The 57,671-nt window shown below is 42.5% G+C and carries 56 protein-coding genes and 1 other annotated feature (2 of these 57 only partly in view); of the genes, 53 read left to right on the top strand and 3 right to left on the bottom strand.

Annotated elements, in window-relative coordinates; translation table 11 throughout:
- The 3 genes from BMW61_RS02220 to BMW61_RS02210 all read left to right on the top strand — a co-directional run.
- Positions 1–103: the end of a hypothetical protein gene (locus BMW61_RS02220; RefSeq protein ID WP_022760193.1), read on the top strand. Its footprint begins 596 nt before the window's first position; 103 of the gene's 699 nt are visible here — the last part of the coding sequence; the start codon falls outside the window, past its left edge; it ends in the stop codon at positions 101–103.
- Positions 104–154: 51 nt separating this feature from the next.
- Positions 155–407: a binding site (T-box leader), on the top strand.
- Between the two features lie 88 nt (positions 408–495).
- Positions 496–1,719: a tyrosine--tRNA ligase gene (gene tyrS / locus BMW61_RS02215; RefSeq protein WP_091819566.1), complete on the top strand. Its 1,224-nt coding sequence runs from the start codon at positions 496–498 to the stop codon at positions 1,717–1,719.
- Complete coding sequence (locus BMW61_RS02210; protein ID WP_091819565.1) at positions 1,719–2,501, top strand: HAD-IIB family hydrolase; 783 nt, start codon at positions 1,719–1,721, stop codon at positions 2,499–2,501. The genes tyrS and BMW61_RS02210 overlap by 1 nt, the downstream gene beginning before the upstream one ends.
- Before the next feature lie 66 nt (positions 2,502–2,567).
- On the opposite strand, the gene BMW61_RS02205 is transcribed toward BMW61_RS02210, so the two are convergent.
- Positions 2,568–3,836, bottom strand: coding sequence for an ArsB/NhaD family transporter (locus BMW61_RS02205; RefSeq protein ID WP_022760190.1), 1,269 nt, complete (start codon positions 3,834–3,836; stop codon positions 2,568–2,570).
- A gap of 328 nt (positions 3,837–4,164) precedes the next feature.
- Between BMW61_RS02205 and BMW61_RS02200 the strand changes: the two genes are divergently transcribed.
- The 6 genes from BMW61_RS02200 to hslO all read left to right on the top strand — a co-directional run bounded on the left by BMW61_RS02200 (position 4,165) and on the right by hslO (position 10,398).
- The gene (locus tag BMW61_RS02200; RefSeq protein WP_091819563.1) at positions 4,165–5,301 is read left to right on the top strand and encodes an ABC transporter substrate-binding protein; all 1,137 of its coding nucleotides are present in this window, start codon (positions 4,165–4,167) and stop codon (positions 5,299–5,301) included.
- 16 nt (positions 5,302–5,317) lie between these two features.
- The gene (locus tag BMW61_RS02195; RefSeq protein ID WP_091819561.1) at positions 5,318–6,115 is read left to right on the top strand and encodes an ABC transporter permease; all 798 of its coding nucleotides are present in this window, start codon (positions 5,318–5,320) and stop codon (positions 6,113–6,115) included.
- A complete protein-coding gene (locus tag BMW61_RS02190) occupies positions 6,105–6,683 on the top strand; it encodes an ABC transporter ATP-binding protein (RefSeq protein WP_091819559.1) in 579 nt (192 codons plus the stop codon). The genes BMW61_RS02195 and BMW61_RS02190 overlap by 11 nt, the downstream gene beginning before the upstream one ends.
- Before the next feature lie 77 nt (positions 6,684–6,760).
- The gene (locus BMW61_RS02185; RefSeq protein ID WP_022760185.1) at positions 6,761–8,248 is read left to right on the top strand and encodes a 4Fe-4S dicluster domain-containing protein; all 1,488 of its coding nucleotides are present in this window, start codon (positions 6,761–6,763) and stop codon (positions 8,246–8,248) included.
- Between the two features lie 234 nt (positions 8,249–8,482).
- Positions 8,483–9,466 (top strand): phosphate acetyltransferase, encoded by a 984-nt coding sequence (gene pta, locus BMW61_RS02180; RefSeq protein ID WP_022760184.1) that lies wholly within the window; start codon positions 8,483–8,485, stop codon positions 9,464–9,466.
- 47 nt (positions 9,467–9,513) lie between these two features.
- Positions 9,514–10,398, top strand: a complete 885-nt coding sequence (gene hslO / locus BMW61_RS02175) for an Hsp33 family molecular chaperone HslO (protein WP_091819558.1) — start codon at positions 9,514–9,516, stop codon at positions 10,396–10,398.
- A gap of 27 nt (positions 10,399–10,425) precedes the next feature.
- Here the strand turns inward: hslO and BMW61_RS02170 are convergent, their stop codons facing one another.
- Positions 10,426–11,403, bottom strand: a complete 978-nt coding sequence (locus BMW61_RS02170; RefSeq protein ID WP_091819556.1) for a biotin--[acetyl-CoA-carboxylase] ligase — start codon at positions 11,401–11,403, stop codon at positions 10,426–10,428.
- Between the two features lie 8 nt (positions 11,404–11,411).
- Entirely contained in the window at positions 11,412–12,029 is a 618-nt protein-coding gene (locus BMW61_RS02165) for a biotin transporter BioY (protein WP_091819554.1), read from the bottom strand.
- An 844-nt stretch (positions 12,030–12,873) separates the two neighbouring features.
- On the opposite strand from BMW61_RS02165, the gene topA reads away from it, so the two are divergent.
- The 44 genes from topA to rpsB all read left to right on the top strand — a co-directional run.
- A complete protein-coding gene (gene topA, locus BMW61_RS02160) occupies positions 12,874–14,964 on the top strand; it encodes a type I DNA topoisomerase (RefSeq protein WP_091819552.1) in 2,091 nt (696 codons plus the stop codon).
- Positions 14,965–15,172: 208 nt separating this feature from the next.
- Positions 15,173–15,952: a GTP-sensing pleiotropic transcriptional regulator CodY gene (gene codY / locus BMW61_RS02155; protein WP_022760178.1), complete on the top strand. Its 780-nt coding sequence runs from the start codon at positions 15,173–15,175 to the stop codon at positions 15,950–15,952.
- 225 nt (positions 15,953–16,177) lie between these two features.
- The gene (gene flgB / locus BMW61_RS02150; RefSeq protein ID WP_022760177.1) at positions 16,178–16,573 is read left to right on the top strand and encodes a flagellar basal body rod protein FlgB; all 396 of its coding nucleotides are present in this window, start codon (positions 16,178–16,180) and stop codon (positions 16,571–16,573) included.
- Between the two features lie 10 nt (positions 16,574–16,583).
- On the top strand, positions 16,584–17,042 hold the full coding sequence (flgC, locus tag BMW61_RS02145; RefSeq protein ID WP_022760176.1) for a flagellar basal body rod protein FlgC: 459 nt from the start codon (positions 16,584–16,586) through the stop codon (positions 17,040–17,042).
- 80 nt (positions 17,043–17,122) lie between these two features.
- Entirely contained in the window at positions 17,123–17,464 is a 342-nt protein-coding gene (gene fliE, locus BMW61_RS02140) for a flagellar hook-basal body complex protein FliE (RefSeq protein ID WP_022760175.1), read from the top strand.
- A 126-nt stretch (positions 17,465–17,590) separates the two neighbouring features.
- A complete protein-coding gene (gene fliF, locus BMW61_RS02135; RefSeq protein ID WP_091819550.1) occupies positions 17,591–19,243 on the top strand; it encodes a flagellar basal-body MS-ring/collar protein FliF in 1,653 nt (550 codons plus the stop codon).
- A gap of 31 nt (positions 19,244–19,274) precedes the next feature.
- Complete coding sequence (gene fliG / locus BMW61_RS02130; protein ID WP_022760173.1) at positions 19,275–20,381, top strand: flagellar motor switch protein FliG; 1,107 nt, start codon at positions 19,275–19,277, stop codon at positions 20,379–20,381.
- On the top strand, positions 20,374–21,606 hold the full coding sequence (locus BMW61_RS02125) for a FliH/SctL family protein (protein ID WP_175475068.1): 1,233 nt from the start codon (positions 20,374–20,376) through the stop codon (positions 21,604–21,606). The genes fliG and BMW61_RS02125 overlap by 8 nt, the downstream gene beginning before the upstream one ends.
- Positions 21,606–22,964, top strand: coding sequence for a flagellar protein export ATPase FliI (gene fliI / locus BMW61_RS02120; RefSeq protein ID WP_022760171.1), 1,359 nt, complete (start codon positions 21,606–21,608; stop codon positions 22,962–22,964). Before BMW61_RS02125 ends, fliI begins: the two co-directional genes overlap by 1 nt.
- 53 nt (positions 22,965–23,017) lie before the next feature.
- Positions 23,018–23,476 carry a flagellar export protein FliJ gene (gene fliJ, locus BMW61_RS02115; protein ID WP_091819547.1) on the top strand — a complete coding sequence of 153 codons (459 nt, stop codon included), beginning with the start codon at positions 23,018–23,020 and terminating at the stop codon, positions 23,474–23,476.
- A complete protein-coding gene (locus BMW61_RS02110) occupies positions 23,476–24,459 on the top strand; it encodes a MotE family protein (RefSeq protein WP_022760169.1) in 984 nt (327 codons plus the stop codon). Before fliJ ends, BMW61_RS02110 begins: the two co-directional genes overlap by 1 nt.
- A gap of 171 nt (positions 24,460–24,630) precedes the next feature.
- Positions 24,631–26,298 (top strand): flagellar hook-length control protein FliK, encoded by a 1,668-nt coding sequence (locus tag BMW61_RS02105; protein WP_091819546.1) that lies wholly within the window; start codon positions 24,631–24,633, stop codon positions 26,296–26,298.
- A gap of 20 nt (positions 26,299–26,318) precedes the next feature.
- Positions 26,319–27,044: a flagellar hook capping FlgD N-terminal domain-containing protein gene (locus BMW61_RS02100; protein ID WP_022760167.1), complete on the top strand. Its 726-nt coding sequence runs from the start codon at positions 26,319–26,321 to the stop codon at positions 27,042–27,044.
- Positions 27,045–27,170: 126 nt separating this feature from the next.
- Positions 27,171–27,569 carry a TIGR02530 family flagellar biosynthesis protein gene (locus BMW61_RS02095; protein ID WP_022760166.1) on the top strand — a complete coding sequence of 133 codons (399 nt, stop codon included), beginning with the start codon at positions 27,171–27,173 and terminating at the stop codon, positions 27,567–27,569.
- Between the two features lie 211 nt (positions 27,570–27,780).
- Positions 27,781–31,065, top strand: a complete 3,285-nt coding sequence (locus tag BMW61_RS22780; RefSeq protein WP_026497395.1) for a flagellar hook-basal body complex protein — start codon at positions 27,781–27,783, stop codon at positions 31,063–31,065.
- Between the two features lie 481 nt (positions 31,066–31,546).
- On the top strand, positions 31,547–31,972 hold the full coding sequence (locus BMW61_RS02085; RefSeq protein ID WP_091819544.1) for a hypothetical protein: 426 nt from the start codon (positions 31,547–31,549) through the stop codon (positions 31,970–31,972).
- A 93-nt stretch (positions 31,973–32,065) separates the two neighbouring features.
- Entirely contained in the window at positions 32,066–32,224 is a 159-nt protein-coding gene (locus BMW61_RS21750) for a hypothetical protein (RefSeq protein WP_175475067.1), read from the top strand.
- Positions 32,225–32,637: 413 nt separating this feature from the next.
- Entirely contained in the window at positions 32,638–32,802 is a 165-nt protein-coding gene (locus tag BMW61_RS02080) for a flagellar FlbD family protein (RefSeq protein WP_022760163.1), read from the top strand.
- 37 nt (positions 32,803–32,839) lie between these two features.
- The gene (locus BMW61_RS02075) at positions 32,840–33,646 is read left to right on the top strand and encodes a motility protein A (protein ID WP_091819543.1); all 807 of its coding nucleotides are present in this window, start codon (positions 32,840–32,842) and stop codon (positions 33,644–33,646) included.
- A complete protein-coding gene (locus BMW61_RS02070) occupies positions 33,646–34,650 on the top strand; it encodes an OmpA/MotB family protein (RefSeq protein WP_091819542.1) in 1,005 nt (334 codons plus the stop codon). The genes BMW61_RS02075 and BMW61_RS02070 overlap by 1 nt, the downstream gene beginning before the upstream one ends.
- Positions 34,651–34,664: 14 nt before the next feature.
- Positions 34,665–35,198 carry a flagellar basal body-associated FliL family protein gene (locus tag BMW61_RS02065; RefSeq protein ID WP_022760160.1) on the top strand — a complete coding sequence of 178 codons (534 nt, stop codon included), beginning with the start codon at positions 34,665–34,667 and terminating at the stop codon, positions 35,196–35,198.
- A gap of 83 nt (positions 35,199–35,281) precedes the next feature.
- Complete coding sequence (gene fliM / locus BMW61_RS02060) at positions 35,282–36,265, top strand: flagellar motor switch protein FliM (RefSeq protein WP_026497399.1); 984 nt, start codon at positions 35,282–35,284, stop codon at positions 36,263–36,265.
- A gap of 4 nt (positions 36,266–36,269) precedes the next feature.
- The gene (gene fliY / locus BMW61_RS02055; protein WP_022760158.1) at positions 36,270–37,544 is read left to right on the top strand and encodes a flagellar motor switch phosphatase FliY; all 1,275 of its coding nucleotides are present in this window, start codon (positions 36,270–36,272) and stop codon (positions 37,542–37,544) included.
- A gap of 20 nt (positions 37,545–37,564) precedes the next feature.
- Positions 37,565–37,909 carry a flagellar biosynthetic protein FliO gene (locus BMW61_RS02050; protein WP_022760157.1) on the top strand — a complete coding sequence of 115 codons (345 nt, stop codon included), beginning with the start codon at positions 37,565–37,567 and terminating at the stop codon, positions 37,907–37,909.
- 113 nt (positions 37,910–38,022) lie between these two features.
- On the top strand, positions 38,023–38,847 hold the full coding sequence (gene fliP / locus BMW61_RS02045; protein WP_242876579.1) for a flagellar type III secretion system pore protein FliP: 825 nt from the start codon (positions 38,023–38,025) through the stop codon (positions 38,845–38,847).
- Between the two features lie 10 nt (positions 38,848–38,857).
- Complete coding sequence (fliQ, locus tag BMW61_RS02040) at positions 38,858–39,127, top strand: flagellar biosynthesis protein FliQ (protein WP_022760155.1); 270 nt, start codon at positions 38,858–38,860, stop codon at positions 39,125–39,127.
- Positions 39,128–39,141: 14 nt separating this feature from the next.
- Positions 39,142–39,921 carry a flagellar biosynthetic protein FliR gene (locus BMW61_RS02035; RefSeq protein WP_022760154.1) on the top strand — a complete coding sequence of 260 codons (780 nt, stop codon included), beginning with the start codon at positions 39,142–39,144 and terminating at the stop codon, positions 39,919–39,921.
- Positions 39,908–41,056 (top strand): flagellar biosynthesis protein FlhB, encoded by a 1,149-nt coding sequence (flhB, locus tag BMW61_RS02030; protein ID WP_022760153.1) that lies wholly within the window; start codon positions 39,908–39,910, stop codon positions 41,054–41,056. The genes BMW61_RS02035 and flhB overlap by 14 nt, the downstream gene beginning before the upstream one ends.
- Before the next feature lie 157 nt (positions 41,057–41,213).
- The gene (flhA, locus tag BMW61_RS02025) at positions 41,214–43,280 is read left to right on the top strand and encodes a flagellar biosynthesis protein FlhA (RefSeq protein WP_091819540.1); all 2,067 of its coding nucleotides are present in this window, start codon (positions 41,214–41,216) and stop codon (positions 43,278–43,280) included.
- 1 nt (position 43,281) lies between these two features.
- Positions 43,282–44,586: a flagellar biosynthesis protein FlhF gene (flhF, locus tag BMW61_RS02020; protein WP_091819539.1), complete on the top strand. Its 1,305-nt coding sequence runs from the start codon at positions 43,282–43,284 to the stop codon at positions 44,584–44,586.
- Positions 44,587–44,633: 47 nt separating this feature from the next.
- Positions 44,634–45,554: a MinD/ParA family protein gene (locus BMW61_RS02015; protein ID WP_022760150.1), complete on the top strand. Its 921-nt coding sequence runs from the start codon at positions 44,634–44,636 to the stop codon at positions 45,552–45,554.
- A gap of 24 nt (positions 45,555–45,578) precedes the next feature.
- Positions 45,579–46,301, top strand: coding sequence for a flagellar brake protein (locus BMW61_RS02010; protein ID WP_022760149.1), 723 nt, complete (start codon positions 45,579–45,581; stop codon positions 46,299–46,301).
- Entirely contained in the window at positions 46,302–47,375 is a 1,074-nt protein-coding gene (locus BMW61_RS02005) for a protein-glutamate methylesterase/protein-glutamine glutaminase (RefSeq protein ID WP_022760148.1), read from the top strand.
- A gap of 59 nt (positions 47,376–47,434) precedes the next feature.
- Positions 47,435–49,597 (top strand): chemotaxis protein CheA, encoded by a 2,163-nt coding sequence (locus BMW61_RS02000; RefSeq protein ID WP_091819538.1) that lies wholly within the window; start codon positions 47,435–47,437, stop codon positions 49,595–49,597.
- Positions 49,598–49,695: 98 nt separating this feature from the next.
- On the top strand, positions 49,696–50,175 hold the full coding sequence (locus tag BMW61_RS01995; protein ID WP_022760146.1) for a chemotaxis protein CheW: 480 nt from the start codon (positions 49,696–49,698) through the stop codon (positions 50,173–50,175).
- A gap of 23 nt (positions 50,176–50,198) precedes the next feature.
- Positions 50,199–50,837 carry a chemotaxis protein CheC gene (locus BMW61_RS01990; RefSeq protein WP_022760145.1) on the top strand — a complete coding sequence of 213 codons (639 nt, stop codon included), beginning with the start codon at positions 50,199–50,201 and terminating at the stop codon, positions 50,835–50,837.
- Positions 50,838–50,849: 12 nt separating this feature from the next.
- Entirely contained in the window at positions 50,850–51,335 is a 486-nt protein-coding gene (locus BMW61_RS01985) for a chemotaxis protein CheD (protein WP_022760144.1), read from the top strand.
- Positions 51,332–51,859, top strand: coding sequence for a hypothetical protein (locus BMW61_RS01980; RefSeq protein ID WP_026497405.1), 528 nt, complete (start codon positions 51,332–51,334; stop codon positions 51,857–51,859). The genes BMW61_RS01985 and BMW61_RS01980 overlap by 4 nt, the downstream gene beginning before the upstream one ends.
- A 16-nt stretch (positions 51,860–51,875) precedes the next feature.
- Complete coding sequence (locus tag BMW61_RS01975; protein WP_022760142.1) at positions 51,876–52,649, top strand: FliA/WhiG family RNA polymerase sigma factor; 774 nt, start codon at positions 51,876–51,878, stop codon at positions 52,647–52,649.
- 26 nt (positions 52,650–52,675) lie between these two features.
- Positions 52,676–54,259, top strand: coding sequence for a FapA family protein (locus BMW61_RS01970; RefSeq protein ID WP_091819537.1), 1,584 nt, complete (start codon positions 52,676–52,678; stop codon positions 54,257–54,259).
- Positions 54,260–54,331: 72 nt separating this feature from the next.
- On the top strand, positions 54,332–54,691 hold the full coding sequence (locus BMW61_RS01965) for a hypothetical protein (RefSeq protein ID WP_022760140.1): 360 nt from the start codon (positions 54,332–54,334) through the stop codon (positions 54,689–54,691).
- Between the two features lie 70 nt (positions 54,692–54,761).
- On the top strand, positions 54,762–56,036 hold the full coding sequence (locus tag BMW61_RS01960) for a DUF6115 domain-containing protein (protein ID WP_091819535.1): 1,275 nt from the start codon (positions 54,762–54,764) through the stop codon (positions 56,034–56,036).
- 30 nt (positions 56,037–56,066) lie between these two features.
- Positions 56,067–56,870 (top strand): hypothetical protein, encoded by an 804-nt coding sequence (locus tag BMW61_RS01955; RefSeq protein WP_091819534.1) that lies wholly within the window; start codon positions 56,067–56,069, stop codon positions 56,868–56,870.
- 224 nt (positions 56,871–57,094) lie between these two features.
- Positions 57,095–57,671, top strand: partial view of a 30S ribosomal protein S2 gene (rpsB, locus tag BMW61_RS01950; protein WP_022760137.1) — the 5' portion only. Its footprint extends 170 nt past the window's final position; only the first 577 of its 747 coding nucleotides appear in the window; the start codon lies at positions 57,095–57,097; its stop codon lies beyond the right edge, outside the window.

Here is a 57,671-nt window from a genome sequence, read left to right as displayed (position 1 = left end):
TAGTGGTGGTTTTTCAGAGTTTTCAAGTGGCCGGGCATCTATTACGAGTACCCCATATTTCAAGAAAAATATGAAGTCGCTTTCAATCTGGACAAAAATCTGAATTATATAATTATATTCTTGACAATAAATCAAAAATATTGATAATTATTACGTAAAGGCTATGAATGGAATAAGTAGTCTAATGATTCAGCCACAGAGAGTTGCCGGTTGGTGAGAGGCGCGGATATGCTCATTAGATGAATACATCCGGGAGCTGCGCGGAGGAATGATATATCTAGTAAGCCGCGACGAGAACCGAGCGTTAGTCGGAAGAGTATGCGGAATATTCCAAGTACTTGCTGAGGCATGTGATGTGAATTACATGTGAATGAAGGTGGTAACACGGATTTAAACCCGTCCTTCGTAATCTATAATTGATTGCGAAGGGCGTTTTATTTTGGTTTTTATAGGAGAACCAAAAGGACGTCCTCGCATAAAAAACGGAGGTGTATTATGCAAATTTATGAAGAACTTAAAAGAAGAGGGCTTATTGCGCAGGTAACTGATGAAGAGCAGATAAGAGATCTCGTAAATGAAGGGAAGGCTACTTTCTATATCGGTTTTGACTGTACTGCAGACAGCCTTACAGCAGGCCATTTTATGGCACTTACTCTTATGAAGAGACTTCAGCAGGCAGGAAATAAGCCTATCGCTCTTATCGGTGGCGGTACTACCATGATCGGAGATCCTTCCGGAAGATCCGATATGAGAAAGATGCTTACAAGAGAGGATATCGATCACAATGCAGAATGTTTTAAGCGCCAAATGGAGAAATTCATTGACTTTGGCGAAGGCAAGGCTATGATGGTAAACAATGCAGACTGGCTGATGAACCTCAATTATATAGAACTTCTCAGAGAGGTTGGTGCATGCTTTTCAGTTAACAATATGCTTCGTGCCGAATGCTATAAGCAGCGTATGGAAAAGGGACTGTCTTTCCTTGAGTTTAACTACATGATCATGCAGTCCTATGACTTCTATTACATGTTCCAGAAATATAACTGTAACCTTGAGTTTGGCGGTGACGATCAGTGGAGTAACATGCTTGGTGGTACAGAGCTTATCAGAAGAAAGCTCGGTAAGGATGCACATGCTATGACTATAACTCTTCTGACAGATTCACAGGGCAATAAGATGGGTAAGACAGCTGGTAATGCTGTATGGCTTGATCCCAAGAAGACATCACCCTATGATTTCTATCAGTATTGGAGAAATGTCGGCGATGCTGACGTTGATAAGTGCCTTAAGATGCTTACGTTCCTTCCTATCGAGCAGATAGAGGAGATGGAGAAGTGGGAGGATTCCAGAATCAATGAGAAGAAGGAAATTCTTGCTTATGAGCTTACAGAGCTTGTTCATGGAGAAGAAGAGGCAAAGAAGGCACAGGATGGTGCAAGAGCTTTATTTGCAGGCGGCGGAGATCTTGCAAATGTTCCTGCTGTTTCTCTTAAGGAAGAGGATTTCAGAGACGGAGTTATTGATATCCTTCAGGTACTTGTTTCTTCAGGACTTTGCCCTACAAGAAGTGAGGCTAGAAGAGCAGTTCAGCAGGGTGGTGTAACATTTGGCGATGACAAGGTTACCGATTTTAAGACTACATACACTAGGGAGACTTTTGCCGGTGATGGTGTGATGGTTAAGAGAGGTAAGAAGTCCTTCAAGAAGGTTGTATTTTAATGGTTTTATTTTTTGATATAGACGGAACACTTTGGAATTACAAAAATGAAATAAGTGATAAGACTATAGAAGGCATTCGCGCTGCACGGAAGAATGGGCATAAGTGCTTTATAAATACCGGCAGGGCGAGAGCCTTTGTCACTAATGAAAATCTGCTGGGAATAGGTTTTGATGGCATAGTATCAGCCTGTGGAACTATGATCGAGTACAACAGCGAGGTGGTTTATAATCGCCTTATATCGGCAGAAGATGCCATAAGAACTATTGAGACAGTAAGGGCTTATGGTTTTAAACCTATCCTGGAAGGTCCAAATCACTTATACCTGGAATTGTCTGATTTTGAGGGCGATATGTATGGGGATAAAGTGATAGCTGAGATGGGAGACCGTCTGCGAGGAATAGATGAATGTTGGGGCAAGTGGGAGATGCAAAAGCTTTCCTGCGCCACAGAGATTCCGGTAGAAAAGCGCGATGAATGCTTTGAAAAGCTGTCTGACCTATATGATTACATGATACATAGCGATACCGTAGTTGAGATGGTTCCCAAGGGCTTTGATAAGGGCGTCGGAATTGAGAAGGTATGTGAGCTTCTCGGAGAAGATATCAGCAATACTTTTGCTTTCGGAGACAGCATAAATGATAAGGAGATGCTTATAGCAGCCGGTGTCGGTGTAGGTATGGGCGGAACCTATCATGATCTTTCCGAATATGCCGACTATATTACAGCATCGCTTGATGATGATGGGATATGGAAGGCTTTGAAACATTTTGAATTGATATAAAAATGTAAAATAAAAACTTCCTCTTGTTCTCAAAGGAGAGACAAGAGGAAGTTTTTTGCTGCATTATTATCTCCAAAGTACCCATAAGAACACATATGCGCCGATAACGGCAGCCAATGTGAAAGGAATACCGATTCTGGTGAAATCTTTGAAGCTTACTTCATATCCTTCTTTTCTGAGCATTCCGACACCTGCAATATTGCAGCTTGCTCCTACGGGAGTGATGTTTCCTCCAAGGGTAGCACCGCAAAGGAGTCCAAAATAGAGCAGATACGGAGCAATTCCGAGAGACGCGGTAACACCCTGAAGTACGGGAAGCATCGTAGCTACGTAAGGTATGTTGTCGATAAAGGCAGAAATGAGAACTGAGCCCCAAACTACAATTGTAAATAATAAGAAAATGTTATTTCCACCGGCTTTAACAATGAGCTTTGCGAGATCATCCACAAGACCAACCTCTGTAACGCCGCCAATTACCATGAATAATCCGGTAAGAAGGAGCACGGTATCATAGTCGAGATTCTTAACAACATTTTTTATTCTGTCTACATCGTGATCTTTGAAGTATTCCCATACGATTCCGATAAGAGAACATACAAGACAGATGACACCATTTGTAATCTCAGGTTTATTCTGAATAAATGAAGCTCCCATGAGTAAAACGACGTGGGCAACCATCATTATTGTAGGGACATAGTCTTTAACGACTGTTTTTTCTTCTGCGGATACAGGCTCTTTATCTTTTCTGAAAAGAATCATCATGATCGGAACTGTAAGCAGAGCACCAAGCTCTACTGCAAAGAAGATTCCAAGTCTGCCGTTCATCCAGAAGAAATCATTGAAGTCCATTTTGGCATAAGCACCAAGCATAATGGAGGTTGTATCGCCGACAAGTGTAGCAGCACCCTGCAGATTGGATGATACTGCAATCGAAATAATCATCGGAACAGGATTGATCTTGAGCTTCTTGCAGATTGCAAGGCCGACCGGTGCAACCATCAGAAGGGTAGCCACGTTGTCAATGAATGCAGATATCAGTCCTGAGAACAGTGACATATAAATTGTTACCCACATTACATTTGGAGCAAGATCAAGCAGATGATCTGCTATCAGGTTTGGCATTTTCGATTCAATAAAGTAATCTACAAGCAGTAACGTTCCGAAAATCATAAGAAGTACGTTCCAATCAACTGCCGAAACTACTTTAGTGTAGGGGAGAATACCGGTCACAATAAATATTGCGGCAACTCCCAGAGCGATATATGCACGCTTTTTCGGAAATGCGATAAGTCCGATATACATCGCCACAAATAAGATAATTGCAAGAGTTTTCATTTTAAAAATCCTTTCACTATTTTTGTTTGATAAAAAAAGAGACTGATACTGCAGATAATGCAGTAAAAGTCTCGTTAATTACAACATATCCGGGGAAGGACATCTTCCCGTACTGACGGATGAATGTTACATGCAGATGCATGACAACTACTCCCTTTTACTTATAATAAAATATCAAATTTGGAAGAGCGCGTCAAATGTAAATATGGACAAGTTATGGCCCTTTAGTTAGCCATAAAATGATTGTGATACCCTTATGTTTTATGATATACTAAATCGGACTTTATGCATAAATACAGTAATAAGCAAGGTATACGAGGAGTTTAGAATGAAAAAAGCATTATCTATCTTATGTGCAACGACTCTTTTTGTGTCCACCCTTGTTGGTTGTGGAAACACAGAAAAGGAGCAATCTGCACCGGTAAGCGAAGAAACAGTTGAAGCAACTGCTGAAGAATCAAATGAAGAAGTAACAGAAGAAGCAGCAGAGGAAGTTGCTGAAGAAGTAGCAGAAGAAACTACAGAAGAAACTGAAGAGGAAAAGCAGACTGAGGAAGCATCGGCAGAAGAGACAAGCAACTCGGTTACTGTAAGAGTTGGCTCTCTCAAAGGTCCCACAACTATGGGACTTGTGAATCTTATGAAGGATTCCGAGAACGGAGAGTCTGCCGGTAACTACGAATTTTCAATGAAGACTCAGCCCGATGAAATCATGGCGGGCGTTGTGTCAGGCGATATTGATATAGCACTTGTTCCTGCCAATATGGCATCTGTTCTTTATAATAAGACTGAGGGAGGCGTTTCCCTCGTTGATATCAATACACTGGGTGTTTTGTATTGCGTAACCGGTGACGAATCCGTAAAGAGTGTTAAGGATTTTGCGGGCAAAACAGTAGTGACTACCGGACAGGGTGCATCACCTGAGTATGTTCTCAGATACCTTCTTGATAAAAACGGCGTTACTGACTGCAATATAGAATTTAAGTCAGAGGCAACAGAAATTGCGGCTCTTCTTCAGGAGGACGCATCAAAGGTGGCAATTCTTCCGCAGCCATTTGCTACAGTGGCATCTGCGAAGAATGAGGCTGTATCGGTAGCATTCGATCTTACTGACGAATGGGATCAGGTTTCCGATGGATCAAAGCTCTTAACAGGTGTAACTGTTGTTAGAAACGACTTCTTAAATGAGCATAACTTAGAAGTTCAGAAGTTCATTGAAGAGCATAAGGCAAGTGCTGATAAGGCTATATCAGATGTCGAAGGCACTGCGGCTCTTGTGGAAGAGTATGGAATTATTGAGAAAAAGGAGATAGCTGCCAAGGCACTTCCTTCCTGCAATATAGTTTGTATTTCGGGAGATGATGCAAAGACTGCGCTTTCAGGCTACTTACAGGTTCTTTTTGATCAGGATCCTAAATCTGTTGGCGGTAACCTTCCGGATGATGCCTTCTATACATTGGACTAATTAGTGCTGAGGTTTTATGAAAATAGTAAAAAAGACCGGCATTGTGGCCTTCTGGCTATTGGTCTGGCAACTGCTGGCTATAATAATCCACAACAAAATATTACTTGCAGGCCCTGCAGAGTCATTAAACGCGCTTATCCAGATGGCAAAAACACCTGATTTTTCAACATCGGTTGTGACCTCAATGCTTCATATTGTTGCAGGAGTGGTGATCGGCTGTGTGCTGGGAATTGTTCTGGGGGCTATAGCTCTTAAATACAAAATTGTAGGAGAATTCCTTTCTCCTGTGGTGACTACTGTGAAGTCAGTGCCTGTAGCAAGCTTTGTTGTGCTTATACTTATTTGGATTGGTAGTGACAATTTGTCCACAGTGATAGTAGCGCTGGTGGTTTTTCCTATTTTATATCTGGCAACGACAAACGGTTTATCCGCAGCAGATGATAAGCTTCTCGAGATGGCACATGTATATCGTATGCCATCTGCCAATAAAATAAGATATATTTATTTTCCGGCTCTTATCCCATCATATATGAGTGCGATTTCAGTCGCAGTAGGCATGGGCTTTAAGAGCGGCGCAGCAGCTGAAGTAATAGGGCAGCCGCTTCTCACTATGGGTAATGGACTCTACAGATCTAAGATAAATCTTGATACAGCAGAGGTCTTTGCCTGGACATTTACGATTGTTTTAGCTTCATTTATAGTTGAAAAAATATTTATAATGATAATTTCCATAATAAAGAAACTGTTCGTGCCTGCATCGGCAAATAATCAGGCTGTAAACAGTAAGGATGAGGAGGTGCAGGATGACAATTGACCTTGAGAATATCTCCAAATCCTATGGGGCGAGGAAAGTCCTTGAAAATTTTAATCTGGAAATAGAAAATGATCATTCTTATGTTATTACAGGTGCTTCGGGAAGCGGAAAAACAACGCTTATACGAATTCTTTTAAGCCTTGAAGAACCTGATAGCGGAAGAGTTCATCTGATGGGTGATTATAAATATCCATATCTGAACGCAGGAGTGGTTTTTCAGGAAAACAGACTTTGCGAACAATTTTCTGCAGTTCAGAATGTTGTTATGGTCAATAAGAAAAACTCAGTAAAAGTTGCCGAGGAGGAACTCTTAAGACTCCTTCCCGAGGATGCGATTCATAAACCGGTATCTGAGCTTTCGGGAGGAATGAAAAGAAGAGTTGCGATAGTACGAGCATGTGCTATTCCATCGGATATGCTTATTATGGATGAGCCATTTACAGGGCTCGACCTTGATAATCGGATAAAGGCAATTGAGTATATCAGAGAAAAACAGGGAAGAAATCCGCTTCTTATTACTTCTCATGATATGGAGAGTCTGGATTTTTGCAGACGTATTGAATTGTAATATACCTTGAAATTCCTTTGGGATGATAGGTTTATATATGTAGTTGTAAATTGATTTTATAGAATTGGGAGATTTCTATGGTAACAAACGACGAGGGACTGGTAAGTTTTAAACACAAGATTATGGAAGAGGTTTGCCGCCTTGCCTGGAAGGGAGAGCTTGACGAGGAGCACAAAGACAAGCTTACATATCAGGTTGCGCCCGGACCAAAGCCTGAGTACAGATGCTGTGTTTACAAGGAGCGAGAGATAGTGCGTCAGAGAATTCGTCTGGCATGCGGACAGAGCACTTCCTATAACGAGAATTCAAAAAATGTGGTTCAGGTTATTGATCCTGCTTGTGATGAGTGTCCTATTTCAGCATTTTCAGTAACAGATAATTGCCGCTTTTGTATGGGAAAAGCATGTCTTAACTCATGTAAGTTCGATGCTATTCATCCTGGCGACATGAAGATGCACATTGATCCCGCTAAGTGTAAAGAATGCGGAATGTGTGCCAAGGCTTGTCCTTACGGTGCAATTGTTCATCTTGAGCGTCCCTGCCACAAGGCTTGTCCTGTAGGCGCTATCACTTACGATGAGTACGGATATTGTAAAATTGATGAGGATAAATGTATATCCTGCGGACATTGTATTCACAACTGTCCTTTCGGAGCTATCGGATCCAAGACTTATCTTGTTCAGATAATTGAGGCTATCAAGGAGGGCAAGGAAGTAATCGCTATGTGCGCTCCTGCGACAGAAGGCCAGTTTGGTGAGAACATCACTATGGCTGCAATTAAAAAGGCGCTTGTAAAGATCGGCTTCTCAGATATGGTTGAGGTTGGACTTGGCGGAGATATGACAGCTGCCTACGAGTCTAAGGAATGGGCTGAAGCTTATGCTGAAGGCAAGAAGATGACTACGTCATGCTGTCCTGCATTTATCAATATGCTTAAGAAGCACTTCCCTGAGCAGTTTGAAAACAACATGTCTTCAACTGTTTCGCCTATGTGTGCTATTTCCAGATATTTAAAGGCTACGCGTCCCGGATGCGTTACGGTATTCGTTGGCCCCTGCATAGCTAAAAAGTCAGAGGCTCAGGATCCTGATGTTCCGGATAATGCAGATTATGTAGTAACCTATGGTGAAATCAGAGCCTTGATGAGATCTAAGGATGTAGAGTTCGAGCCTGTGGATGATGAGTATCAGGAATCCTCAATCTGGGGTAAGAGATTTGCTACCAGCGGCGGCGTTGCAAATGCCGTTATCGAGTGCATGCAGGAGAGAGGTGAGGACATCGGTGACCTTAAACTGCATCGAGCAGCCGGTGGTCTTGAGTGTAAGAAAGCACTGACGCTTCTTAAGATGGGCAAGTTCCCTGATGATTTCATTGAGGGTATGGTTTGTCCCGGAGGATGTGTCGGAGGACCATCCAAGCACAAAACGGAGACAGAGATTACCAAGGCCAGAGCAACACTTCTAGCAAAGGCTGACGGAAGAAAGGTTCTTGAAAACCTTAAGAATTATCCCATGGATAAATTCTCAATGCACCGCGATGGTAAGAAAATAGATCTCCCCGACTAATAATGGGGATAAAGCCGGATAGTCGTTTTAGGCGATTATCCGGCTTTACTTTTTATCTTGATGTCAGGCGTTTATTAAAACTTTGATAAAATTTTATCTTTTCTTGAGATTTTAAGACATTAAGAGTTATAATTTTGTGGCATAATTATAAATGAGCTGTATGCTCAGGCTATGTATTATCACCAATGCGGGCTATTTCAAGCCTGCCTATTCATAAATTAGGAGGAAATATAAATGTACGGTTTTGGAGAAATGATTTCCAAGCTTAAAGCTAATCCGAAGACTATTGTCTTCACAGAGGGTGAGGATCCCAGAATTCTTGAGGCTTCATCCAGACTTCTTGCAGGTAACTTTTTAAAGCCTATTCTTCTTGGTAATCCTGATGTTATTAACAAGGTTGCTGAGGATGAGGGTTATAACATCAGAGGAGCAATAATAATTGATCCTACAAACTATGACGATTTTGAGGCTATGGTTGCAGAGTTTGTTGAGCTTCGTAAGAGCAAAGGAATGACTCCCGAGCAGGCTCGTGATATTTTGTCACATGCAAACTACTTCGGAACCATGCTTGTTAAGATGAAGAAAGCTGACTGCCTCCTTGGCGGCGCTACCTATTCAACAGCTGATACGGTAAGACCTGCACTTCAGATCATCAAGACTAAGCCCGGTAACACGGTTGTTTCATCCTGCTTTATTCTTGTTCGTCCTTCAGCTACAGGCGATAACGAGGTTATTGCAATGGGTGACTGTGCTATCAACATTGATCCCTCTGAGGATGAGCTTGTTGAGATTTGCGGAGAGACAGTAGAGTGTGCCAAGGCTTTCGGTGTTGATCCCAAAGTTGCATTCCTTTCATTCTCCACAAAGGGTTCAGCTAAGAGCCCTTCTGTTACAAAGATGCAGAATGCTACTAAGAAAGCACAGGAAAAGTATCCTGAGCTTCCGATTGATGGTGAGCTTCAGTTTGACGCTGCTGTTTCCCCTAAGGTTGCACGAGTTAAGACACCGGGATCACCTGTGGCAGGACATGCAAATACCTTTATTTTCCCTAATATTGATGCAGGTAACCTCGGTTACAAGATTGCTCAGCGCATGGGTAACTTTGAAGCATACGGTCCGATACTTCTCGGTCTCAATGCTCAGATCAATGACCTGTCAAGAGGCTGTAATGCTATAGAGGTTTACTCAATGGCAATTATTACAGCAAGCCTGGCATAAACCTCTGACACTTAACAGACAGATAGCAGAATTATAAACGAGGTTATATGGAATATAAGGATTATATGGTGCGTGCTACTGCAGCTGATGCGCAGATAAGGGCGTTTGCCATTACTTCAAGAAATCTGGTGGATGAGGCCAGAAAAATACATGATTTAACACCTATTTGCAGCGCTGCATTGGGGCGCCTTATGAGTGGCGCTCTCATGATGGGTGACATGCTGAAAAATGAAAAGGACGCGCTTACTATTACCGTTGACGGCGACGGCCCTATCGGAGGACTTCTTGCGACTGTTAATAACAGAGGAGAGGTTAAAGGATATGTGAAGAATAATACTGTTGTTCTTCCCAATAATGATGCAGGACATCTTAATGTCGGCGGGGCAGTAGGTAATGGTACACTTACCGTAACAAGAGATCTTGGACTTAAGGACCCTTATGTGGGAACGATACAGCTTTTGTCAGGTGAGATAGCGGATGACCTGACCTGTTATTTTGTGGAATCAGAACAGATTCCTTCTTCGGTAGGTCTTGGAGTTCTCGTTAATAAAGACTTTTCAATAATGGAAGCCGGAGGGTTTATTGTTCAGCTTATGCCAGGGGCATCAGAGGAAGTTATTTCAAAGCTCGAGGGTAATATCCAGGGAATGAAGACTGTTACAGAGATTCTTAAAGAGGGAAATACTCCGGAAGATATGCTGAACATGGTACTTGCAGGTTTTGATATAGACATCACTGCAACCATGCCGGTTAAGTATCACTGCGGATGTGACAGAGACAGGGTAGAAAGAGCGCTGACTCTTCTTGGAAAGAAGGAATTGGAGGACCTTGCATCGGATGGCAAAGATGTAGAGATTAAATGTCATTTTTGTGGAAAAGCCTATTCCTTTACGCCTACAGATCTTAAGGAGATGATGGTAAAGGCAAAATAACCTTGCCGTAAGCGGCGATTATTACGCTCAGGGTTTAATGCTTTTTGTACTTACATCTTCAGAGGATAATATTTTAGTTGTTTTATCGGGAAGCTCGACGATGAGCTTCCCTTTTTCGTTCACATCAATAGCTTTTGCTTCGTAATTTCCATTTGTAGTGATTACTCTGATTGGACTTCCAAGCATTTTCATTCTTGATTTGTATTCTTCTACGATGCAGTCCGGCACATCATTTGTAAGAATGTTGTTTAAAATATCAGCGATAAGCCGGTCTTTTGATATAGTCTCTGCGCCTTTCTCAAACAAACTTCCCGCTGTCTTTCTTAAATCCGGTGGGAATTCGTTTATATCGGAATTGAAATTTATGCCGATACCAATAACAATATATTGAAGTTCGCCGGTATCAAAATCAGTTCCTGCTTCGGAAAGGATCCCGCAAATCTTTTTGTCATCAATATACAGGTCATTTAGCCATTTGATTGAGGGAAATACGCCGATGGCGCTTTCCAGGGCTTTGCAGACACAGACACCGGCAAAAGGGGTGATCAGAGAATAATCAAAAATATTCATCTTTTCTGGGCGAAGAATGATACTCATGTATATGCCGCCTTTGGGAGATGAGAAGTGTCTTTTCTTTCTTCCGGTACCTCCGGTCTGGGTTTTTGAAATGATTACACTGCCATGAGGTGCATCAAAGGAAGCCATGCTCCGGGCAGTTTTATTTGTGGATTCAAGTTCGTCATAGATTGTAATTAGTTCGGAGTCGACATCGGGAGATAAATATTTTGCAATTCCTGAGATCGTAATATTGTCTGCAGGTGCTGACAAAGAATAACCCCTGCGAGGAGAGGCATTAATAATGTAGCCCTCTCTACGCAGGGATTCTATAGCTTTCCAGACACTGTTTCTTGACAGCTTAAGTTCCTTCGCAATAACTTCTCCGGAAGAAAAACGTCCGGAGTTGTCTTCGAGATAATTCAGTACAAGAGATTTAGTGTCAGTCATATTTTTCCTTATAGAATACTACTAAGTCTTTTCTTGAGCTGCGGAGCAATAAGTGCGACCAGTATTATCTTCACTATTGAGGTGGGGATAAACGGAAGAACGCATGCAGTAAACCCCGCTATAAAGGTGCTTTTAGAAAAGAGCATAAACCAAATTGTTCCAAATACATAATTGATTGTAGCACCTATTAACAGGCAAAGCACGAGAATAGTGAAATAAATATGCGGACTCTTCCGGCCTTGCTTGCGGAGAACGTTTGCTGCTATTTCATCACCGAGTCCAGCGGTATATGAAAGAATAGGGAAGGAGATAAGAAAACCACCCGTCAATCCGAAAATGATGCCGATACCGCCCTTGAATCCTGAAAAGACAGGGATTCCAACAGTTCCGATAAGAAGATATAAAAGAGTGGCATAGGTTCCTTTTCTTTTTCCAAGGACAATACCTGCGATGGGGATAATGAGTGTTTGCAGTGTCATGGGAACCCCGGCGGGCATCGGGATTGAAAGTTGTGAAAGAACACATATGATTGCACAAAAAACACTGATAAAACATAAATCCTTTATGGCTGTTCCTTGTATTTCGGTAGATTCGTTTGTTTTTGCATCAACTTGTTGCTCGTTCATTTTTAGCTTAAGTCCTTTCGAAATATTTTTTGGATACTCTCAAAAAGAATAGAACAGATTCTCTTTGATGATTATTTTTGTCACCGTATATCGATAAAAAACGGATAACAATGAGAGAATATAATAAATTGTATTGATTGTCAACTACAATTAAAATGCAAGGGTGACAATTAACGAATACAATATATAGTAAGCAAGATTTTTAAAAGACTATATGTTTGTAAAATACGAAATAAAGAAGGGTATAAATAAAATTGAATCAAAAACAGTATGCAATTTGCACTAAAAAGACAGAAAATAGAGACTAATTTGAAATTAATATTTATTTTTCTAAATAAAGCAAAAATATTTGTAAAGTGTATTGACATTTTGGAACAATATTGATATTATCATTTTACCAACAAGAGAGCAGATAAATTCTAAAGAATAGCGATGGTAGCGAGTGCTTTACCGGAGTGAGAACAGACAGATTTATCTGTTTTAAGAATAGAGGTGAGATGCGGCGGCGTGTGCTTCACCAATTCGATCGCTCTATTCATTTCATCTTAACGAATCGGTTGGCTGCAGGAACGGCGAGTAACGAGGATGCCGGTGGTCACAAGAAGGTCATGATGCGCAGCGTGATTTTCGCTTAAGGATTCGTGGAAATACAATTACAGAAAAGGAGACAAGTCCATTGGAAATTCAGAACTAAAGGGCATCGATCGATGAGGTCGGTGCCCTTTCATTTTTTTCATTTTTTAAATTCATATTGCAAAGCCCCTAAAATTAGTGTATATTACGAAACTATGAAACGGAATGAACCTGTTTCTACTATTAATACATTTTAAGAGGGGCATTTTTAATGGCAGCAAAAAAGAAAAATTTACTTATTGTTGAGTCACCGACAAAGGTGAAAGCAATAAAAAAATTCCTTGGTACAGGTTACGAAGTAGCAGCTAGTAACGGCCATGTAAGAGATCTTCCCAGAAGTCAGATGGGAATAGACGTAGAACATGATTTTGAACCAAAGTATATTACTATAAGGGGGAAGGGCGATGTTCTTGCAGCTCTTCGTAAAGCGGCAAAGAATGCAGACCACATTTATCTCGCAACTGACCCTGACCGCGAAGGAGAAGCAATTTCCTGGCACCTTATGACAGCACTTAAGCTAGAGGATGCAAAGGATCGTTTTTCCAGAGTGACCTTTAACGAGATTACACAATCAGCTGTTAAGGAAGCTATGAAGCATCCCAGAGACATCGATATGAACCTTGTCGATGCTCAGCAGGCCAGACGTGTACTGGACAGAATGGTTGGTTATCAGATATCACCTCTTTTATGGGAGAAGATTAAGAGAGGACTTTCCGCAGGGCGTGTGCAGTCTGTAGCACTCAGAATTATTTGTGACAGAGAGGATGAGATCAATTCATTCATTCCTCAGGAATACTGGACTCTTGATGCTACCCTTAAGGTTAAGGGAGAGAAGAAACCTATCGTCGCACACTATTATGGAAAAGATGGCAAAAAGATTGACATTTCTTCCAGAGCAGAGCTTGACGAAATTGTAAAAGACTTAAAGGGAAAGAAATTCAAAATTTCCGAAATAAAGAAGGGTGAGCGTACAAAGAAGGCACCACTTCCTTTTACGACATCGACACTTCAGCAGGAGGCATCAAAATCCCTCAATTTCTCGACACAGAAGACAATGCGCACGGCGCAGCAGCTCTATGAAGGAATTGATATGGGTAAGGCAGGAACTGTCGGACTCATCACTTACCTTCGTACGGATTCGACTCGTATTTCCGAGGAAGCCCAGGCTTCTGCAGCAAATTATATTGCAAACGCTTTTGGTAAAGAATATCTTGCAGAGGCAACTCAGGGCGGTAAATCCGGAGCAAAGATTCAGGATGCGCATGAGGCTATAAGACCTACAGATGTTAACAATACGCCGGTAGCCGTTAAGGAATTCCTCACCAGAGATCAGTTCCGCCTTTATCAGCTTATCTGGCGCAGATTTATGGCCAGCAGGATGGCAGCTGCTAAATATGAGACAACTTCCGTGAAAATAGATGCGGGAGACCACCGCTTTACAGTTGCTGCGTCCAGAACGGTATTTGACGGTTTCATGAATGTCTATACCGATGATGAGGACCAGATTGAGAAGAATACTCTGGCAAAGAGAATCGATGAGAATTCAGAGCTTGAACTTCAGGATTATGAGGAAAAACAGCACTTTACACAGCCAGCACCTCACTATACCGAGGCTTCTCTTGTACACGATCTTGAAGCGCTCGGAATCGGAAGACCGTCGACCTATGCCCCGACAATAACAACCATACTCGCAAGACACTACATTACAAAAGAAAATAAGAACTTATATGTCACTGAGCTTGGAGAAGCTGTCAACAAGATGATGAACGAGGCATTCCCTCAAATAGTCGATGTAAGCTTTACTTCCAACATGGAGACTCTCCTTGACGGTGTGGCTGAGGGTGATGTTAAGTGGAAGACCATTGTAGAGAATTTCTATCCCGATCTTGCAGATGCTGTTGAGAAAGCTCAGAAGGAAATTGAAAAGGTTGAGATTCAGGATGAGGCAACCGATGTTGTCTGCGAAAATTGCGGACGCAACATGGTTATTAAATACGGACCGCATGGTAAATTCCTTGCATGCCCCGGCTTCCCTGAGTGCAGAAATACCAAACCTTACTATGAAAAGACAGGTGTTTCCTGCCCTAAGTGCGGAAAAGACATAGTGCTTAAGAGAACAAGAAAAGGTCGTTTATACTATGGCTGCATAGACAATCCTGATTGTGACTTCATGGTATGGCAGAAACCTTCCAAGAAAGCATGTCCAAGATGCGGCGGACTCATGCTTATAAAGAATAACAAACTTGTATGTAATGATCCTGAGTGCGGATATATCGAAGACCGCGGTAAAGACGAGGATTAATTGATCTGAATATATATGGCACAGACAGAATTTATATTTTCTGTCTGTGCTTTTTCTTTATTTTGATTTGTACATTCTATTCATTAAATTTTAATAAAAATATGCACAAATTGCTTTGATGTATTGTATATTATGTGGTACAATCACGTTAGTTGTAGTAGATTTATATAAACTTAGTGGCATTTTCAGATAAAAGGAGACTTTTTTCATGAGTAGTGTACAGCTTTTGGATAAAACCAGAAAAATTGGGAAACTTCTACACAATAGCAATTCCGGAAAGGTTGTGTTTAACGATATTTGCACAGTGCTTTGCGATATCCTTAATTCCAACATGCTGGTAATAAGCAGAAAGGGCAAGGTTCTAGGTATCGGTGAGACATCTGCCGTTGATTCTCTGGGAGAAATGCTTGTTGATGATGTAGGAAGCTTCATAGATCCAATGCTGAATGAAAGACTCCTCACGGTTTTGTCCACTAAAGAAAATGTAAATCTGGAGACGCTTGGTTTTGAAGATGTTGACATGAGAAAATACCAGGCAATCATTACACCCATTGAAATCGCAGGAGAAAGACTCGGTACACTTTTCCTTTATAAGTGCAATGAGCCTTATGATATCGATGATATTATTCTCTGTGAATATGGCACAACGGTAGTAGGCCTTGAGATGCTGAGAGCCGTTAATGAAGAAAATGCAGAGGAAAGCAGAAAGCTTGCAGTTGTTAAGTCGGCGATAAGTACACTGTCATTTTCAGAGATGGAAGCCATCATCCATATTTTTGATGAGCTAAACGGTATGGAAGGCGTTCTGGTAGCAAGCAAGATTGCTGACAGAGTCGGAATAACAAGAAGTGTTATTGTAAATGCGCTTCGCAAATTTGAGAGTGCAGGAGTAATTGAATCCAGATCCTCGGGAATGAAGGGGACATATATTAAAGTTTTAAATGATGTTGTATTTGATGAAATAAAAAAACTTAAGGCGCAGATGTAAAGAGCTTTATGAGCTTTTCCGAAATAATAAATACAGGATGTGCAATGATAAAGGGATTTGTCGAAGTGACGAATCCCTTTTCTTTATATTGTGCCTGTGACATATAAAAAACACAATATAAAGTATAATTTTTGCCAAATTGCTTGTAATTTGATTAAAATCATCATAATATGATAGTAAGGATTAAAAGGATTATCCTGCCTTACTATGTACGGAGGGGAGACTATGATCAACAGTAACGCGTTTGATTACATTAATGTTCTTGATAAGACTGCTGATGCTTCATGGGTAAGGAATGAAGTCTTATCCAATAACCTTGCAAATGTTAATACGCCCGGCTACAAGAGACAGGACGTTGCATTTGAGAGGGAGCTTGAACGCGCTCTTGGAAACTCCAGGTATAAGACCATGGATGCAAAGGTCTCGGATCTTAAGATAAGCAGACTGAAACCAAGACCGTATACAGATTATTCCAACTTTTCATACAGAATGGATGGCAATAACGTGGACATTGATACTGAAAACGTGACTCTTGCAGCTAACCAACTTAAATATCAGGGTGTTATGCTCGGGATTAAGTCAGAGTTTTCCAACCTTCAGACAGCCATGAGAGGACAGTGAGGTATAGCCTATGATTAGTACAGGTAATATGTTTGATTCCTTTAATATCAACTCTTCGGGAATGACAGCTGAGCGTTTTCGCATGGATATCATCTCCCAGAATATCGCCAATGCAAATACCACAAGGGATGCTACCGGTGATGTATATACGAGAAAAGTGGTGACTTTTTCAGAGAAAGGTACTCAGACACCTTTTTCCAAGATTCTTAACGAGAGACTGGATCACTATAGCGGAAGAGGCGTTAAGGTATCTTCAATCAAGGATGACACCTGGACCGATTACAAGATGGTTTATGATCCGTCACATCCGGATGCGGATGAGTACGGTTATGTTACATATCCTAATGTTGACATCGTTACAGAGATGACTAATCTCATTGATGCGCAGAGAGGATATGAAGCTAATGCTACAGCTTTTAATGCAAGTAAGAATCTTATGAGTCAGGGACTTTCCATAGCTCAGGGCTGATGATTATTGAATGATTCATCTGAGCCGGAGTGATGACCTGCAAGGTTATATGCGGACAGGGGATCCGCGGGGAGATATAAATGGCAGATATTGATATTAGTCAGATAAGAAATGTTCATTCGACAGCGATTAGAAATGCTGAAAAGGTTAATTCCAAGGTTACTAATCCACTTGGGGACAGATTTGGTAACGATGGTTCTTTTAATAATATTTTCAAGAGAGCTGTTGAAAATATAAATACTACGAATGCGTATCTGTCAGATGCTGAGAATGAGGAGATTAAGTGGTCTCTCGGTGAGACGGATAATACACATGATCTTGCGATAGCGCTGCAGAAAGCCGAGACAGCACTGCAGTATACGGTAGCGGTCAGAGACCGCATGCTTTCTGCATATAAAGAAATCATGCAGATGCAGATATAAATTGATTTATTAGCCTTCTCCTTTGGAGAAGGTGGCACGAAGAAACTATATGCCTTCCCCTGGGGGAAGGTGGCACGAAGTGCCGGATGAGGGGAAGCTTTAGAAGTAAGTACGGAGGAGAGGAGTATGAGAGAACGTCTTTTGGATCTCAGGGACAGGATCCTTGGGTGGTGGAATCGCTTTACAATCAGACAGAAGACGCTTATTGGAGCCTGCGCAGCTGCAGTAATCATGGTAATTATTATACTGGTTACTGTATACAACCAGCCCAAATATGTAACGGTTGCTACTGTTGAGACTATGAAGGAGTCGCAACAGATAATTGAATTATTTGATGAAAACGGTATTAAGTACAGAAAATCAGAGGACAATCTCAGGTTCGAGGTTTTGAAATCGGATGAGAGTAATGCCTCTCTTTTGCTGGGTACAAACTATATACAGCCCGATACCTATAGTATTGATAATGTAACCAACGGCAGCTTTTCAACAACAGAATCGGATAAGCAAAAAAAATACATAGCTTATCTTGAAAGTAAGCTCGGACACGATTTTGAAGAGTACTTTGATGATATAGACAGTGCCAGAATTGAGCTTCATATACCGATCAATGATGGAACTCTTTTATCCAAAAACGAGGAATCTTCAGCATCGATATTCTTAAGACTTAGGGATCCTGAGTCCTTTACGGAAGACAATGCGGCATTTCTTGCTAAGGCAACAGCAACGGCACTTGGAAATAATACAACGGAGAAGATAACCATCATGGATAGCGATGGAAATCTTTTGTTCTCCGGTTCCGAAGATACTACCGCTGCAGGACTTGCCAGCACTCAGCTTAATGCTAAGACCAAGGCAGAGCAGCAGGTGAGAAATGAAGTTATCAGAGTCCTTAAGGGCACAAAGCTCTACAATGATATTGAAGTTGCAAGTAACCTGATACTTGATTTTTCAAATATAAAAAAGACGACACATACTTATACACCTGCTGAGGATCAGACACAGGGTGTTTTGAGTCATGAGGATAACTACAGTGCCCAGAATGTAAACGGCACAAGCGGTATTCCCGGAACTGATACCAATAATGATGATGAGACCTCCTATATGCTTCAGGATAATGAGAATTCATCATCTACGATAGAAGAGGAATCCAAGGATTATCTTCCTAACGAGGAGATTACAACTGTTGATACACCTTCAGGTAAGGTGAATTATGAAGAGTCCACAATCTCCGTTACAGCTACAAAGTATGTTATCTATAATGAGGATAACTATAAGCCTGAAGAGCATGAGAACATGACCTGGAAGGAATTTAAGGAGAATACCGGGGTCACACAGGCAGAGGTGGCTGAGGATACGATAAATATTGTTGCCAAAGCGACAGGTATTTCGGCAGCAAATATTTCAATGACAGCGTACGAACAGCCTGAATTCTTTGATTCAGAGGGAAAAGGACTTACCTTTACGGATGTCCTACAGGCGATACTTATACTTCTTATTCTCGGACTTCTTGCATTTGTTATCTGGAGAAGTATCAGAACCAGAAAAGAAGAAATTGAGATTGAAGAAGCTGAGGAAGAGGTTCTGCCTGATGAACTTTCAGTTGAGGAGCTTCTCGAATCACAGCCGGATGAATATCTTGAGGAGGAAGGTGGTCTTGCGGATATAACCATGGAAGAAGGAAGCGAGACTATGAAACTCATCGAGAAGTTTATCGAAGAGAATCCGGAAGCTGCAGCGATACTTCTTCGCAACTGGCTCAAGGAAGACTTTGAGATATAATTCTTAAAAATCACGGAGGGGAATACTTACGATGGCTATCGACGGCGAAGAATTTGATGATGACGAATTAGAAGGTGGCGCCGCTGCCGCAGCGGCGGGTGGATTACCTCCCGCAGGGAATTATGATCCGGCTCTTACTGCGAATCTTTCAGGAACGCAGAAAGCAGCCATCCTTTTGATTGCCCTCGGACCGGAAAAGTCATCCGCCATTTTTAAACATTTGAAAGAAGATGAGATAGAGGAACTGACTCTTGAGATTGCTAACACCAGAAGTGTAACACCTCAGGTTAAGGAAGCGGTTATCGAGGAGTTTTACGGAATCTGTCTTGCCCAACAGTATATTGCTGAGGGTGGTATCAACTATGCCAAGGAACTTCTGGAGAAGGCTCTTGGTGAAGATAAGGCGATGGATGTTATCAGTAAACTGACTGCATCTCTTCAGGTTAAGCCCTTCGAGTTTATCAGAAAGGCCGATCCTTCACAGCTTCTTACCTTCATACAGGATGAACACCCGCAGACTATTGCTCTTGTTATGTCCTATATGTCATCGGCACAGAGTGCTATGATCCTTGGTGCGCTGCCGCCTGAGAGACAGGCTGATGTTGCAAAGCGTATCGCAACAATGGACAGAACAAGTCCCGATACGATCAAAGAAGTTGAGAGAGTTCTTGAGTCCAAGCTTTCATCACTGGTTAACCAGGATTATACGGTTGTCGGTGGTGTAGATGCTGTGGTTGAAATCCTCAATGCAGTTGACCGTGCTACTGAGAAACATATCATGGAGACTCTGGAAATCGAGCAGCCTGAACTTGCAGATGAGATCCGCAAGAAGATGTTCGTCTTCGAGGATATCCTTCTTCTGGACGACCGTGCTATTCAGCGCGTGCTGCGTGATGTTGACAATGCTGACCTCGGCCTTGCTTGTAAGGGATCTACTGAACAGGTACAGACCGCTATCTTTAACAACCTGTCTAAGCGTCTTGCTGCAATGATTAAGGAAGACATGGACTTCATGGGACCTGTTCGTATGAAGGATGTTGAGGAAGCACAGCAGAAGATTGTTAATGTTATACGTAAGCTTGAGGATGCCGGTGAGATTGTAATCTCCAGAGGCGGAGGTGATGACCTGGTTGTCTAATCAATCTAATTTACTTAAGTTCGGTTGGTATCAGGTTGATGAAAACGATAAGCACATCATTGATAACAACGAGCTTGCTGAGCAGAAAATAGAAAAATATCAGGCCCAGGAAGCCAAAAGAAGGGAGGCATTGGAGAAAGGTGAACCAGTGCCTGCTTTTGGCGCGTTTGAGGAAGGACTTGGCTTTGAACAGGTAGGTGCTTACGATGAGGGTCAAAATATCATAGGCAACACCAATTTTGATGACCAGAATCAGATTGGTGGCTTTAATGAGGGCTTTCAGGAGGGATTTCCGGAAGAAAGTGTTCAGAATTATGGCGGTGGATTTGATAATTCGGGCGTTTATGATGAGAATTCCGGTTACGGAATGGAAGGCCAGCAAGGTTTTGGAGAGAATATCCCCTATGATTCAGGGGAGGGTATGTACGGCACAAATCCGGCTGAAGGATATGGTGAGAACCCCGAAGCAATGGGTGAGTACGGATATCAGGGAGATAATTTTGATAACCAGGGAATGGGTATGTCCGAGGAGGATATGAACCTTGGTATGGATATGACACCCGAACCGGAGCCCACGGCAGAGGAAGTTCCGCAGATCAATCTGGAAGAAATACAGGCTCAGATTGATGAACAGATCAGAATGGCAGAGGAACAGGCCAAACAGATTGTTGATGATGCCCAGGCTCAGGCTGATGAAATACGTAATCAGGCCATGGAGGAAGGCAGAGCTGCCGGATATGAAGAAGGAATAAAACAGGCCGCTGAGGAAATAGAAAAGATGAAGGCAGAGGCCGAGGAGGAGATCCAGGCCGAAAAAGATAAGCAACAATCGGATTTTCAGCAGCTTGTTGCGAGCATTGAGCCTGATATGGTTGATACACTGACACAAATTTACGAACATGTATTTAATGTTGATCTTCGAGAAAATAAAGACATTATACTTCATCTCATAAGAACTACACTTGGCAAGATGGAGAGCGGAGTTGATATTATTTTACATATATCGGCCGATGATTATGATCTGGTATCCGATGAAAAGGCAAATCTTGAGGAAGTAATGGCATCCCCGAATTCGACTCTTGAAATTGTTGAGGATCCGCTTCTAAAAGAGAATGAATGTATAATTGAATCCGAGGGTGGTGTATTTGACTGCTCTCTTGGCGTGGAGCTTTCGGAACTTTCGAGAAAGTTAAAGCTTCTATCATTTGACAGGAGTAGGCGCTGATGGCAAATGGAATTATCGATTATTCAAAATATAAAAAGATATCTAACAACATGTTTTATAAAGTTCGTGGCAAGGTTGTTAATGTTGTCGGACTTACGATAGAATCTGCGGGCCCCGAGGCTAAGATGGGAGATATCTGTTATATTTATTCCAAGAAGAAGGAAGGTGAAGCTACAGCCAGACCTTCCGGAAGGGGAACCATGGCTGAGGTCGTGGGTTTTAAGGATAATCATGTACTTCTTATGCCTTATGAGAATATTAGCGGTATAGGAAGCGGCAGTATTGTTGAAAATACAGACTCGCCGCTTCGCGTTAATGTTGGAGAAGGTCTTCTTGGAAAAACCCTTGACGGTCTTGGAAGAATAGACGGAACCAACTATGGAAAGGGCGTTGCTCTTGAGAACGGAATAGCATACTCTGTTGAAAATCAGCCGCCGGATCCAATGACAAGAGATCCGATTTCGGATGTTTTATCACTTGGAGTTAAGGCAGTGGACGGCCTTCTTACAGTAGGAAAAGGACAGCGAATCGGGATATTTGCCGGTTCCGGTGTCGGTAAGTCTACTCTTATGGGTATGTTTGCAAGAAATACCAATGCGGATATTAACGTCATTGCCCTTATCGGAGAGCGTGGAAGGGAGGTCCGTGAATTCATAGAAAGAGACCTTGGCCCTGAGGGCATGGAACGCTCAATAGTTGTGGTTGCAACCTCTGATAAACCTGCGCTTGAGAGACTTAAAGCGGCTAAAACCGCAACCTCAATTGCGGAGTATTTTCGTGATAAGGGAAAAGACGTGCTTTTGATGATGGATTCTCTTACACGTTTTTCCATGGCACAAAGAGAGATAGGACTTGCGAGTGGTGAACCTCCGGTATCAAGAGGTTATCCGCCGAGTGTATATGCTGAGATGCCTAAGCTCCTTGAGAGAGCGGGTAAGTCTAGAAAAGGCTCAATTACAGGCCTCTATACTGTCCTGGTCGATGGTGATGATTTTAATGAGCCTATTACAGATACCGCCAGAGGTATTCTTGATGGACACATAGTCCTCAATAGAAAGTTAGCTCAAAAGAACCACTATCCGGCTATAGATGTACTTGCCAGCATTTCAAGATGTATGAGCGCCATTGCGCCTTCGGAACAGAAGAAAGCAGCAGGTAAGCTAAAGAATGTGCTTGCAACCTATTCCGATGCTGAAGATTTGATAAACATCGGAGCATATAAGGCGGGAGCCAATAAGAACATTGATTATGCCGTATCCAAAATAGATGCCGTGAACGAATTCCTTATGCAGGAGACGGATGAAAAGTTTACCTATGAGGAAGTCGTAGCGCAGCTGGAGAGCATGTTCAAAGAATAAGATAGAAGCCTTCCCCTAGGGGGAAGGTGGCACGTAGTGCCGGATGAGGGGCCATGGCAAGATTCAACTATTCCCTTCAGGGCGTCCTTAATCTGCGACTCCAACAGGAAGAGCAGGTCAAGATGGAATTCGCCCAGGCTCTGAAGGAACTTAATGATCAGCTTGATATATTGAATGACTACAATAAAACGCGAGATGCTTTTATTCAGGAAGGCTATGAGCTTCGGAGCGCCAGTATAATGGATGTTCAGAAGATCATGGACAACAATTTTTACGAAAAGCAGATGGATGTCATAATAAAGGATCAGGAAGTTAAGGTTGATGCTTACAGAGCAAAATTCGAAGTCGCAAGAATGAAGCTCACCAGAGCCGTGCAGGAGAGGAAGATGCAGGAGAGGCTTAGAGAAAAAGCCTATGAACAATTTGTCGAGGAAGAAAAAGAAGCCGAGGCAAAAGAAGTTGATGAAAGATCAAGCTTCACATACACCAAACGTACCAGAGAGGAACAGTAATGGCAGACAAACCCGCAAAGGATAATACTGAAGCTTCGGTTTTACCCAAGCCGGTAGATCCTGATAAAGAAGCCAGAAAAAAAATAAAAGAAGAGAGAAAAGCCCTTCGCCAGGAGCTAAAAGAGCAGAGAAAAGCTGCAAAGCTGAAGGAAGCTGAACTGGCAGAGAGAAATGCTGAGCTGAACGGTGATGATGGTGGTGGTGCGGCTACACTTGTTATCACTTTCATTATCATTTTGATCTGGCTCATTATTATGGGCATTTTCATTAAGCTGGATGTGGGAGGCTTCGGCTCAAATGTTCTTGCACCGATCATAGGGGACATACCCGGAATTAACAATATTCTTCCGGAGGGAAGCTACACACCTACAGAAAAGAAGAAGCAGGAAGAAGCACAACAGCCGCTGGTGAATCCGGTTGATGAACAGCTTGCGAGCAGCCTTGATGAAGCTAATCTCTATATCAAGAGGCTTGAGAATGAGCTTCGAAAGGAAATGGAAGAGAACAAGAATCTTCAGGAAGAGAATGAAAAGCTTCAGACCGAAGTGACCAGGCTCCAACCTTTTGAGGAGAATCAGTCCAAGCTCGAACAGGAAAAAGAGGACTTCTACAAGAACGTTGTTTATGCGGACAACGCGCCTTCAGTAGATGAATATAGAAAATACTATGAGGAGATTGAACCTGACGTTGCAGCGCAGATTTATGCACAGATCATTCAGGGACAAGCGGATGATATTGAGCTGGAACAATATGTAAAAGCATATTCATCCATGAAGGCAAAGGAAGCTGCAGCAATCTTTGATGCAATGATTGAGAATGATACCGGAGATGCGGTAAGACTTATTTCGAGAATTTTGGGCAAGATGAGTGCCGAAAACCGCGGTGCTATTCTTGATAAGATGACAGAGGAATATGCGGGTAAGGTTACCGACTACATGGAACCTGCCACACATAAGGCTACAGTATCCGGAGTAGGCAACTAAGCCTTCCCCTTGGGGGGAAGGTGGCACGAAGTGCCGGATGAGGGGAATTTTTATAAATTTTTAATATTTTTCGGCCATGCGGGTTAAGTTTTCTCCCACATGGCCGATATTAGTTATGTAAAGCTATGGGCAAACCATACCCAAATCTAAAAGGGAAAGGAGGAAAAAGCTTTGATAAGTAATGCGATTCCCGGTATTGGAACACTAAATACATATACCAATACCCAGACAGCAAAAGGAATTGCTGCTACAAAGGAGCAGACTACAGATTTCCAGAAAGCGCTTTTAAATGCCAACTCGCAGAAGCAGACAGCGTCAATTACAACAGATGTAGCAAGGACTCTTACACAGACAGGAGCAGCGACAAATAATGTAAGTGCGACCTACGAAAAGTCACAGGCAGCTCAGCAGGCGAGTACACAAAACAGTGAACAGACAGCTGTAAAAGAGACAACTACTACAGACGAGACAACGGCAGCAAAGACAGATACACAAAAGGAAAATGTAACGGCCGAGGAAGCTGTAGAAACTTCAAATGTCACGGAACAGACAGAAGAAAATGCCCAGGTTGTGGCAGTAACAGAAGAAAATGCCGGCGAAGACACAGCTGCTATTGCAGCGGCAGATGAAGCCGAGACCGCTTTGGAACAGGCTATGCTTGAAAGCAGCAGACTTCTGATGGAACAGCTTGCAGATGAACTTGGTGTCGATATCGAAGACATCGAGAATGCAATGGCAACACTGGGACTTACAAATGTAGCAATACTTGATCCTACAAATCTTACACAGATAGTTGGCCAGCTTACCGGTGCAAATGACGTAATGGCCATTGTAACCAATGCAGACTTGTATCTGAATGTACAGAATATGCAGGATGCGGTAGACACTACCAGACAGAACCTCATGGAGGAGTTTGGATTAAATGAAGAAGGATTTAACTCCGCACTTGAGGATTTCAATGAAGCTTTAAGTGAACAGCAACCCAGACAGGAAATTGGAGAAATTGTTGCAGATACAAATAATCCGGCAATTACTCAGACCTTTGAAAATGCGGTATCCTCTGAGGCAGTAAGACTTGACCTTACAGGTGACGGCATTGTAAAGGAAGTAAGCCAGCAGGTGGCAGAGGCGACTAAAACAGAAGAAACAACTACAACTACAGAGGCAGCAGGAATTGCTGAAAACGAAGAAGCAACTCCAAATTTCCAGCTTACAGTAGAGACACAGGAACATCACGAAGAGCATCATAGTGATAACAAGAAACAGGAAAACACAGAAGGGTCTGTATACAACCAGGTGATGAATCAGATATCAGCATCTCTTACCGAAGTAGTGGAGACCGAAAGCTATGGGCAGATGGCAAGGGCTAACACTCAGGAGATAATGGATCAGATAACCGAGTATATCAAAATGAATGTAAGATCCGATACAACCACAATGGAACTTCAGCTTCATCCGGCAAGCCTCGGAAATGTAAATGTAATCATCGAAGCGGCTAAGGACGGAAATGTAATAGCAAAGTTCCTCACTCAGAACGAAGATGTAAGGGCAGCCATTGAAAGCCAGATACAGCAGCTTCAGGATAAGCTTAATGAGCAGGGCGTAAAGGTTACTGCAGTAGAAGTAACAGTAAACGCAGGAGCTTTTGATCAGGCACTTAATGACAGCCAGAGCCAGAGAGAAGATGATGCTGATGCGCAGAGTTCTGTCAGAAAGCCCATGAGAAGAATAAGACTCGGAGACCTTTCCTTAGAGGAAGTCGGAGAAATAGCCGAGGAAGATCAGCTCACAGCTGAGATGATGGCGATTAACGGCAACTCAGTCGATTTTTCAGCATGATATACGGCGGAGGTAATTAAATGAGTGTAAATGCAGTAGTTCAAGACGGTAAACTCGTTGATACCAAGAGCAAAACCAGTGACGCTACTAAAGCGGCGGCCAATCAGGGATATGACAAAAACGCATTTATGAATATTCTCTGTGCACAGATGAAGTACCAGGATCCTTTGGAGCCGACTTCTAACACCGAGTATATCAATCAGTATGCGACCTTTACACAGGTTGAACAGCTATCCAATATGGCAGAGGCCTTCTCAATGTCCAGAGCATCCGACCTTGTTGGAAAAACCGTTATCGTTACAAATGAGGCGGGCCAGCAGGTTCAGGGCAAGGTTGACTATGTAACATACAAGAGCGGAGAAGCATATCTGAACATAGACGGAACAGATTACAAGATGGAAGATGTAAGCTCAGTAGCGGACAGCCACTTTGTAGAGATTCATGATCAGGCAGATGATCTTGCAGAGATGATGGAAAAGTTCCCTGTTTATGAAAACATGGTATTTACCGATGCGGATGCAATTTACAAGGCCTTCAGCTTTTACGAGAATATGGATGCGGATGCAATTGCTCTTCTTGATCAGTCTGATATTGATAAACTTGAAAAGTATTATAAGAGAGCTCAGGAACTTGTAAAGGAAGCTAACCAGAATCAGGCAGACTACGAGGAAAGACAGAAGGCAGAGAAGGAAGCTAAGATCGACGAGATAACAAACGACCCCGATGAAAGCGTATCAACCGAATAAATGAATCATATCATTTATTAAATTTGTGTAAATTTGTAAATTGGGTTTAAGTTTTTGATTAGCAAGCCGAAATATAGAGCGGTAAAGCAATTAGGCTTAGTGTTTGTTTATGGAAAGGAGTAAGCCGTGAGAATAGATAATACAAGCGGATTCCTTTCAATTGAACAGGTTCAGAACCAGTACTTTGGTCAGGGCGAGAAGATCAGAGGCGGCGCTGGCGTCCAGAATTCGGACTTTGGCAAAATCCTCTCTCAGATCGAAGAAAGCAGGGAGGGTGTCAGATTTTCAAAGCACGCTTCCAACAGACTAAGTGACCGCAACATTGAGCTCACACAGGATCAGATGAACCGCCTGAATAACGCAAGGAATCAGGCCAATGCGAAAGGAATAAACGAATCACTTATCCTGGTTGATCAGCTTGCCTTCATCGTAAATGTAAAGAGCAACACAGTAGTTACAGCGATGGATAGTCAGGAAACTGGCAGCAACATTTTTACCAATATAGACGGAGCGGTAATCGCATAAGTTCTATAAAATGGACAGAATGAAAGAAGAAATATGACCGGACCGAGGACAGGGCAGCTGTCCGTAAGCTTATCGGAAGTGGTAAGTATCTAAGGAGGTCACGAATTCCCGAACGCCAGACGGAATTCAATCACGTTTCCCCTTCTTTTTCATTCCAACCGGAAAATAGAATATGTGTGCCGTCCCCCATCAAAGTAGGAGGACATGCCTTATGATGAGATCACTTTTTTCTGGTGTAGCAGGACTTAAGACCCACCAGGTCAAGATGGATGTTATCGGTAATAACATCGCGAACGTTAACACCACATCCTTCAAGTCACAGTCTATCACCTTCAGTGATTTGATGTACCAGACTACGCAGCGCGCATCCAGAGCTACCGAGAGAACTGGTGGTATCAATGCACGTCAGATTGGTCTTGGTGCAAAATCAGGCGCGATTGCAACAGCAATCACTCAGCAGGGCGCAACGGAAACAACTAACAATCCGTTCGATATGCGAATTACCGGCGACGCTTTCTATGTAGTAAATAACGGAAACCAGACAATGTTTACAAGAGACGGTTCCTTCTACGTAGACGGTGCAGGAAACCTTGCAATGCAGTCAACAGGTTACTTTGTATACGGCTGGTCAGCACAGGAAGATCCCGAGACAGGTGCCATCACCGTTAACACAAACGGCGGTATCGGCAAACTTCAGATCATGAGTGCCGAGAACATGACATATCCTCCGGAAGGAACAACCGAAGGTCTCGTAAGCGGTAACATCGACGCAAACGATACAAACATCACAAGTGATAACGGAAAAACCGTAACTCTCGAGTTCTACGACAATCTTGGTTATCTCTACACAGCAAAATTCGCTGTTCGCGACGTTGATGACCTCGAGCATACTTATACAATGACTCTCGAAGATATCCTTGATTCCAAGGGAAATACAATCGGCGCAGAGAAGCTCAGCAACGTAACCTTCACAGACCTTGATAATGATGAGCAGACCTACGGACTTCGCGATTCATGGACAAAGACAGTTACAACAGTAAACTATACAGCAACAGTTGGTGCCAAGAACGTATCCTTTAAAAATTCGGCAGGATCAACCGCATACTCAGGAATTCCTACAAGCGGAGCAATTTCAGATCTCGTTGATAAGGCACCCACACTTCTGAGAAATGTATACGGACTTACAGTCGGAGTAGCAGGAGATACCTCAGTAGCATCTACAGATTATTACACAATTAACACCGACGGCTCCATCAGCGTATACCCTGTAACACAGGCAGATACATCATCATCAAGCCTTGGAACCTATTATAAGAACAGCAGCACAGATACCACAGTTACATACGGAACCTATGAGAATTCCACTTATGCAACACTTCCCAGAACTCTGGATATGCCCAATACAGGTGTTCTTGATTCCAGTCAGAAGGAAGTTTTGGAGTCAATGTTTGGTTTAAAGGTTGATGACCTTGATTATACTCCTAAGACAGGCGAAGACAGTGTAACTTATTCATATACACTTTCATCTGACGGAGTATCAGGTCTTACACTGTATAGAAACGGTGAATCACATGAAGAAAAGCCGCTTGATGCAGATTACAGAATAGTTAAGTATGATTCGGGAACAATTACATTGAATAACAGAAATACAGATACTAATATAGATGTTCCCGAAACTGCATCCGGGCCTAATGTTTTAACGGATGATCTGTTAAAGGCATATGGTTTATCCAGATCAAACTATCCGGTAGATGCGAATCATAATTACAGCTATACAATCAACCTTACAAACGGAAAAATCGATATTATCAAGGTTGAAACAACTGTAGCAGGAGATGGAACACTTACCAGGAATCTGACTGTTCAGGCAGGAAGTTATGATAATCCTACAGGTAAAGTGACAATTGAAGTTAGTGCATCAACAACAAAAGAAGTAAATATAACTGATACTATTAGTGCATCAACTGATGCAGATGTACTTACAGCTCTGGGGCTTACAGCAACAGCACTTCCGGCACAGAATGCAACCGGTACAGAGCTGTACACATATCAATATACGATTTCTGATACCGGAGAGATGACTGTTGAAAAAACGACAGTTGCAACCACACAGCTTACCGAAAGACCTTATGACAGCACAAAATATGTTTACTCAACAGAAGGAACAACAGCTGTTTTCAGTAAGGATAAGACAAATCATAAGTTTGACAGAAAGGGTTCTCTTTCAAGTCTTGATCCCGAATCACTTGAAATACTTGAATGCTACGGCATGACAGCAAATGATATCCCTGCATCTGATGACAACAGTACATATACCTACAAATATGAAATTGCCACAGATGGTAAGATTACTATCTACAAGACCACAAGTACAAAGTCAGCTGCTAACGAATATCAGAACCAAAATACCTATTCGGTTTACATGAATACCGGATCAAACATCGTATACAGAAATTACAAGAGCGAAGTTGAGACAGCAGTACCGCTTTCAGGAAATATCAGCTCACTTACAAACTCACAGAAGAATGTACTAAAAGCTATCTACAACTACACACCCGGTAATGATGATGTTACCTATAAGCTCAGCGATGACGGATCAACTCTTACAATCGGAACAAAGAATAACTCAGGTGTAAAGAGCTTTGCAATTACAAAGACAACAACCGAGACACAGCTTACATTCGAAATTGATGAGGACGAGACAACAGCTACATACAAGAATGCAAGTGAAGAAGGCAAGACAGTTTATGACAAGATTCCGAGAACCGGCTATGTATCAGAGATCTTCGATGCAACAGCTACAGCAGATTTCTTCCCGGATGTTTATAACTACACACCTGACAAGACTTCCGGAAACTACGAGACACTTACCTATCACATCCTTGATGACGGAACACTTCAGATTGTAAACAACGCAATTACACTTAAGTACAATGCAAAGACCGGCGCCATCGAGCAGCCCACAGAGAAGATCGTTCTTAATTTCAACCAGGACGCTGTTATCGATGGACAGCCTAAGATGGCAGGTTTCACAGATGTAAACATGGATTTCTCATCCACAACTAACTACAATACAATGGCAACCTCCACAATCGGAGCAGTTAAGGGTGATAAGGAAAGTCTTAAGACCGGACGTGCAGTCGGCGAGATGAACGGTGTTACAATCGGTAAGGACGGAACAATCTACGCAACCTATTCAAACGGTCAGACAAAGCTCCTTGGACAGATCGCAACAGCAGAATTTGCTAACGCATCAGGTCTTGAGAAGAATGGTGATAACCTCTATACACAGACACTTAACTCCGGTGAAGCTACAATCCAGGATGTAACAACAGACGGCGGATACATCACCACAGGTGTTCTGGAAATGTCAAACGTAGACCTTTCAAGTGAGTTCACCAGCATGATCACAACTCAGCGTGGATTCCAGGCTAACAGCCGAATCATCACAGTTTCAGATACACTCCTTGAGGAGCTGACAAATCTGAAGAGGTAATAACTTAGCGAGGGGGAGATAAAGGCTAAGTATAATATTAAAGGCGCTCAATCGAGCGCCTTTAATATTGTCGAAAATAGTTGGGGATAGTTGACACGGAAGGAAAGAAATATTTTTCTAATAAATCAATTTTCGCAGACGCATTCAATTTTTTATTGTATGATGGAAGTGAGATAATTATCAAAGCTACGAACCACAGAAGAGTTAGTCGCGAATCAGCAATTTTCTTAAACAGGGTTGCCAATTAGCAACTAGAATTTGATGAAACGGAGGAATTTGTTGACGTGTGTAAGGCAATGGAAGATTATACATAAAAACTAAAATTATAGGAGCTATTGAAGTTATGCGCTCTGTTGGAAACGCTGATAATGACATAATTTCTGCAATTGTAGCACAATATCACGTAACTAAAGAATATGTTCAAAAGCTAATGTCTCCTCAAAAGGCGTAACTCAAGATATTTTTTTCAGAAGGTATAAAGATGAAAACATCCAAGTTTTCAACTGCATTATTATTTATTTTGACTATGGCCATCATTGCAGGTGGCCTGTTTTTTGATGCACATGAGACAGCTGAACTCTCTGATTACTATGGAAATAGGGTGGTGACATGCGCTGACTGTGTTATTTACCCTTTAAAACCCGTCAATTTTTTTAAAGCAAATGATTCGTTTATAATTGATGCTTCCGAAGTCAGAGGCGTTCGCGCCGTATCGGAAGTCATCAAAAGACTTGAGAATAGTGCTGCAAGTAAAAGAATTGTAATTCTATCATTGATATTATGTATCCTGATTTCCGAGGGTGCATTCTATACATCGGTACTGCCGTCCGTTTTTCCATGGACAAATATAATTTGCTCCAGGAGAACATTGATCCGCTATATTCATAGCCAGGACGGGGCAAAATAATCATTTTTATCTTCATATGTAACTTACTGATCTGGGACAGAAGAGACCTGTCCTTGTTTTGCTGTGCAAAAACATAAGAAATGGAGATTAAAAATGTATACAACAATAATGACAAATATTATAACGATCATCTGCATCCTGATAGTAGCTTTTTCTCTTATATGGATATCATATATGTATAGAAAATCTGACTCTGAAAAAGAGCAGGAGAAGAAATTAGGAGAGGAAGATAAAAAGAATGATGAAAATTAATTACAAGAAATCCTTTATAATAGTGAAATAAAATTTCAATTTTCAAAATCGAATCTCAGGAAAACAGATTCCCAAATATAAAATACAAATAAACAAACCCGAAAAATTCTTTAAAGTAAAAACAGGCCATCATTATTTCAGAAAAAGAGCCAAAACTATTTTAATAAATCACGAGATGTTGTATAATCAAAAATGAAGTATGCACAAGATGTAGCGTGTAATTTTATTTCATCAAAAACTATATATTTTGAAATAAAAATACAAAAGCTGTGTTTTTGCGTCTTTCAGGATGCCTATTCATCGAAAAAGCATGATAAAATTATCTTAATTAAACTGATTCGTGATAATTTTGTTTCAGGGGAGATTATTTTCTGAATGCTTTTTTCAAAAAATAATTATATGAGGGCTAAAAATTGATTGAGATTACCAGAATTGATGGCCGCATTATGCTGGTCAATGAGGATCTTATAGAAACAGTGGAGGCCACCCCCGACACAGTCATTATTATGGCGAATGGACGTAAGTTTATTGTACAGGAATCTGTTCCTGAGATCATGAAGAAATGTAACGAGAAATAAGTTCGGCTAAAGTTTTTTTATGAGAGGAGAAAACTAAGTGGATATAGCGTCATTACTTGGTGTAGTGCTTTGTTTCGTTTTCATGATTCTGAGTATTGTGTTTGGTGCCGGTATCACCGGTGTTAAATACTTCGTCGACGCGCCTTCCGCGATGATCACGTTTGGCGGAGCTTTCATGGCGGTTTTGGCATCCAGGACCATGCCCAGTTTCATTAACGGCCTTAAATCCTACACGCTGATTTTTAAGATGCCGGCGGATGATACTAAGGCTGTTATCAAGCAGATAATTGATCTTTCCAATACTGCACGTAAAGAGGGACTTCTGGCATTGGAAGAAGCTGCCAGCAACATTGAAGATGCTTTCATGAAGAAGGGTGTCGGACTTATAGTTGATGGTACCGAGCCCGAACTGGTTAAGGCTATTCTTGAAGCTGAGATAGATGCTATGTCGGAAAGACATAAAGAGAATTATACATTCTTTGCTGATGTTGCAGGTATGGGACCTTCCTGGGGTATGATCGGAACCCTTCTGGGACTGGTTCTTATGCTGCAGAACATGTCAGATCCTTCATCAATCGGACCGTCCATGGCCGTTGCCCTTATCACAACGTTCTACGGATCGGTTCTTGCGAACTGGTTTTGCTACCCTGCCGAGAATAAGCTCAAGGCAAGGGATAATGCAGAATATACAATGAAAAGTATTGTCATTGAGGGACTTCTTTCTATACAGGCAGGCGAAAACCCGCGTGTAACAGAGGAGAAGCTTAAATCGTTCCTTTCACCTGCTAACAGAGCTGCTTATGAGGCAGAGAACGGCACCGGTGACGGAGGCGGAGGAGAATAATGGCTAAAAAACCAGAAGAAATAAAGCCCGGTTTGCCGGCGTGGCAGGGTACTTTCGGTGACCTTATGAATCTGCTCCTTTGCTTCTTCGTTTTGCTTTTCTCTATGGCTACCATGGATGCGCAGAAGTTCGAGGAGGTTGCCGCATCCTTCAGTTCAGCCTTTGGTATTTTCCAGGGTGGTGAAGCTGCACTTGGTCAGGGCGCGTTGGTCGGAGACGGTATTTCACAGCTCAATCAGCTGTCCAACTATATTATCTCAATGGGTGTATCTCAGTCAGGTTCCCAGGATGAGGATATTACCGATTCCGAGGGCGAAAATGCCAGTGAGAGCGGCGGAGCTGGAATAAACACAGAAGGAGACACCAGTGGTGTCATGCAGGGAACCGGAGGAGAAGGAAGCGGATCGGAAGGAGATGCAACCGGAACTGGTTCCGAGGGTGATTCCACAGAGATGTCTACAGAGAGTGATGCTACCAAGCAAGGTGCTAATTCCGAGGAAACTCAGGAGGCGGCTGAGGCTGAACAGCTCAAGGCTTCGGAGGCGCTGGCAGCTGAGGTCAATGAAGCTCTGGATTCATTGGATGTGGCAAAACAGGTTGATGTTAATTTTACCAGCCAGTTCGTGCAGCTGACACTTCAGGGAGCGATTTTGTTTGACACCGGTAACGCTGTACTTAAGCCGGGAGCAGACTCGATTCTTAATAAAGTCGGTTCGGTTCTTGAGAGATATGCCGGTGGGACGATAGAGATCGAGGGACATACAGATAATGTTCCGATGCACAGATCTTCAGGTAAGATAACAAACAATGATGAACTTAGTGATGCAAGAGCACTTTCGGTATTCTACTACTTTGTTGAGAATACCAATCTTGACCCTTCAAAGTTGAAGCATTCGGGAAGAGGAGAGTATGAACCGGTTGCGGACAATTCCACACCGGAGGGAAGAGCAAGGAACAGGCGAGTAGAGATAAGGATATACAATCCGCTCAGTCCAATGTATTAAAAGGGAGACAAAAAATGAAAAAGAACCTGCTTGCAATTATTATTTTGGCTTTACTTTTAGTTAACACAGGTATGACAGGATTTATGATGCTGACGGTCATGACCACCAACAATCAGGCAGTTGCTCTTATCGGAGATATCGCAGCCGCTCTTCAGATTGAGGCCAACGGTGGTGAAAACGGTCAGGGATTTTCGGGATCCGCTACAGGTAATGTGGATATTGCAAATGTTGCATCATATTCCATTGCTGATATGACTATCACGCTTAAAGAGGACGGAAGCGGAAAAGCACACTATATGCTTACAACCATCGTTCTTTCGATGGATAAATCCAATGAGGATTACAATACCTATGGTACGGATGAAGCAATTGCAACCTATCAGGATATGATCAAGTCCAAGATCACCACTGTTATCGGTGCGTATACACTGGATGAGATCAGACAGCATGAGGATGAAGCCAAAGCTACTCTTCTGGAGCAGATACAGGAACTTTTCGGATCCGGCTTTATCTATGATGTAAGCTTTTCCGGAACCGTATATCAGTAATATATATAGTCTTTATTTTGGGGAGTATGAAAAGAGTTTGTTATGAAAGTACTTTGTTACTGTAAAAGTGAGGTGATCTACGCTTGAGTGAAGTATTATCACAGAATGAGATAGATAATCTACTCGCGGCTCTAAATACCGGTGAACTCGACGTGGATCAGATGTCCGCTGCGGATGAGAAGAAAGTCAAGGATTACGACTTTAAACGACCGGCGAAGTTCTCTAAGGAACACCTGAGAACCCTCGAGATGATCTATGAACATTATGGAAGATTGTTATCAACAACACTTCCGCTTTATCTTAGAAAAAATGTGCAGGTTTCGGTGGCAAACTCCGAGACCGTAACATATTCGGAGTTTAGTAACGCACTGAGTAACCCTGTAATTTTGGGAATTATAAATTTCTTACCTTTGCAGGGAACCATTATTCTTGAGCTTCAGGCCAATATCGGTTTTGCCTTTATAGACAGAATGCTCGGAGGAGAGGGCGTCGGACTTGATAAGACAAGGCCCTTTACCGATATTGAGATGCCGCTTATTGAGAAGCTGATAACCATATGTATGCAGCTTATGGTTGAACCGTGGGAGAACGTTCTTGCGATAAATCCTATCATGGAGAGGATTGAAACCAATCCGCAGTTTGCACAGGTTATTTCACCTACTGATATGATCGCGATCGTGACACTTAATATCAAGATCGGTGATGTCGAGGGACTGATGAATATCTGTCTTCCGTACTTCACGCTTGAGAGTGTTATGGATAAGTTGAATACGAAGTTCTGGTTTTCAACCATGCAGAAGCATGATGATGATACTTACGGTGAACATCTCGAGTCTCTTGTCAGACATGTCGATGTTCCGGTTAAGGCCATATTGGGGAAATGTAACGTATCGGTCAGCGATTTTGTTCAGCTCCAGAGGGGCGATATAATTCGCCTTGATAATCAGGTTAATAGCGAATTACAGGTATATGTCGGTGATATTTATAAGTTCACTGCAATGCCCGGAACAGCTAAAGATAAGTACGCCGTCAAGATAACGTCGGTAATTAGAGAGGAGGAAGAGTAGCAGCATGGATGGAATGCTTTCACAGGAAGAAATAAATGCACTGCTCGCCGGTATGGATTCAGGAGGTGGTGATGCCGGTGGCGGAGATGCTCCCGCTGCTGATGCGGGCGGAGATGCTCCTGCTGCAGATGCTCCTTCAGGCGGTGGCGGTGGTTTCGTTGCCGGAGAAATTGATGAGAGTCTTCTGAATGATGAGGAAAAGGATGCGATAGGTGAAGTTGCCAATATCAGTATGGGATCTTCAGCTACAACGCTCTATTCACTTGTTAACCAGAAGGTTAATATCACTACGCCTCAGGTAGAGCTTGCTAACTGGAATACAGTTTTAAATAATTATGAGAAACCCTGTGTATTTATTCAGATTAAGTACACGGTTGGTCTTGAGGGTACTAATATCCTTATCCTCAAGGAGCATGATGTTATGGTTATCACCGATCTTATGATGGGTGGTGACGGAACAAATACTGAGGGTGAGGTTGGGGAACTTCAGCTTTCAGCTATTTCCGAGGCTATGAACCAGATGATGGGTGCTGCGGCAACATCACTTTCTACCATGATTGGTCAGAAAGTCGATATCAGTCCGCCGGAGGCTACCCTGCTTGATATGATCGATGATGATCCAAGTGAGATTTCTGAGTTCCTGACAGGAACCTTCTGCCGCGTTACATTTAAACTGCAGATCGGTGAACTCGTGGATTCGACTCTTATGCAGTTGTATCCTATAGATTTTGCTAAGAGCCTTAAGGATACTATCAGTACCGAAGCACCTGCTGAAGAAGCTGCTCCGGCACCGGCGCCTGCTCCGGCAGCTGCACCCGATATGGGTATGGCACCTGATATGGGCATGGGCGCCGCAGCACCTCAGGGAATGCCTGCAATGGATCCTTCAATGATGCAGGGGATGCAGCCCCAGATGGGTATGCCTCAGATGGGTATGCCTATGATGCCTATGGGTATGCCTATGATGCAGCCTCAGATGATGGGAGCAAATGTTCAGCCTGCTCAGTTCCAGAGCTTTGCGGGTGGTGGCCCCATGATGGCAGCCGGAGAGAATATCGGCCTTATCAAGGACGTTCCGCTTGAGGTTACAGTTGAACTTGGTCGTACAGCTAAGGCAATTTCCGATATCCTTGATTTCGCACCGGGTACCATCATAGAGCTTGAAAAGGTTGCCGGTGAACCTGTAGATGTCCTTGTTAACGGTAAGTTTGTTGCAAAGGGCGAGGTTGTAGTAATCGAGGAAAGCTTCGGCGTACGTGTAACAGAAATAGTTCAGTAATTTTCTGAAAGGTCATAAAAATGAGAGTTTCATCGGTGGCGCAGCTGATTACTGTTCTTATATTGTTTTTTCTGGTCCTGGCTGCGACCTATTATGTAACAAAATGGATTGCGAAATATCAGAAGCAATCCACCTTCACATCAAATATGGAGGTAATGGAGACCTGTAGGATTTCAACTACAAAATATCTTCAGATTGTGAGGGTTGTTAATAAGTATCTGGTAATTTCTGTAAGTAAAGATTCGGTCACTCTTCTGACCGAGCTTTCGGAGGATGAGTATGAACCGCCGGCAGTAAGGGGTTCAGAACCTGTTGATTTTGCCAAGGAATTTGATAAAGTTTTAGAGCGGTTTAAGAAGAAGTAAAAGGTATGAAAAATTTTCGGGGAGTATTTGATTTAAAGCCATTATTGAGGAAAGGCATTTCTTTGTTATGCCTTTCTTTCGTTATGGCTTTTTGTATTTTTAACAGTGGGTCTGTGACTATATATGCATCAACCTCTTACATAGATGATACGCATCCTACAGATCCGACTGTTGACAGGGAGACTAATCTTACGGGGACGGACGGAGAGAGGACGAATATAACTGAGCCGGGTTCCGCTAAGGATGCAGACGACCTTAAAGAACTCAATATCGCAAATACTGTCACTGTAACCTATGATAACGGAAACGGGACTATAAACGGTGCGCTTCGTATCCTTATTACCCTGACACTTATCTCGCTAGCACCGCTTCTTCTTATCATGATGACCTGTTTCACCAGAATCATCATAGTGCTTCACTTTACGAGAACGGCTATTGCCACGCAGACATCACCGCCCAACCAGGTTCTCCTCGGACTTGCTCTTTTTCTTACATTTTTCATTATGCAGCCGACTCTTAAGGAGGTGTATGACACCGCAGTTGTTCCTTTTGACAAGGGAGAAATAGAGCAGCAGGAGTTTTTGGATACAGCTATGATCCCTTTCAGGAATTTTATGTATGGCCAGACTCAGACTAAGGATGTTCGCCTTTTCATGGAAATTGATGATATTGAATGGGATGGGGAACTGGACAGTATTCCCAATGCGGTTTTGGTTCCGAGTTTCCTTATCAGTGAACTCAGGACAGCTTTTATCATCGGCTTTTTGATTTATATTCCGTTCATAGTAATAGATATGGTTGTATCATCGGTACTTATGAGTATGGGTATGATGATGTTGCCGCCGACAACTATTTCCATGCCGTTCAAGATTCTGCTGTTTGTACTTGCGGATGGCTGGAATCTGATAATCGGAAGCCTTGTGAAGACGTTCTATTAAGGAGGTAACTATGACAGTAGATGATGTAACTGCCATCATGAGTAACGGTTTATTCATGGTTATAAAAATAGCGGTGCCGGTTCTTCTGGTATCCCTCATAGTTGGTCTCTCTGTTTCGATTTTCCAGACTGTTACGTCCATTCAGGATCAGACTCTGACATTTGTGCCAAAGATAATTATTACTTTTTTGGCGCTTATGCTTCTCGGAAACTGGATGCTTACTGAGCTGTCCAACTATGTAGTAAAAATTTGGTCAGATTTTTCTCTGTACATTCATTAGCGGAGGATGATGACTTGATAGATTTCACATTCACCTATGGTGACCTTGAGATATTTCTGCTAATACTTGTGAGGGTGACAATGTTTGTTTATATTGCGCCCTTTTTTAGTATGAATAATACACCGCACCGGGTAAAAATCTGTTTTTCGGTATTCCTGTCTTTTCTTTTATATGGCCTTGCACCTGTGAATACCCTCGAGTATAACACGGTATTAGGCTACACCATAATTGTCCTGAAGGAGTTCTTTACGGGACTTATAATAGGTTACTCGGCACAGATATGTACTTTGATAGCTTCGCTTGCAGGACAGGTTGCCGATATGCAGGTCGGACTTTCGATGGTACAGGTAATGAGTCCTAATTCAAGAGAGCAGGTGCCTGTCTCGGCAGGTCTTTACCAGTATTCATTTCTTGCAATGATGCTTGTGAGCGGTTTGTACAGATACTTTGTTTCGGCTCTTGCGGATTCATTTTTGCTGATACCGGTTAACGGAGCGATATTCAATTCGGATAAGCTTCTTAACTCAATGATAAAGTTTTTGAGTGCGTATATGATCATCGGTTTTCGCATATGTCTTCCGATTTTTATTGTCACATTCATGATGAACGTTATTTTGGGTGTGCTCGCAAGAGTTGCACCTCAGATGAACATGTTTGCTGTTGGTATGCAGCTCAAGCTTATCGTTGGACTGCTTATTATGTATATAACCAGTACGTTGCTTTACAATGCGTCGGATTTCATATTTTCCAATATGCGACAAATGATCACGGAGTTTATAAATGACCTTATGTGAGGAGTTTGGACAACTTAATAATGGCCTTATGATCTCTTATGATTTGCAGTTTTTTGCGGATGGTCCCGGCGGTGAAAAAACCGAGGAACCCACAGCAAAAAAGTTGCAGGATGCCAGAAATGAAGGACAGGTTGCTAACAGCCGAGAGGTTGGAAATGCGGCAGGTCTTCTTGCGCTTTTTATTATGATCAGGCTTCTTTACGGATATATGGGGAATAATTTTTCGGGAATGTTCAAGTATGTATATACTCAGATTCCAGACATTATAATAATGCATTCCGGAAATACTCCGTTTCAGAATATTACAGCAGTGATGAAACATGCGGTAATTATCATGTTTCTTACGGCACTGCCTTTTTTTGCTGCAGCTCTACTTATCGGACTTGTGTCTAATGTTGCTCAGGTTGGATGGAAGGTGACAAGTAAGCCTCTTCAGCCCAAACTTAGTAAACTTAATCCGATAAATGGTTTTAAGAAGATTTTTTCTTCGAGATCTTTATTTGAACTTTTTAAATCAATTGCCAAAATAGCTATAATAAGCTTTGTTGTATATAACTATTTTACAGGTGTCACAGCGTCGCTTTTTACACTCTATGATATGCCTTTAAAACAGGCCATTGGTCTTATGGGATCGATGGTTATCGATGTTGGAATAAGGATTGCTGCGATTTATGTAATTATCGCGGCGGCAGATGTTGTCTTCCAGCGAAGGAAATTCAAGAAAGATATGAGAATGACCAAGCAGGAAGTAAAAGATGAATATAAGAATACAGAAGGAGATCCTCAGATCAAGGGACAGCAGCGTCGCCGAATGATGCAGGCTTCACAGCGTCGAATGATGCAGGAGCTTCCTCAGGCAGATGTTGTCATCACAAACCCTACTCATTATGCTGTTGCGATTTCTTATGATGCTGATCTTTACGATGCACCTAAGGTTGTAGCAAAGGGTGAGGATTATCTGGCTCAGAGAATCAAAGATGTTGCCAAGGAACATGGCATAGAAATAGTTGAAAATAAGCCTCTTGCCCGTATGCTTTATGCAAATGTGGAAGTCGGAGAGTTTGTCCCGCCGGAGCTGTATCAGGCAGTTGCTGAGGTTCTGGCATTTGTATATCACCTGCAGGGAAAAGTGTAATTACTTAGCGAGGTATTTTCGAGTCTGGTGAGATGTCATACAGAGTAGAGCAGAACTTCCTCTAAACTTGTGTCCCATTTTTCTCTTGAACACAATATATGGTATGCGCTATACTAATTATGTATAATTATGAAAAAATGGGGAAAGGGGGATAATCATGAATTCAGGCTTGCTTGAAACAATAAGAAAGCGTGCTTTTGATTATGGAGTAGCGCTTTATTTTGTTGCAGCTATTATGATGCTCATTATCCCTATTCCTACGTGGCTGATGGATACGCTTCTGGCGATGGATTTGTCACTTTCTTTTGTGATACTTTTTACAGCCATGTTTTCCAAGGAAGTACTGGATATGTCATTCTTCCCGACTATCCTTTTGTTCACCACAATTTTCCGTATTGCACTTAACGTATCATCTACGCGTCTTATACTCACTGGAGGAGATGCCGGAAGGGTTATTGAGGTATTCGGATCTTTCGTAGGAGCCGGAGATCTTATCATTGGTGCGATTGTGTACGGAATGCTTATTCTTGTTCAGTTCATGGTTATCAACAAAGGTTCTGAGCGTGTCGCTGAAGTATCGGCTCGATTCACACTGGATGCTATGCCCGGTAAACAGATGGCTATTGATGCCGATCTTAACACGGGAGCTATCACAGATCAGGAAGCAAAAGAGAGACGTGAGAAGATCCAGAATGAAGCGAGTTTCTTTGGAGCAATGGACGGTGCTACGAAGTATGTAAAAGGAGACTCGGTTGCAGGACTTATTATCACCATAGTAAATATTGTCGGTGGTATCCTGATGGGTGTACTCAGGCAGGGGATGCCTGTAACGGATGCACTTGATAAATATTCCATCCTTACAATGGGTGACGGACTTGTAAGTTCCATACCTTCACTTCTTGTGTCGCTAAGCACAGGTATTCTTGTTACAAAAGGCGGCAAGGAAGCAGACTTTGGACCTGCTCTTATTGGGCAGCTCTTTTCCATGTCCAAGACATTGTATCTGGTTGGCGGCGTAGTGGCTGCTCTGGGCGTATTTACACCGCTTCCTAATATTTTGTATATACCGCTCGGAGGCCTTATAGCGGGACTGGGTTTCCTTATGGACAGAGAATCGAAGATTGGTGCGACTGAGGAAGAGGTTATGGCTGAAGAGGAGCAACAGGCTGAGGAAATCAGGCAGCCTGAAAATGTTACAAGTCTTCTTCAGGTTGATCCTATAGAGCTTGAATTCGGATACGGCATTATCCCACTTGCTGATGTAAATCAGGGTGGTGACCTTCTTGACCGAGTTGTTATGATACGTAGACAGATTGCGCTTGAGCTTGGTACTGTGGTGCCGATTATTCGTCTTCGTGATAATATTCAGCTCAATCCCAATCAGTATATTATTAAGATTAAGGGCATTCAGGTAAGTGATGGCGAGATTCTGTTCGACCACTATATGGCGATGAACCCCGGTAACGTCGAGGAGGAAATAACGGGTATTCCTACCTTTGAGCCTTCATTCCATCTGCCTGCAACCTGGATAACAGAGAGCCAGAGAGAGCGTGCGGAATCGCTCGGTTATACCGTAGTAGATCCTCCTTCAATCATTGCTACTCATCTGACGGAGGTTATCAGAAACCATATTGCAGAGCTTCTCACAAGACAGGATGTTCAGAATCTTGTTAACAATCTGCAGGAGAACAATCCTGCACTTGTTGATGAACTTGTACCTAAGCTCATGAGCCTCGGCGAGATTGAAAAGGTTCTTCAGAATCTTCTCTCAGAGGGTATTTCAATAAGAGATCTCGTTACAATATTCGAGACTCTGGCGGATTACGCTCCATCAACTCATGACAGTGATATTCTGACCGAATATGTGAGACAGAGCCTTAGAAGGGCAATCTCCAACAAGTACTTCTATCCAGGTGAAACTACAAGTGTTATAACACTTGATCCGAAGATAGAGCAGGAGATAATGCAATCAGTCAAGCAGACAGAGACAGGTGCTTATCTTACTCTTGATCCCACCAGAACCAAGGCAATACTCAAGTCTGTCGGTGAGCAGGCTAAAAAGCTTGAGGATGCCGGAATGATACCCATTATCATGACATCACCGATAGTTCGAATGTACTTTAAGAAGATGACGGAAGATTATTATAAGGACCTTATTGTTCTTTCATACAACGAAGTGGAACCTAATGTTGAAATGCAGTCTGTAGGAATGGTAGCGGCATAAAATGATTATTAAAAAATTTACCGGAAAAACTGAATCGGATGCTACAGAAATTGCAAAGAAGGAGCTGGGAGACAACATTGTAATAATGAATGTCAGACCGGTTAAAAAGAGTGGCTTTTTCTCTATTTTTGCGCCTTCAAGAATAGAGGTTACGGTAGCACTGGAAGACGAACCATCAAAGGTAACAAGGTCTGTTAAACCTGCAAAGGATTCAAAAACAGTAAGACCAAGTAAGCCCGCATCGATGGCAGACAAACTGTTAAAGGCCCAGGCAGACGGAGAGATTCCTCCGTTAAAAGTTTCTTCAGCTTCTCAGTCCCCTGCAACTCAGAAACGTGAGCCGGTAAAGGAACATGTCTTGCAGGAGGAGAGCAGCGCAATCGAGGAAAAACTGGACAGTCTTCATAACCTTCTTGAGCAAAATCTCAAAAACGAGAAGGATGATGTGAAAACAGACCTGTATTCTGAGGAACAGTCGGATATACATGAGGAAAAGAACACTGTATCGGAAGAGACACTTTCATTTGTTCGTGTACTATACAATACTCTGATAGAAAATGAGGTTGATGAGATTTATGCAAATCAGCTTACCGATGAGGTTGAAAAGGTAAGTAAACCCAATATTCCGATGGAATATGTTCTTGCCAATGTTTATCAGAAAATGGTACTTAAATTTGGACCGGCCAGCAGAATCAAGGAGAGCCAGGATGGTCCGATAGCTGAGATTTTCATAGGTCCCACCGGCGTAGGTAAGACTACAACAATTGCGAAACTGGCTTCGGATCTATGCATAAACAGAAAGAAGAAGGTAGCACTGCTGACAGTTGATACCTACAGAATTGCTGCCGCTGAGCAGCTTCGTACTTATGCGACCATTATGGATATTCCCTTCAGAGTTATTTATTCTGTTGAAGAGATGAAGCAGGCAGCTGAAGATTTCAAGGATTATGATTATCTCATGGTTGATACGGCAGGCCACAGCCTTCATAACGAAGAGCAGAAGATGACAATGATAGGTTTTATAAATGCACTTGAAGAATGCGTAGAAACCGAAAACTATCTCGTACTTTCCGCAACAACCAAATACAGGGATCTTATTGAGATAGCTGACGGATATTCGGAGCTCGTGAAATATAAACTGATTTTCACCAAGATGGACGAGACAAGCTCAGCCGGAAATCTGTACAATATACATATGCACACGGGGGCACCTATGTCATATATAACTAACGGGCAGAACGTTCCGAGCGATATTGCCGTCTTTGATGCACAGAGAAGTGTTAAGGGGCTTCTTGGCGGAAAATAGTAGATGATTTTTGCATATTTTGATAGAATAGAAACAGGATTATTTTTATGGATCAGGCACAACAGCTAAGAGAAATTATAAAAGCAGAACATGCCCCCCAGAGACCCCTCGCCAGAATCATAACGGTTACGAGCGGTAAGGGAGGCGTAGGAAAATCAAATGTTTCAATAAATCTGGCGATACAGTTTAGAAGAATGGGACAGAGAGTCATCATTCTTGACGCGGATTTCGGTCTTGCCAATATAGAGATTATGTTTGGAACCGTGCCCAAACATAATCTTAGCGATTTGATTTACCAGCATAAGAATATAAAGGACATTATTACCTGGGGGCCCGAAGGAGTCGGATTTATATCCGGAGGATCGGGAATCTCGGGTATGTATAATCTGGAAAGAAAATACCTGGTTGATATTATCGTTAATCTTGCTGAGCTCGATGCTATTGCAGATACAATAATAATTGACACCGGTGCGGGTATTTCGAGTGCAGTTATGGAGTTCCTCGTAGCAAGTGGTGAAATAATACTTGTTACCACTCCGGAACCCACATCGATAACGGATTCGTATTCTCTGCTTAAGGCATTAAACCAGCAGGAGAGATTTTCCAGAGACAATACGATGATTAAAGTTGTTTCCAACAGGGTTAATTCCGCAGAGGAGGGACAACAGTTATTTAATAAATTAAATGCTGTAGTTGCCAGATATTTAAAGCTTCCGCTTGCATATCTGGGAGCTATTCCACAGGATCAGATGTTGGCTCGCGGTGTTATGCAGCAATCGCCGGTTTCAATACAGTATCCTAATTCAAAGTCAGCCAAATCTTTTGAAAAGATTGCAGCTGATCTTGTGAAGAAAACGGAGAGTGAAAAATATAAGCCAAGGGGTATGGCAGCGTTTTTTTCACATATTATTACAGGTCGCAAATTGAATTCGGAGAAAAATACCGGAGACAAAGCATCCGGTCAATAAATAAAAGGTAAGAGGGGTACCTGTATGCTTGCGGACTATATTGCGCCAGGCAACAAAATTGAACTGAAGGCCATCGGGAAGGTCTGGATGGACGATGACAGCCGCACGAAGAAAATTCACCTAAGCAAGATTACCGATGTTTTGTCAGAGGACAGAATTGAAGTACTCATGCCGATGGACAAGGGAAAGTTGGTATTACTTCCCGTGGACGGTGAATATAGTTTGTGCTTTTACAGCTCAAGGGGACTATTCCAGTGTTACGGAAGAATCATAGACAGATATCGAAGTAACAATGTCTATATTCTGGTCCTTGATCTTCTGAGCAACCTTCAGAGGTTACAGAGAAGAGAATACTACAGATTTAGTTGTGCGTTGGAACTGAGGTCGAGGATATTCTCTGAGGAGGAAGTGGAAGCTATAAGACGAAATTGGGGACTTCTGCTTGGGACGAATAAGCCTCTTCAGCGAAGTGTAATAGTGGATATCAGCGGCGGTGGTTTACGATTTGTCGCTAATTTCCAATATGAAGAGGGCAGTACGATTTACTGCTCATATCGCTTACCCGGAAACATTAATAATGTGGAGTACGAGATGGTGTGCACCGTACTTCGGGTACAGGAACTCGAAAACAGGCCGGGACTGTATGAGCACCGCATACAGTACAGCTACATTGACGAAACTTCCAGAGAAGATATCATACATTTTATCTTTGAGGAAGAACGAAAAATTAGAAAGAAGCAAAACTAAATGTCGAAAAAAATTTTATTAGTTGATGACTCTGCACTCATGAGAACCGTACTTAGTGATATAGTTAATTCAGATTCAAGATTTCAGGTTGTAGATAAGGCTAAAGACGGAGTTGAAGCCCTTGAGCTGCTGAAGAAAAATTCATATGATGCATGTATTCTTGATATCAACATGCCTCGCATGGACGGAATTACGTTACTCAAGGAGATTAACAAAAATAAAATAAGGGTGAAAGTTATGATGTGTTCCACAGATACTAAGGAAGGGGCGAAGGTTACCCTCGACTGTTTGGAACTCGGCGCCCTTGATTTTATTCACAAACCGGATCGCGCCTCGGATTGCCGCGGCGATGATTTCACTACGACGCTTACAAGAACTCTCGCAGCAGTTTGCGATTCAAAAGCGCCGGTTAGTGCGAAGGCTTTTTCGATTGATGAAATCAAAGCCTCTCGTAAGATGGTGGATATTGTCGCTAAGCATGCAGACAAGGTCACAGGTAATCGTATCGTTGCGATTGCAAGTTCTACGGGTGGGCCTCGTGCGCTTCAGGCGGTTATTCCCAAACTTCCCAAAAATCTTAAAACACCGGTTGTACTTGTACAGCACATGCCGGAAGGCTTTACAGCATCCCTTGCTGAGAGACTTAATTCCTTATCTGAGGTTACGGTTAAGGAAGCAGCTGAAGGAGATGTTCTTCAGGCCGGCACTGTCTATATCGCGAGAGGCGGAAAGCATATGCATGTATTGACCTCCGGTGGAAAGCACACCATTCACTATGTGGACGGTCCCACAAGAGAAGGTGTAAGACCATGTGCAAACTTTATGTATGAGTCACTTATGGATTCCGATTACGACTCAATTTGTTGCGTGGTACTCACCGGAATGGGTGCTGACGGTACTGAGGGAATTAAAAATCTGAAATCGGTTAAGAAGGTACATGTCATTGGTCAGGATGAAGCATCCTGCACAGTTTATGGCATGCCTAAGGCATTGGCAACAGCTGGTCTCGTTAATCAGGTCGTTACGCTTGATGACGTAGCCCAGGAAATCATTATGAACGTAGGTGTTCGATGACTAGCTTTTCCTGATTTCTGACACCTGCGTGAGGGTTTTCTTATGGAGGTAAAGGGATTATGGATGTTTCTCAGTATCTAGGCGTCTTTCTCGACGAAGCAAAGGAGCATCTGCAAACACTGAATGACAGCATCATGCAGTTGGAGCAGGATCCGGAGAACGAGGATTGTATTAATGAAATTTTCCGTTCTGCGCATTCTATGAAAGGAATGGCAGGTACCATGGGTTATAAGAACATGCAGAATCTTACCCATGATATGGAAGATGTATTTTCTGATGTGCGTAACGGCACACTCAAAATCGATTCAAGCATGATCGACACTTTGTTCCAGTGTCTGGATGCAATACAGGCTTATGTGGATAATATCACAGAGTCACAGGACGAAGGAACTGAGGAAAATGCTAATATTATCAAGGCTTTGGCTGATATCAGAGCTGGAGCATCAGGCGGAGGAGCAGCACCCGCAGCGCCCGCAGCAGAAGCGGCACCTGCAGCAGAAGCAGCACCTGCAGCAGCGCCCGCAGCAGCACCTGCAGCAGGAGGACCTGCACCCGATGCTGATCCTACAAAGGACTACAGAGCTATAAAGATTGATCCTGACACCAAGGGCAATTTGGAAGATATGAAGAGTCAGGGCAAAAAGCTTTATGGCCTTAATGTTAAGATACAGGAGAGCTGCATTCTTAAGGCAGCCAGAGCATTCCTCGTGTTTAAGGGAATAGAGGATATCGGTGAGCTTGTTGTTTCCGAGCCTTCTACCCAGGATATTGAGGATGAAAAGTTTGAATTCAATTTTAGTCTAATCATTTCTACAGACGAAGAAGATAAGGAAAAAATCAAAGAAATAGTAAAGAGCGTTTCTGAAATTGAGGACTGCGAGATAGGTGATTATGATCCTAATGCAGCAGCCAGCACGGAGGAAGCAGCTCCCGCAGCAGCACCTGCAGCCGCAGCAACACCTGCACCCGCAGCAGCTGCTCCTGCAGCACCCGCAGCGCCTGCAGCTAAGCCTGCAGAGAAGGCACCGGCTAAGGATGCCGGAGGCAAGAAGCCTGTTGGTAAGCCTGTTGTTAACCGCACAGTTCGTGTTGATATCGATAAACTGGATGTCCTCATGAACCTGGTAAGTGAGCTTATCATTGCGAAGAACTCTTTGATATCTGCCGCAAATTCAGCAGGAATTGTAAGTGGCAATGTAAACGAGCAGATAGAATATCTGGAAAGCGTTACTACCAATCTTCATGAATCTGTCATGAAAGTCCGAATGGTACCTATCGAGAGCGTACTCCAGAAATTCCCTCGTATGATTAGAGATCTTAATAAGCAGCTTGGCAAGACAATGGAACTGACCATGACAGGTGAAGATACTGAAATGGACAGAACCGTGGTTGATGAAATCGGTGATCCTCTGATGCACTTGTTGCGTAACAGTGCCGATCACGGTATTGAGTCCGCAGAACTTCGTGCCGAGAGAGGAAAGACCGAAGAAGGTCATATTTTCCTGCATGCGTTCCAGGATGGTAACAGCGTAGTTATCGAAGTTGGTGACGATGGTAACGGTATCGATGCTGAAATAGTTAAGAACAAAGCTATTGAGAAAGGTATCGTAACACCTGAGGAAGCAGCTTCACTTACAGAGCAGCAGTGCGTGGATTTCCTTTTCCATCCCGGATTCTCCACAGCAAAGCAGGTTACTGAAGTATCAGGACGTGGCGTAGGTCTTGACGTTGTTAAGTCAAAGATTGAGTCCCTATCCGGTGAAGTAAGTGTTAAGACAAAGCTTGGAGAAGGAAGTACCTGGCAGATCAGACTGCCTCTGACACTTGCTATCATTCAGGCTCTGATGGTTGTAGTTGGCGGTGAGAAATATGCAATTCCGCTTGATTCAATTCAGAGTATTGAGGACGTTGCTCCGACCGACATTAAAACAGTTGAGAATAAGGAGGTTATTAATCTTCGCGGAAGTGTAACTCCTATTATTCGTGTAAGCAGAGCTCTTGAAACAGAGAGCACGAAGAATGAGGATGAAGATCTTGTTGTTGTTATCACAAGAAAAGGTGATCAGCAGTTTGGTCTTGTAATTGATGAACTCATGGGACAGCAGGAAATTGTTATCAAGCCTCTTGGCAGATACATGAATAAGTGCCGTATGATAAGTGGCGCAACAATACTTGGTGATGGCGAGATAGCTCTGATCCTGGATACAAATCAGTTAGCATAAAAGTAATCACTTAGCGAGATTTTTTCGAGCTTAGTGTACTACTTTGTTCTGGCGAGCAAAGCGAGAGCAGAACTTCCGATTGAAGAAAGGATAATATTATGAATGAATTAAGAGATACTCAGGATGTCGGCGAACTGATTCAGTATATTATCATCAGGCTTGGCGACGAACAGTATGGAATAGATATCAAATATATTGATAACATTGTACGTATGCAGCAGATCACAAGGGTTCCGCAGGTAGCGCATTACCTTAAGGGCGTTATCAACATTCGTGGTGTCATTGTTCCTGTAATGAGCCTCAGACTCAAGATGGATATGGAACCGGATGAGATAACGGACAAGAGCAGAATAATCATTCTTAAGGCTGAGGAAGATACTCTTATTGGAATTATTGTAGATCAGGTTAATCAGGTTCTTACTCTTGGAAGTAAGAGCATTGAAAAGGTAACCTACAGTGCCGATAAGGGCAAAAAGCTTAACAGTTTCATAAGCGGTGTTGGAAAATATGAAGGTGGGCTTGTCTCCATTCTTGATCTTGGAATGGTAGAGATGGAAGATGACAAGGCTAAGGCTTAAGAGTATTTGAAGGAGGAAGACCTTTGAGTGAAATGAGTTTGGAGAATCTGTCCAGCCAGTATTTTGATGTCTTAAAAGAGCTGGGCAACATCGGCGCAGGAAATGCTACAACAGCTCTTGCACAGATGCTTAATACTAAGGTTGATATGTCTGTACCACAGGTAAGACTTCTTGATTTTAAGGACGTCGGAGACCTGATGGGTGGTGCTGAACAGATTATGACAGGCATTTATCTGAGCGTTGAAGGGGACATTAATGGAAGTATTATGTTCCTTCTGGGTATGAAAGCAGCCAGACATCTTGTTAATATGCTTATGGGTATTAAAGACAAGGACGAAACAGTTCCTTTTGATGATACGGAGCTTTCAGCAATCAAGGAAGTGGGTAACATTATTACAGGCTCTTATCTGAATTCACTTTCCATGATTACTAATCTTAAGTTGCTGCCTTCAGTACCGTTTATTGCCATTGATATGGCGGGAGCAATACTTTCTGTGCCTGCTATTGAGTTCGGTATGATGGGTGACAAGATTCTTCTTATTGAGACAAGCTTTTTTGACACCGAGACACTGAGCGGATATTTCATTCTTCTGCCTGATATGGATGGTTACAGCAAGATACTTTCATCTCTTGGAATGGGAGATGTCACAATTAGTGGATAAGGAGCTAAGTGAATGAGTCAAATTATCAAGGTTGGTATGGCCGATCTTAATATTTGCGTCTCTCCTGACGGTATCACGACACTTGGACTTGGCTCCTGTGTAGGGATTGCTGTAAGGGATCCGGTAACGAAAATTGGCGGTTTGGCACATATTATGCTACCTGATTCTAAAGAAATAAAAAACAATTCCAATATTCCGAAATTTGCGGATACAGGAATTGATGAACTTATTAAGCAGGTAGTGGCTAAAGGTGCCAATAAATCACGCCTTGTGGCAAAGATAGCCGGTGGCGCCCAGATGTTTGCGTTTAATTCCGGCAATGCTACCATGCGTGTGGGAGAACGAAATGTAGCAGCTACGATTAAAAAACTAAAAGAACTGGGTATTCCTATTTTGGCGCAGGATACCGGAGATTCTTACGGACGTACTGTTATTTTCTATCCAGAGAACGGCAACTTTGTCATTAGAGCAGTAGGAAAACCGGAAAAGACGATATGAGTGCTGAAGAGATTACTGAAGAGAAAATAGTAGAGGCCAGCGAAGAAAAGCCGGAAGAGAAGAAAAAAGAAAGAAAATTTCATAAGGAGACAAGGGTTATTACCGAAGCTCCTAAGACCAGACTTATTACCGCTTTCGTTATGCTGCTTGGAGGTGGATTCATGGCGATATTCACACTTCTGCAGCATTACGAAATCGGAGCCTGGATTAAAACTCTTCTTTTATCATTGGCTGTTTTTTTTGTGGTTGGTAGATTTTTTGAGCTGATTGTCAGTCATTTTGACAATTTGAACAGAGCCAAAGAAGATGCAATTCTTGTTCAGGAAGAGGCTATAGCTCAAAGAGAAGCCGATGAACTTGCTGCTGCCGAAGCTGAGGCGCAGGCCGAAGCTGAGAGGCTGGCTGCTGAAGAGGCTGCTGCTTTGGCAGATGAAGAAACAGAAAACCAAAATACACCGAATGAGTATAATCCATTCGGAGAAAGCGATGATTTCGTAGTCGGGGAAGACTTTTCGGAATTTTGACAGGGACTGTTAGCTTATGGATGAGACTGGAAGAAGTAAGCTTTGGAATGAATATCATAAGAATAAAGCACCTGAACTTAGAGAGAAGCTTATTTTGGAGTATGCTCCGCTTGTGAAACTGGTGGCGGGGCGACTTTCCATGTACCTTGGCTTCAACGTTGAGTATGACGACCTTGTTGGGTATGGTATTTTTGGTCTGATTGACGCCATAGATAAGTTTGACCTTATGAAGGATGTCAAATTTGAAACCTATGCAAGCGTCCGTATAAGAGGTGCGATTCTTGATCAGATAAGGAAGATGGACTGGATTCCCAGAACCATCCGCCAGAAGCAGAAAAAAATTGAGGCGGCGATACATGAGATCGAAAAAGAACAGGGGCATCCTGCGACTGATACGGAGATAGCTTCGAAACTCGGTATTTCCGATGATGAGTATGTAAACTGGCAGAATCAGATGAAGGTTACCGGTGTTGTTTCTCTGAATGAATTTATGGAACAGGGAAGCGATGTTCCGGAGGATACCAATAATCTTGCCTCGAGTTTTGAAAAACCCGAGGAAGCAATTGAAAAAGAAGAACTTAAGAAGATGCTTGCCGAAAGTCTGGCTCTTCTTACCGATAAAGAGAAGAAAGTTATTCTTTTATATTATTACGAAGAACTGACACTAAAGGAAATAAGCAATGTGCTTGAGGTTTCCGAGTCCAGAGTTTCACAGTTGCACACGAGAGCTCTGCAAAAAATGAGAGAAAAACTCGGAAAGTACATGGGCATACTTACACAACTTGGCTAAAGGGGCTAATTGACAGGAGGGTATGAATGAACGGTTATTTTCAACTAATCACTATGCCCACTACGACCGGTATAAAGGTTTTTCCGCCTACAGATTTCGGAGAAACCCTTCAATATGATGATATCAAGGAATACCTTGATGAAAGATCAATAAGCTATAGACCACAAGTGCTGAACGAGGCTGTTACGCAAGCGACAGGAGAGCTTGTTGTTTTAAACGACAACGCGGCTTTCCCGGAAAGAGAGAGCTACAGGCTCACTATTTCCCGTGACCATATGGAGGCCTCGGCATTTTTTTATGCGCCTTCCGAAGGTGCAGAGGAGATGACCCCTAAGGAGTTTATCGAAGATCTTGCGTACAGAAATATTGTATTTGGGATAGATTCTGAAGCTATAAGCAACTATTTCTCTGATAGAGAATATTGCAAGGAAATCGTGGTGGCAAAAGGGTCAAAAACAAGAGAAGGGACCAATGCGAAGGTTGATTATACCTTCAAGGCGGATTTGCATGCGAAACCCACTATGCGTGAAGACGGCAGTGTTGACTATTTTAATCTGAATATTATTAACCATGTACATAAAGGCGAGCAGCTTGCCATACTAACGCCCGAAGATCCCGGAGATCCCGGACAGAATATTTATGGCGAGATTTTGAATCCTCATCCCGTAAAGGCATTAAAGCTTGTTCCGGGCAAAAATACTTATCTTTCCGAGGATGGGCTCGTTTTATATGCTGATGCAGATGGGCATGTCACTTTGAAGGACGGTAAAGTTACGGTAAGTAACGTTATAGAGTTTGAAAACGTTGATGTCTCGACGGGAAATATAAATTATGACGGAAGTGTGGTAGTAAAAGGAACTGTAGCATCAGGTTTTTCAATTAAAGCAGGTGCAAATATTATCGTAAAAGGTGTTGTTGAAGGTGCCAGCTTAAATGCCGGAAGCGATATTATTCTGGAACGCGGCATTAACGGTATGGGTAAAGGAGAAATAAAGGCCGGAGGTAATATTGTTACCAAGTTTATTGAAAATTCGAAAGTAACTGCGAAAGGAAGTGTTACAAGCGAGAGTATCCTTCATTCAAATGTTTCTTCCGGAACGGAAATCAACGTTTCCGGTAAAAAGGGATTTATTGCGGGCGGCAGAGTTACAGCTACTGATAAGATAACCGCGAAGGATCTCGGAAGCGATATGGGTGCCACAACTATTATTGAAGTCGGTGCAGACCCTAATATCAAGGTAAGGATAAGAGAGCTTCAAAAGGCGGTTGCAGATTCTACTAAGCGTCTGGTTACAATAAAGCCGACTGTAGAATCTATTACAAAAAGACTTAAAACAGGCGGACAGCTTTCACCGGAACAGACCAGACAGGCTCAGCAGCTTATCACAATGAATAAAGTTCTGGTATCTCAGATTGAGAAGAACAATAAAGAACTTGAGCAGCTTCAGCAAAAGCTTGCGGATTCAAAGGATGCTTACGTCGTAGTTGAAGGGACGGCATATCCGGGAATTACAATTCATATCGGTGATCAGCAGACTACGCTCAAAACAGAATCTACTTATTGCAGATTCGAACTTAGGGATGGATATGTAAAAACCGGGCCAATATAATGTTTTTGGCGTTTTGGTACGATATAATAATTATAGAAAGGGGAGATATATTGCGGGAGAAGGGAGGTAAATATGTCGATTAACAGAATTGATTTTCAGGGCAATGTTTTAAGAACTAACGATTTTTCACAGATTAAGCAAAATGAAGACAACAAGGTCTTCACTGATCAGAATGCCTTCCAGACCGAGTTCAACAAAGAAGTTGATCAGAAGTCCAATTCTGTGATTAAGAAAGAAGACGTCTCCCAGCAGGAAAAAGAAAAACACGATGCCAAAGAAAAAGGAAAAAATGAGTACTTTGGAAATGGCGGAAAAGGTAAAAACAAGTATAGAACTCCCGAGGAGCTTGAAAAGCTGTCTGAAACCCTTATAGGGGCCGATGGAAAGCCTTTGGATATGCATATTTCCTCGGGGTTTGACTTCAAAATCTGAACACTTTATAATACTAGATAATGTATTTCGTTATGGAGGAGCGGGATACTTTTGCTCGAGTGGGGATGTTATGATAAGTGTCACGGAAATAATTTTAATCGCCGCCGGAGTCCTGGCGGTTATAATAGGGTATCTGATTCCGGGAGGCAAAGAGGCTGCCGGTTTCGATTTTGACAAGACCAATCAGAAGATAAATGATATGGTTTCCAAAGCGATCAAGAATTCTCAGGGACAAATTGATGAGATGCTTGATGATTGCATGGAGGAGGCAATTAATAAGGCCGAGCGTGCAATGGACAGGGTAACCAACGAGAAGATGTCTGCCATAAGCGAATATTCAGATACTGTCATGAATGATATCCATAAAAATCATGATGAAGTAGTTTTTATGTATGATATGCTTAATGACAAGCACAAGAACCTCAAAAACACTGTTTCTGAGGCTAATCGTGCTGCCAAGGAAGTAAAGGAAGCAGAAGCTAAAAGGCAGGCTGAGCTTGAGGAAGAGGCCAAAAAACAGGTTGAACTGGAGGCTCAGGCCAGAGAACAGGCTCTTCGCGAAGAGGAAGAAAGAAGACAGGCAGAGCGTGAAGCGGAAGCGCGAAGAAGAGCTGAGATAGAGGCTGAAGCAAAAAGAAAAGCGGCTGAGGAAGAAGCAAGACTACGCGCCGAGGAAGAAGCCGCAAGACAGGCTAAGTTACAAGAAGAAGCCGCAAGACAGGCCAGATTACAGGAAGAAGCGAAGCAGGCGGAGATTGAGGCAGGGGTGCAGGAGGAATCAGCACCGCAGTTTTCATCACTTGCCGATATTCTTGACAGAGCTGATGCTGCTGCAGCTAAAAAGACTCAGAACAGAGTAATAGGTTCGGAGCCTGAAAGTGCAGCCCAGGCTATGTCGGAAGAACTGGAGTATTATGATAACGAGCCAATGGAACTTCGCTCACAATATTGGCCGGATTCAGATGAGAATGATTTTCTTGATGATATTGCTGATGAGGTTATTGAGAACACTCCCCTCGTACAGCCTGAAATTCAGACTGCTGTTGCTGTAGATGATTCTACTGAACAAATCCCAATGGAAGAGGCACCTGCTCAGGTTGAAAAGCCTGCGAAGGTAGTTTCAATTTCCGATGCTACAAGGAAAAAGACTATTGAAGAGGTGGTTGTTCCGAATAATGATGTAATAAGTGATCCCGCTTCAAGAAATCAGAAAATACTTGATATGCATAAGGCAGGAAAGTCAGCGGTAGTCATTGCGAGAGAACTGAGACTTGGCATAGGAGAGGTTAAGCTTGTAATAGATCTTGCCGGAAAACATAAGAAAAACCGCAGTTCAATAATGTAACAGCGGCTTTGGGGGAATGAAAGAGTTATCATGAAACTAAAATATTATTTAAGGGGACTTGGTCTTGGAATTGTCCTTACAGCTGTGATAATGGGTATTGCGCTTGGAAAACGTACTGCCAAAATGAGTGATGAGGAAATAATAAAGAGGGCTAAGCAGCTCGGGATGGTTGAAGCCGAAAGTACGTTGTCAAGCTATTCGGAGACGGCTAAGAATTCGGAGGTAATCGATGAAGCCAATAACACTGCATCCGATTCGCAAGTGGATGAAAAAGGAGAAGAAATATTTGAAGAAATCCACGAAGACGAGTCTGCGGCAGGTGAATCAGTTCCTGAAGTGGATGAAAAGACGCAGGAGAGCGAACCGACTGGAGAAAGCAGTGAAAGCATTTCAGCCGAAGAAGATGTTAAGCTCGCTTCGGATGACGCTTCTGAAACAGCTTCCACAGAAACTCTTCAAGCCGAAGAAACAGGAGCAGAAACTTCAGAAACAGAAACTTCAGAAACAGAAACTTCAACAGACGAGGCGGAAACTGCCCCGGAAGAAGCCTCAGTAAGTGAAGCTGCTTCTGCAAACGATTCTTCTAATGAAAGTTCAGAAACTTCTCAGGTGGCAAACAGCAGTGATACAAATTATGTGGTTGTTGTTTTGCCAAGCGGCAGTGATTCGGATGATTGTGCCAGAATTTTAAGAGAGGCGGGGATTATTACTGACGGAGTAGAGTATAATAACTACCTTATAAGTACCGGGAAGGACAGATTTATACGATCCGGAACGAAACAGATCCCTCGAGGTGCTTCCTTTGAGGAGATCACATCAATAATTACCAAATAAAAATGTCTTGTCAAAAGCCCAAAATCATGGTATTCTTATGAGGCTGTGAGCATTTGGGCTTTTTTATGCCCATTTTTAGCTGACAGTGTAGCAAATAAACACGCATTTCCAGATTTCATCCGGTGTCTGACATGGATAGGGTGATAGCTTTCCAAAGGATTTAACGCCCCTTTGGGTTAAAAGAGCAAAGAAATGCGGAAGATTAACCAAATGGAGGTAATAACATGAGCGTTGTATCTATGAAACAGTTACTTGAAGCAGGTGTACATTTCGGACACCAGACCAGAAGATGGAACCCTAAGATGGCTCCTTACATCTTCACAGAGAGAAACGGTATCCACATTATTGATCTTCAGAAGTCAGTTGTTAAGGTTGACGAGGCTTACAAGGCAGTATTTGAGATCGCATCACAGGGTGGTACAGTTCTTTTCGTTGGTACTAAGAAGCAGGCACAGGATGCAGTTAAGTCTGAGGCTGAGCGTTGCGGCATGTACTATGTAAACGAGAGATGGCTTGGTGGTATGCTTACCAACTTCCGTACAATTCAGAGCAGAATTGATCGTCTTAAGAAGCTTGAGAAGATGCAGGAAGATGGTACTTTCGATGTTCTTCCTAAGAAGGAAGTTGCACAGCTCAAGAAGGAATATGAGAAGCTTGACAAGGTTCTTGGCGGAATCCGCGATATGAAGAGAATCCCTGATGCTATCTTTGTAGTAGATCCTAAGAAGGAAAGAATCTGCATTCAGGAAGCTGAGGCACTTGGTATTACACTTATCGGTATCGGCGATACAAACTGCGATC

Origin of the sequence: Butyrivibrio sp. ob235 (assembly GCF_900109475.1) — a bacterium.
Classification (GTDB): Bacteria; Bacillota; Clostridia; order Lachnospirales; family Lachnospiraceae; genus Butyrivibrio.
The sequence above is the reverse complement of the archived record's forward strand: the minus strand, read 5'-3'. Positions and strand labels throughout refer to the sequence as shown.

Bases quoted from the DNA above. Each gene is read 5' to 3' on its own strand.
- tyrS (WP_091819566.1), top strand. From the start codon at position 496: ATGCAAATTTATGAAGAACTTAAAAGAAGAGGGCTTATTGCGCAGGTA.
- BMW61_RS02210 (WP_091819565.1), top strand. From the start codon at position 1,719: ATGGTTTTATTTTTTGATATAGACGGAACACTTTGGAATTACAAAAAT.
- BMW61_RS02205 (WP_022760190.1), bottom strand. From the start codon at position 3,836: ATGAAAACTCTTGCAATTATCTTATTTGTGGCGATGTATATCGGACTT.
- BMW61_RS02200 (WP_091819563.1), top strand. From the start codon at position 4,165: ATGAAAAAAGCATTATCTATCTTATGTGCAACGACTCTTTTTGTGTCC.
- BMW61_RS02195 (WP_091819561.1), top strand. From the start codon at position 5,318: ATGAAAATAGTAAAAAAGACCGGCATTGTGGCCTTCTGGCTATTGGTC.
- BMW61_RS02190 (WP_091819559.1), top strand. From the start codon at position 6,105: ATGACAATTGACCTTGAGAATATCTCCAAATCCTATGGGGCGAGGAAA.
- BMW61_RS02185 (WP_022760185.1), top strand. From the start codon at position 6,761: ATGGTAACAAACGACGAGGGACTGGTAAGTTTTAAACACAAGATTATG.
- pta (WP_022760184.1), top strand. From the start codon at position 8,483: ATGTACGGTTTTGGAGAAATGATTTCCAAGCTTAAAGCTAATCCGAAG.
- hslO (WP_091819558.1), top strand. From the start codon at position 9,514: ATGGAATATAAGGATTATATGGTGCGTGCTACTGCAGCTGATGCGCAG.
- BMW61_RS02170 (WP_091819556.1), bottom strand. From the start codon at position 11,403: ATGACTGACACTAAATCTCTTGTACTGAATTATCTCGAAGACAACTCC.
- BMW61_RS02165 (WP_091819554.1), bottom strand. From the start codon at position 12,029: ATGAACGAGCAACAAGTTGATGCAAAAACAAACGAATCTACCGAAATA.
- topA (WP_091819552.1), top strand. From the start codon at position 12,874: ATGGCAGCAAAAAAGAAAAATTTACTTATTGTTGAGTCACCGACAAAG.
- codY (WP_022760178.1), top strand. From the start codon at position 15,173: ATGAGTAGTGTACAGCTTTTGGATAAAACCAGAAAAATTGGGAAACTT.
- flgB (WP_022760177.1), top strand. From the start codon at position 16,178: ATGATCAACAGTAACGCGTTTGATTACATTAATGTTCTTGATAAGACT.
- flgC (WP_022760176.1), top strand. From the start codon at position 16,584: ATGATTAGTACAGGTAATATGTTTGATTCCTTTAATATCAACTCTTCG.
- fliE (WP_022760175.1), top strand. From the start codon at position 17,123: ATGGCAGATATTGATATTAGTCAGATAAGAAATGTTCATTCGACAGCG.
- fliF (WP_091819550.1), top strand. From the start codon at position 17,591: ATGAGAGAACGTCTTTTGGATCTCAGGGACAGGATCCTTGGGTGGTGG.
- fliG (WP_022760173.1), top strand. From the start codon at position 19,275: ATGGCTATCGACGGCGAAGAATTTGATGATGACGAATTAGAAGGTGGC.
- fliI (WP_022760171.1), top strand. From the start codon at position 21,606: ATGGCAAATGGAATTATCGATTATTCAAAATATAAAAAGATATCTAAC.
- fliJ (WP_091819547.1), top strand. From the start codon at position 23,018: ATGGCAAGATTCAACTATTCCCTTCAGGGCGTCCTTAATCTGCGACTC.
- BMW61_RS02110 (WP_022760169.1), top strand. From the start codon at position 23,476: ATGGCAGACAAACCCGCAAAGGATAATACTGAAGCTTCGGTTTTACCC.
- BMW61_RS02100 (WP_022760167.1), top strand. From the start codon at position 26,319: ATGAGTGTAAATGCAGTAGTTCAAGACGGTAAACTCGTTGATACCAAG.
- BMW61_RS22780 (WP_026497395.1), top strand. From the start codon at position 27,781: ATGATGAGATCACTTTTTTCTGGTGTAGCAGGACTTAAGACCCACCAG.
- BMW61_RS02085 (WP_091819544.1), top strand. From the start codon at position 31,547: ATGAAAACATCCAAGTTTTCAACTGCATTATTATTTATTTTGACTATG.
- BMW61_RS21750 (WP_175475067.1), top strand. From the start codon at position 32,066: ATGTATACAACAATAATGACAAATATTATAACGATCATCTGCATCCTG.
- BMW61_RS02070 (WP_091819542.1), top strand. From the start codon at position 33,646: ATGGCTAAAAAACCAGAAGAAATAAAGCCCGGTTTGCCGGCGTGGCAG.
- BMW61_RS02065 (WP_022760160.1), top strand. From the start codon at position 34,665: ATGAAAAAGAACCTGCTTGCAATTATTATTTTGGCTTTACTTTTAGTT.
- fliY (WP_022760158.1), top strand. From the start codon at position 36,270: ATGGATGGAATGCTTTCACAGGAAGAAATAAATGCACTGCTCGCCGGT.
- BMW61_RS02050 (WP_022760157.1), top strand. From the start codon at position 37,565: ATGAGAGTTTCATCGGTGGCGCAGCTGATTACTGTTCTTATATTGTTT.
- fliQ (WP_022760155.1), top strand. From the start codon at position 38,858: ATGACAGTAGATGATGTAACTGCCATCATGAGTAACGGTTTATTCATG.
- flhB (WP_022760153.1), top strand. From the start codon at position 39,908: ATGACCTTATGTGAGGAGTTTGGACAACTTAATAATGGCCTTATGATC.
- flhA (WP_091819540.1), top strand. From the start codon at position 41,214: ATGAATTCAGGCTTGCTTGAAACAATAAGAAAGCGTGCTTTTGATTAT.
- flhF (WP_091819539.1), top strand. From the start codon at position 43,282: ATGATTATTAAAAAATTTACCGGAAAAACTGAATCGGATGCTACAGAA.
- BMW61_RS02015 (WP_022760150.1), top strand. From the start codon at position 44,634: ATGGATCAGGCACAACAGCTAAGAGAAATTATAAAAGCAGAACATGCC.
- BMW61_RS02010 (WP_022760149.1), top strand. From the start codon at position 45,579: ATGCTTGCGGACTATATTGCGCCAGGCAACAAAATTGAACTGAAGGCC.
- BMW61_RS02005 (WP_022760148.1), top strand. From the start codon at position 46,302: ATGTCGAAAAAAATTTTATTAGTTGATGACTCTGCACTCATGAGAACC.
- BMW61_RS02000 (WP_091819538.1), top strand. From the start codon at position 47,435: ATGGATGTTTCTCAGTATCTAGGCGTCTTTCTCGACGAAGCAAAGGAG.
- BMW61_RS01995 (WP_022760146.1), top strand. From the start codon at position 49,696: ATGAATGAATTAAGAGATACTCAGGATGTCGGCGAACTGATTCAGTAT.
- BMW61_RS01985 (WP_022760144.1), top strand. From the start codon at position 50,850: ATGAGTCAAATTATCAAGGTTGGTATGGCCGATCTTAATATTTGCGTC.
- BMW61_RS01980 (WP_026497405.1), top strand. From the start codon at position 51,332: ATGAGTGCTGAAGAGATTACTGAAGAGAAAATAGTAGAGGCCAGCGAA.
- BMW61_RS01975 (WP_022760142.1), top strand. From the start codon at position 51,876: ATGGATGAGACTGGAAGAAGTAAGCTTTGGAATGAATATCATAAGAAT.
- BMW61_RS01970 (WP_091819537.1), top strand. From the start codon at position 52,676: ATGAACGGTTATTTTCAACTAATCACTATGCCCACTACGACCGGTATA.
- BMW61_RS01965 (WP_022760140.1), top strand. From the start codon at position 54,332: ATGTCGATTAACAGAATTGATTTTCAGGGCAATGTTTTAAGAACTAAC.
- BMW61_RS01960 (WP_091819535.1), top strand. From the start codon at position 54,762: ATGATAAGTGTCACGGAAATAATTTTAATCGCCGCCGGAGTCCTGGCG.
- BMW61_RS01955 (WP_091819534.1), top strand. From the start codon at position 56,067: ATGAAACTAAAATATTATTTAAGGGGACTTGGTCTTGGAATTGTCCTT.